The organism is Saccharothrix luteola, assembly GCF_020859565.1.
GTDB lineage: Bacteria > Actinomycetota > Actinomycetes > Mycobacteriales > Pseudonocardiaceae > Actinosynnema > Actinosynnema luteola.
Genome location: NZ_JAJHUO010000018.1, coordinates 1 through 57,671, shown reverse-complemented (window position 1 = coordinate 57,671; position 57,671 = coordinate 1). Strand labels below are relative to the sequence as shown.

Sequence of the window (57,671 nt, the reverse complement as noted above, 5' to 3'; positions counted from 1 at the left end):
CGCGTCCTTCCTGGGCTCGCTCAAGTCCAGCTGAGCTCGACCTGGCCGGCCACGTGCCGGCCGATCTCCAGGGCCGACGTCGCGGCGGGTGAGGGCGCGTTGAGCACGTGCACCTGCCGCGGCGCGGTGTCGATCAGGAAGTCGTCCACCAGCGACCCGTCCGCGCGCATCGCCTGCGCCCGCACCCCGGCCGACGCGCGCACCAGGTCGTCCTCGCGGATCGCGGGCACCAGCCTGGCCAGGCTGCGCGCGAACCGCTTGCGCGACAACGACCGCAGCACCTCCTCGGCACCTGTCCGGGCGAACCTGCGGGCCAGCCGCCACGTGCCGGGGAAGCGGGCCACGTCGGCGAGATCCGCCCCGGACACGTCACGCCAGCGGTAGCCCTCGCGGCGCAGGGCGAGCACCGCGTTCGGGCCCGCGTGCACGCTGCCGTCCAGCATCCGGGTCAGGTGCACGCCCAGGAACGGCAGCGCCGGGTCCGGCACCGGGTAGATCAGGCCGCGCACGAGCCGTCGGCGGTCGGGCCGCAGCTCGTAGTACTCGCCGCGGAACGGCACGATCGCCGCCGACGGCGTCACGCCCGCCAGCCGCGCCACCCGGTCGCTGTGCAGGCCCGCGCAGTTCACCAGCGCATCCGCCCGCACGACCCCGCGCGTCGTGGCCACCTCGACGCCACCGCCGCTGAGGGCGCGCCGGATCGCCAACGCGGGCGTGTGCAGCCGCAGGTCATGCCCGTTCAGCTCGCGCACGAGAGCCGCGCACACGGCCGGGAAGTCGATGATCCCCGTGCTCTCCACCCGCAACGCGGCCACGGCCGCCACCTCGGGCTCGTACTCGCGTGCCTCGTCCACGCCGATCCGCCGGGCGGGCACCCCGTTCGCCTCGGCCCGCTCCGCCAGCGCCGCCAGGCGCGGCACCTCGTCCGGCGAGGTGGCGACGACGAGCTTGCCGCACACGTCCACCGGCACGCCGTGCTCCCGGGCGTAGGCGACGATCGAGGCGTTGCCCGCGACCGACATGCGCGCTTTCAGCGACCCCGGCTTGTAGTACAGGCCCGCGTGGACCACGTTGCTGTTGTGCCCGGTCTGGTGCGCCGCCCAGTGCGGCTCCTTCTCCAGCACCACCACGTCGTGACCGCGCCGGGCCAACTCCCGAGCGGTCGCCAGCCCCACGATCCCGCCACCGATCACCACGACTCGTCGCACAGCGGGAAACGCTAGCCGCCGACGAGTTCGGGCAGCACGTCGGCCGCGACCCGTTCCAGCACGGCCTCGCTGCCCGCGTACACGCCGTCGGCCCGGGGCCAGTGCACGACCAGGTCGGTGAACCCCAGCCCGCGCGCCCGCCCGGCCACCTCGCGGAAGCGCTCCACGCTGGTCAGCGAGTACACCGGGCAGGAATCGGCGTTGAGGTGGAAGTCGATCGACTCCTTGGCCCGCCCGATCCCGGCCAGCACCTCGCGGAACCGGGCGGTCATCGCGGCGACGCCGTCCCACCACTCGTCCTCGTCCTCGGTCTCCGGCCCCGTGGTGACCCAGCCCGTGCCGTACTTCGCGGCGACCGCCATCGCCCTCGGCCCGTTGGCCGCGACCACGAACGGCAGCCTGGGCCGCTGCACGCAGCCCGGCGCGCTCCGGGCGTCGCGGATCTCGTAGTAGTCACCGCTGAACGTGGTCCGGTCCTGCGCCAGCAGCATGTCCAGCGCGGCCACGAACTCCTCGAACCGGCCCTGCCTGCTGCGCGGTGACGTGTCGCCCATCACCTCCGTGTCGTACCCCACACCGCCCGCGCCGACGCCGAGCGTGAAGCGGCCGTCGGAGAGGTCGTCGAGGGCGAGCAGCTCCCGGGAGAACGGCACCGGGTGGCGGAAGTTGGGTGACGCGACCAGCGTGCCGAGCCGGATCGTCCCGGTGGCCGCGGCAGCCGCCGCCAGCGTCGGGACCGCGCCGAACCAGGGTCCGTCGACCAACGAGCGCCAGCCCAGGTGGTCGTAGGTCCAGGCGTGGTGGAAGCCGTACTCCTCGGCGGCCTTCCACTTGTGTTCGGCCATCCACCAGCGGTGTTCGGGCAGGATCACAATCCCTGTGCGCACCCGGCGACGGTAGCCGAGGGGCACGATGGGCAGGTGCAGAGACCTTCCCTTGTGGCATCCGACGTCGACGGCACCCTGCTCACACCCCTCGGCCGGGTCAGCCCGCGCACGGCGGGCATGATCGCCAGGGTGCTGGCGGCCGACGTCCCGTTCGTGCTGGCCACCGGCCGCCCGCCCCGCTGGGTGCCGGAGGTGGCCGACGCCGCGGGCCTGTCCGGCTACGCCGTGTGCTCCAACGGCGCGGTGCTCTACGACATCGGCGCGGACCGCGTCGTCACGGCCGAGCTGCTCACGCCCGAGCAGCTGACCGACCTGGCCGCCGTGCTGGACGAGGCGCTGCCCGGCTGCGCCCTGGCCTCGGAGCGGGTCGGCGAGTCCGCGCGCGGCTCCACCGACCCCGAGTTCATCGCCGACGAGCACTACCTGCACCCGTGGGGCGACGGCGCCCAGCCGCTGCCCGGTCACCAGCGGGCGCAGCTGGTCGGCAAGCCGGCGGTGAAACTGCTGGTCAGGCACTCGAACATGGCCTCGGACGAGATGGCGCGGGCGGTCGGTCCACTGGTCGGCGACTCCGTGGCGATGACCTGGTCGACCAACGAGGGCCTGCTGGAGTTCGCCGCGCCCGGCGTGACGAAGGCGTCCGGCCTGGCCGCCGTCGCCGAACGCCTCGGCGTGCCCGCGAGCGGTGTGCTGACGTTCGGCGACATGCCCAACGACGTCCCCATGCTCACGTGGGCGGGCCACGGTGTGGCCATGGCCAACGCGCACCAGGACGCCCTGGACGCCGCCGACGAGGTCACCGCGGCCAACTCCGAGGACGGGGTCGCACTGGTGCTGGAGCGGTGGTTCTAGGCTGCCCGTGACGACTCGACCCCACACCCCACCCCGATCCACCCACACTGGAGAGACACCCGTGCGCGCACTCGTGACCGGCGGAGCCGGCTTCATCGGTTCAACCCTGGTCGACAGGCTCCTGAGGGACGGGCACGAGGTGCACGTCGTCGACGACCTCAGCCGCGGCAAGCGGACGGAACCGGCCGACCCCGCCCACGCCGACCGCTACTCGTTCTCGCGGGTCGACATCACCTCGCCGGAGCTGGCCGACGTCGTGGCCTCGTTCGGCCCCGAGGTGGTGTTCCACCTGGCCGCGCAGATCGACGTGCGCGTGTCCGTGGCCGACCCGCTGCTCGACGCCAACAAGAACGTGCTCGGCACGGTGAACCTGGCCGAGGCCGCCCGTCGCGCGGGCGTGCGCAAGGTGCTGTTCGCCTCGTCCGGCGGCTCGATCTACGGCACCCCCGAGGTGCTGCCGGTCGCCGAGTCGACCCCGATCAACCCGAAGTCGCCCTACGCGGCGTCCAAGGTGTCCGGCGAGGTGTACCTGAACACCTACCGGCAGCTGTACGGCCTGGAGTGCACGCACCTGGCGCTGGCCAACGTCTACGGGCCGCGGCAGGACCCGCACGGCGAGGCGGGCGTGGTGGCCATCTTCGCGTCCGCGCTGCTCGCGGGCCGTCCGACGAAGGTGTTCGGCGACGGCGGCAACACGCGCGACTACGTGTTCGTGGAGGACGTCGTGTCGGCGTTCATCGCGGCCTCCGGCGAGGCGGGCGGCGGCCGGCGCTACAACATCGGCACCGCGCACCAGGTGTCCGACCGCGAGCTGCACACCCTCGTCGCGCAGGCGGCGGGCGTGGCCGACGACCCCGAGTTCGCGCCGGCCCGGCTCGGCGACCTGCGGGCGTCGGCCATCGACCCGTCGCTGGCGCAGGCGGAACTGGGCTGGAAGCCCGAGGTGGACATCGCCACGGGCGTGCGGCTGACCGTGGACTACTTCCGCGCGCTGGAGAGCTGACCGAGCCGGCGGAGACGACGCGACGACGGACGGGCCGGTCCTCCCCGGCAGGGAGTGACCGGCCCGTCCGCGTTCGTCGGTGCCAGGAGGTGGTCGGTGTCAGGAGGTGTGAGCGGGGTCCTCGACGCGCTCGACGGCCTCGACGACCGCGGGCGAGTCCTTGACCTCGGGAGCCTCCGCGTTGCGCAGCGCGATGGCGCGGGCCAGGCGCGCGTAGCGGAGCTCCAGCTCCTTGAACCGCAGGTAGGTGTTGATGGTCTGGAAGCCGAAGGCCACGACCAGGGCGTAGAGCAGCAGGTCGGTGCCGCGGCCGACGCCGACGAGCTCGGCGACCTTCGACACCTCGACCGGCCTGATGACGGCGACGACCGCCAGCACCAGGAACAGCAGGAAGCCGATCTTGACGCCGGCCGCGGTCTTGGTCGTGCCGTGGTTCTTGAGGAAGAACACCAGCAGCACGATGACCGCGGCGATGAGCAGGAACTGGATCAGCATGTCAGCGCCTGGACCCCGTCTTGAGAGCCGAGTCGAACAGGATGTTCACGCCGTTGATGAGCGACTGGCCCTTGGACATCGAGTACTCCGTGTAGAGGATCTCGACCTGCTCCTCGGTGACCCGCCACCCGCGCTGCGAGATCATGTCGACGATCTGCGACGCGTGGCCCATGCCGTTCAGCGTGATGCGGAGCTCGTCCGCCACCTTCTTGTTGAACACCCGCAGCCCGTTGTGCGCGTCCGACAGCTTCAGCTTGCGCAGCTTGGGGCTGACGGCCACCACGGTCTTGAGCACCACGCGCTTGATCAGCGGGATGTGCGAGTCGTCGCCCTTGAACCGGGTGCCGACGATGATGTCGACCGGCTCGGCGCGCAGCCGGTCCAGCATCCGCACCACGTCCGCGACCTGGTGCTGGCCGTCGGCGTCGAACGTCACGAAGTACTCGGCGCCCGGTTGTTCGCGGGCGTACTCGACGCCCGTCTGGATCGCCGCGCCCTGGCCGAGGTTGACCGGGTGCTGCACCAGGTGAGCGCCCGTGCCGCGGATCGCGTCCGCTGAGCCGTCCCGGCTACCGTCGTCGACGCACACGATGTTCGGGAACGTCTGGAGCGCGTTGCGCACCACGTCCGCGATCACCTGCGCTTCGTTGTAGACGGGCACGACCAGCCATACGTCAGACTGGTCCGCCACGGCGGCCTCCCTGGCGAGTGAGTCGGATGGGGTTTCGCAGACAGGCTAGCGCGCGGACCGGTCCCCGCCGTCGCCGACCAGCATTGCGGCGAACTCGGCGATGGTCCGGTCCCACGAGAAGCGCTCGCGGGTGATCTCGCCGAGCTTGGCCGCCCGCGCCTCGCGCTCCGGGTCGGTGACGGCCGTCTCCAGGGCGACGGCGAGCGCGCCGGGGTCGCGCGCGGGCACGAGCCAGCCGGTCACGCCGTTGTCCACGATCTCGGCCGTGCCGCCGACGTCGGTGGCCACGACCGTGCAGCCCATGGCCGCCGCCTCCAGCACGGTGGTCGGCAGGCCCTCGGTCCAGCTCGGGTTGACGAACAGCGAGGCCGAGGACATCTCGCGCAGCGCCGTGTCGTGGTCGACCTCGCCGAGGAACCGCACGTGCTCCTCCAGGCCGAGCCGCGCCACCTGGGCCCGCAGGTCCGCCGCGGCCGGGCCGTCGCCGCACAGCCGCAGCTTCAGCGGCACGCCCCGGCGGTGCAGGGCGGCGGTGGCGGTGAGCAGGTCGGCCACGCCCTTGCCGTTGATGAGCCTGCCCACGTAGCAGGCCACCGGGCTCTCGTCGTCCGGGCGGCGGGCCACCACGCCCTCCGGCAGCTCGATGCCCCGGTACAGCACCTTCGCCTCGCGCTTGGCCAGGTCGCGGACGAACCGCGCGGCCGACTGCGACACGGCCACCACGGCGTCCGCCCAGCGCAGCACGGGCTGGCTGGTGAGCGTGTCGACGGTGGCGGCGACGAACCGGACGAACCAGCCGCCGCTCTGCACCGGGCTCGACCCGTGCTCGACGTGCAGCCGGCGCAGCCCGGCCCGCTTGGCGAACAGCGACGCCCACAGGTGCGGCCAGTAGAACCGGGTGTGGGTCATCAGCACGGCGTCCGGGCCGCACAGCTCGCGCAGCTTCCGGGTGAAACCCGGGTAGGGCACCGGGTAGTGGGAGATGACCTCGCGACCCGACCAGCGCACGACCGTCCACCGGTCGCTCAGCCGTTCGACCCCCGCCGGCGCGCCGACCGCCGAGGTGAACACCGTGATCCGCAGGTCCGGATCGGCTTCGAGCATGCGCCGGTGGAGCTCGTGCGCGTACGCCTCCACCCCGCCCTTGTGAGGCGGGTAGTAGACCGGCATGTCGACCAAGTGCACGGCCACGAATCTAGGCCCTTTCCCGATGCCCGAGCAGGCCGGCCCAGGCCAGTGCGGCGGCGGTCAGCCACGCCAGCGCCATGCCGAACGCGACGCCCATCACGCCGAACAGGAGGCCGAGGCCCGCCACGAGGGCGATCTCGGTGACGAACTGGACGGTGCGCACCCGCGGTCCGAGCCAGGCCCGGCCGCTCGCCTTGCCCGCGACCAGCGCCGTCTGCGCCGTGGCCAGCAGGAACGCGTACGCCAGGAGCACCAGCACGACCGGCCGCAGGCCTTCCCACGGCGTGCCGAGCGCGGCGGTGAGCAGGTCGGCGGGCGCGACCAGGGCCAGGCCCGCGAACACCAGGCTGACGACCGCCGCCAGCCCGGAGACGAGCATCGGCGCCCGCACGACCTCGCGCGCCGACCGGCCCGCCAGGTGCGCCAGCAGGGCGTTGCTGATGCCGATGAACAGGACGGTGAGCGCGGTCACCGGCACCAGCGCCTTGCGCAGCAGGCCGAGCCCGTCGAGGCCGACCACCCACGCGGTCACGCCGAACGTGGCCCAGGTGCCCGCGGTCAGGTAGACGGCGTCGATGAGGAACCCCGGCAGCAACGACCGCCGGTCGCGCAGCCAGCCGCGCACCGCGCCGACCGCGAACGGACCGCCGGTCAGCCACGCGCAGACCGCCGCCACGGGCACCGCGCTCAACGCCCAGAGCAAGTAGGTGGACGACGTGTCCAGCTCGCCGACGAACATCGCCACGCCGATCGCGCCGAGGAACAGCACGAGCCACGAGCCGTCCAGCGCCAGCGCCCGCAACGGTCGCTGCCGCGCGTAGGAGACGTACCGGCCGTGGTCGAGCACCGCGGTGAACGGCGAGGCCAGCGCCTGGACCAGCAGCAACGTCCGGGCGGGCCCGTCGGACAGCAGCCCGACGACCAGGCACCCGAGTCCGATCGCGAGGCCGAGCAGCAACGACGTCGCCGCCGCGCCGCGCACGCCCCGCGCGTCGCCGGCCGCGACGACCTTCGACACCAGCAGCGGCTCGGCCGCGACCGCGCGGCCCAGGTACCACTGGCCGATCTGCACGATCGCGACCAGCGAGAACACGCCGTACTCGGCGTCGGTCGACAACGGCGCCGCGATCAGCTGAACGGCGAAGGTGATGGCGCTGAAGACCAACTGGTCGAGGGTGACGGCCGACTGGCGCACCGCCGTGCCGGCCACTGCGCGCAGACCGTCGAGCCGTGATCTGTTCGCCGCCGTCACGGGTGTCCTCTTCTTGGGGGTGCCAGAGCGGGCCTTACTGTACGGCGTTGTCCGATCCACCCCCGCAGCAGGAGAACCCCATGCCATCGCCGGTGTCCGTGGTGATCCCGTGCGCGCCCCGGGCGGACTTCCTCGCCGAGACGTTGCGCTCGGTCGCCGAGCAGACCCACCAGGACTGGGAGGTCGTGCTGGTCCTCGACGGCGAGTGCGAGCAGAACCGGGCCGCCGCGCGCACGTTGCCCGACGACCGGGTGCGGGTGCACCTGACGCCCGCGCCGCGCAGCGGGCCCGCCGTCGGCCGCAACATCGGGCTCGACGCGGCCGAGCACGACCTCGTGGCGTTCCTCGACGCCGACGACCTGTGCATGCCGCAACGCCTCGCGCACCAGGTCGCCGTGCTCGAACAGCGGCCGGGCCTGGGGCTGGTCGGCGCGTGGGCCCGGCAGATCGACCCGTCCGGGCAGGTCGTCGGCGAGATGCACTCGGCCATCGGGCCCGAGGTCGCGCGCACCATGCTGCTCTACAACTGCCTCATCACCTCCACGATCGTGGTGCGCAAGGAGCTCGCGGCGCGGGTCGGCGGCTTCGACCCGCGCCTGGTGCGGCTCGAGGACTACGACCTGTGGCTGCGCGTCATGGCGCTGGCGGACGGCGACGTGCTGCCCGAGGAGCTGGTCGGCTACCGCGTGCACCCCGGCCAGTACAGCCGCGGCGCGCTCATGGGCTCCCACACGAAGCTGCTGCGGCGGTCCAAGCAGGCGTTGGCGAAGCGGATCGGGGTCAGCGGGCTCGGCGTCGCCGCCCGGCACGCCGCGTGGCTCGGCGTGCAAGTGGCCCACCGCCGCTGGTGAGGCCCGCGCGGGTAGTCTGCGGTCGCAGCGGGACGGGGCCCCGCTCCTACGCCAAGTGATCGGGTTGCTGACGCGATGAGTGCTGCACTGCTGGTGCTGTTGCTGCTGTGGGTGCCTGGCCTGTTGTTCGGCGCGGCCGTCCGGTTGCGGGGGTGGACGCTCGCCGCCGCGGCCCCGGCGCTGACCTACGGCCTGGTCGCGGTCGGCGGCCTGCTGCTGGGCGAGCTCGGGTTCTCCTGGACGCTGCTCACGTTCGGCGCGTGGACGCTCGCCGCGTCGGCGGTGCTGTTCGCCGTGACCACGCTGGTGCAGCGCCGGTGGCCCGCCCGCGTGGACGACGACGAGCCGCGCGTGTCGCGCCGGGGCCACCTGGTGGTCGGCGCGGGCGTGGCCGTCGGCCTCGCGGTCGGCGCGGTCACGTTCCTGCGCGGCATCGGCAGCCTGAACCGCCTGGCCCAGGACTGGGACGCGCCGCACCACGGCAACCTCGTGCGCTGGCTCGCCGAGCACCAGACGTCGCTGGTGTCCTCCGCGGGCGCGATCGGCAACCAGCCGGAGAACGCGAACTACTTCTACCCGGCCACCTACCACCAGCTGCTGGCGCTGCTGCTCGACCAGTTCGGCGTCACGCTGCCGCAGCTGCTCAACTCCGGCGCGCTGAGCACCGTGCTGGTGTGGCCGGTCGGCATCGCCGCCATGGGCCTGGCCTGGAAGCTGCCCGCCCGGATGGTCGCGCCCGCCGCCGCCGTGTCCACGTGGTTCTCGCCGTTCCCGTACGACTCGCTGTGGCGCGGGCCGCTGTGGCCCTACGTCGCGGGCATCGCCCTGCTGCCCGCCGTGCTCGCCCTCGCGACCTACCTGATCCGGCCGCGCGGCATCACCGGCCCGGTCGCCATCGCGGTGTCGGTGGCGGCGCTGGTCGGCCTGCAGCCGAGCCTCGCGTTCATCCTCGCCGGCCTGCTCGGCGTGATCTTCCTGGCGTGCGTGTTCCGGCTCGTGCCGATCGACTGGAAGCGGGCCTGGCCGACGTTGGTCGCGATGGGCGTGCTCGGCGTGGTGGCCGCCGTGCCGCTGATCCTGCCGTCGCTCGGCTCGGCGGGCGGCGTGGCCGCCATGGTGTGGCCGTCGGAGGCCACGCCCGCGGGCGCGTTCGGGCAGATGCTCACGTTCTCCGGCGTGGTCGACTTCCCGCAGTGGTGGATCGGCCTGCCGGCGCTGTTCGGCATGGTGATCATGGTCAAGCGCCGGCTCATGGTGTGGATGGCCGGCGTGTGGCTGGCGTTCGGCGGGCTGTACGCGGTCACCGTGTCGCTGGAGGGCGCCGTCATCCAGCGGCTGACCGGCTACTTCTACAACGACCACTGGCGGCTCGCGGTCATGCTGCCGCTGCCCGGCTCCATCGGGTTCGGCGTGGCCGTGGTCGCGCTCGGCACGTGGGTGGTCGCCCGCTACCGGGACCGGGTGCCCGCGCTCGGCCGCTCGCCGTGGGCGCCGGTGGCCGTCAGCGTGGTGTTCTTCCTGCTCATCGGCCTGATCAGTGGCGCGTACGTCGGGCGCAACAGCGCCCGGCTGGCCGGCAACTACCAGAACGGGCCCACCGTCAGCGACGGCGAGCTGGAGGCCTACCGCTGGCTGGCCGGGCGCGTCCGGCCGGGCGAGCGGGTGATGAACGACGTGTTCGACGGCAGCGGCTGGCTGTACGCCATGGCGAAGGTCGAGCCCGTCGAGTGGACGTTCTACGGCACCCCCGCGGGCACGCCGAGCAACTTCCTGACCAAGCACCTCAACGAGCTCGACGAGAACCCCGGGGTGCGCGAGGCCCTGACCGAGCTGAGGGTCCGGTACGTGATCGTCGGCCGGGGTTTCGTGCGCAAGGAGAACCGGATCGCGCCCGGTTTCGTCGGCCTCGACCGCACCCCGGGCTTCGTCGAGGTGTTCCGCAACTCCGATTCGGTGATTTACGAAATCGAAGGCCAGGAGGACGTGCTCGAAGGAGCCGCGGCGGCGGCCGGCCGATGAGCGTATCGACCGATCGGTACCCCACTTTCACCCCATGGGGTGTGGACGGTCGCGTCCGGTCACTGCCGTACCCTCGACTGCTGTGAGCTTCGCTGGATTTGACCTGATCGTCGTCGGTTCCGGGTTCTTCGGCCTGACGGTCGCCGAACGCACCGCATCACAGCTCGACAAGCGCGTGCTCGTGTTGGAACGCCGTGCGCACATCGGTGGCAACGCCTATTCCGAGCCAGAGCCGGAGACGGGCATCGAGGTGCACCGGTACGGCGCGCACCTGTTCCACACGTCCAACAAGCGCGTGTGGGACTACGTCAACCAGTTCACCGAGTTCACCGGGTACCAGCACCGGGTGTTCGCGATGCACGCCGGCCAGGCCTACCAGTTCCCCATGGGCCTGGGCCTCATCTCGCAGTTCGTGGGCCGCTACCTGAGCCCCGAGGAAGCCCGCGCCTGGGTGGCGGAGCACGCCGCCGAGATCGACTCCAAGGACGCGAAGAACCTGGAGGAGAAGGCGATCTCGCTCATCGGTCGCCCGCTCTACGAGGCGTTCGTGCGCGACTACACGGCCAAGCAGTGGCAGACCGACCCGAAGGAGCTGCCCGCGGCGGTCATCAGCCGCCTGCCGGTGCGCTACACCTTCGACAACCGCTACTTCAACGACACCTACGAGGGCCTGCCCGTCGACGGGTACACCGCGTGGCTGGAGCGGATGGCGGACCACCCGAACATCGAGGTGCGGCTCGACACCGACTACTTCGACGTCCGCGACGAGATCCCGGCCGGCACGCCCGTCGTCTACACCGGACCGCTCGACCGCTACTTCGACTACAGCGAGGGCTGGCTCGGCTGGCGCACGCTGGACTTCGAGCAGGAAGTCCTGCCGGTCGGCGACTTCCAGGGCACGCCGGTGATGAACTACAACGACGCCGAGGTGCCGTACACCCGGATCCACGAGTTCCGGCACTTCCACCCCGAGCGCGAGTACCCGTCGGACAAGACGGTCATCGTGCGCGAGTTCTCCCGCGCGGCCGAGAAGGAAGACGAGCCGTACTACCCGATCAACACCGCCGAGGACCGCGCCAAGCTGGAGCGCTACCGCGAGCTCGCGCGGACCGAAGCCGCCGAGCGTAACGTCGTCTTCGGTGGTCGACTGGGCACCTACAAGTACCTGGACATGCACATGGCGATCGGTTCCGCGCTGAGCGTGTTCGACAACAAGATCGCCCCGCACCTGGCCTCCGGTCGGGCGCTGGACGGTTCGCTGGAGGACTGATTCGGTTATGTCGGGCAACTCCACCCTCGTCGAGCACGAGGCACCGGAGAAACTGCTGGCGCAGCGCGGCCTCTTCGCCGGGCCGTCGCAGATCGTCTCGGAGGACCTCTACGCCGAGATCTCCCAGGGCATCGCCGACCGCGAGCGGCACCGCATGGTCGTGCACCCGCACGCCACGGTGTCCATGAACACCTACTTCGGCCGGTTCCCGGCCACCTACTGGCAGCGGTGGTGCGTCAGCGCCGAGGTGGAGCTGAGCCTGACGCTGACCGGTTCCGGCACGGTCTCGGTCGTGGCCTCCGACGCGGAGGGCGAGTCCCGGACCATCGTCGCCGAGCAGGTCTCGGAGGCGCGGGGCCAGGTCGTCACGCTGACGGCCAGGATCGACAAGTTCACCGACGGCGGCGCGCTGTGGTTCGACGTCGTCACCGGTGAGCACCAGCTGGTCGTCGAGCACGCCCGGTGGACGGTCGCCCCGCCCAAGCGGGTCCGGCCGACCGCGGTCGTGATCTGCACGTTCAACCGGGTCGAGGACTGCCTCAACACCATGGCGGCCCTCGCGTCCGACCACGAGCCGCTGAGCCTGGTCGACGCGATCTACGTGGTGGACCAGGGCAGCGACCCGGTCGAGTCGCGGCCCCGGTTCGCCGAGGTCGCCGCCGCGCTCGGCGACAAGCTGCGCTACATCCGCCAGCCCAACCTCGGCGGCGCCGGCGGCTTCACCCGCGGCCTGTACCAGGTCATGGAGGTCGACCACGCCGAGCACGCCAACGTGCTCTTCATGGACGACGACGTGCTGTGCGAGCCGGAGATCGTGGTCCGCACGACCGCGTTCGCCAACCGCACCGCGCAGCCGGTCATCGTCGGCGGCCAGATGCTGTACCTGCTGCACCCGAACCACCTGCACGTGGGCGCGGAGTACGCCAACCTCGACACGCTGGCCCCGGGCCAGGTCGTCGACGGCGCCCTGCACGACGCCGACCTCACCGGGTACGACGAGGAGACCGGCAAGCGCAACGTGCAGGACCGCCGGGTCGACGCGGGCTACAACGGCTGGTGGTCGTGCCTGATCCCGTCGGAGATCGTCAAGGCGGTCGGCTACCCGCTGCCGCTGTTCTTCCAGTGGGACGACATCGAGTACGGCTACCGCGCGCGGGCCCACGGGTTCGCCACGGTCACGCTGCCCGGCGCGGGCGTGTGGCACGCCGACTTCCACTGGAAGGACTGGGACGACTGGCACCGGTACTTCAACCTGCGCAACGCCCTGATCACCTCGGCGCTGCACAGCCAGTTCGACCCGAAGCGGATCTGCCGGTCCATGGCGGCCCAGCTCGCCACCTACCTCGTCGGCATGCAGTACGGCCTGGCGGCGACCCAGCTCAAGGCCATCGAGGACTTCCTCAAGGGCCCCGAGATGCTGCGTGACGGTGGCGTCCAGGCGGCGGCGGACATCCGCAAGCTGCGCGCCGAGTACCCCGAGACGGTCAAGCACCCGGCGTCGGAGGTGCCCGGCATCTCCTCCGGCGACCTGCCGCTGATCACGGCTCCGCCCGCGCCGCGGCTGTTCGCGCCGGTGCTGGCCAAGCGCGTGGTCAACCAGCTGCTCGGCCGCAGCGTGCACGACGTCGGCGCGGTGGCCGCGGGCGACTCGGCGTGGTGGCACGTGTCGCTGTTCAACACCGCCGTGGTCACCGACGCGTCCCAGGAGGGCGTGCGGGTCCGGCGGCGCGACCGCGAGCTGGCCATCCGGCTCGGCAAGCAGGGCACCAAGCTGCTCAAGGAGCTCTACCAGCGTGCTCCCGAGATGCAGCGCGCCTACCGCGATGCGATGGGCGAGCTGACCAGCCGCGAGAACTGGCGGCGGTTGTACGACCTGTGACCGGTGAGGCGGGGCGGCCCTGAGCGGTCGCCCCGCTTCGCTTCTCCCACGTCTTTCTCACGCGCTTCTCACCGGGGGACCTTCAGTGGACGCAGTGCACCGGATCATCCTGCCGAGGGACGACGACCCGCTCGACGTCCGGCCGATGTACCTGGACGAGCCGGAGAACGTGCACTGCCAGGTCGACTCCCGGCGCGGGCTGACCGTGCCCGAGCACGCCAAGGTGTCGTTCGCGACGTACTTCAACGCGTTCCCGGCCAGCTACTGGAAGCGGTGGACGGTCGTCGACGAGGTCGTGCTGCGGATGCGCGTGCGCGGCTCCGGCCGGATCGACGTGTACCGGTCCAAGCCGAGCGGCGACGTCGTGCACCTGGAGGGCTCGTTCGTCCGGGACGCGGCGGACTGGACGTCGCTGGAGTTCCCGGTGTCGCTGCGGCCGTTCGAGGACGGCGGGCTGATCTGGTTCGACGCGTTCACGCACGAGGCGTCGCTGGAGATCCAGGACGCCGAGTGGGCCGTGCGGTCGCCGTTGCCGCCGAAGAAGGTCGCGGTCAGCATCACCACCATGCGCCCGCACGACGCGGTGGAGGCGCTGCGGGCGCTGGGCAGCGACCCGGCCGTGCTCGACGTCGTGAGCAACGTCTTCGTGGCCGACCAGGGCGCGGTGAAGGTGCGCTCGGTGGCGGGCTTCGCGGAGGCGGAGGCCGGGCTCGGCGGCCGGCTGGAGGTCATCGAGCAGGACAACCTCGGCGGCGCGGGCGGGTTCACCCGGGGCATGTTCGAGGCGGTCGAGCACACCGACGCCGACCAGATCATGCTGATGGACGACGACATCCGCCTGGAGCCGGAGGCCGTGCTGCGGTCCAACGCGTTCGCGCGGGCGGCGGCCTCGCCGGTCATCGTCGGCAGCCACATGCTGAACCTGCAGGCCAGGACCAGGATCCACAGCACGGCGGAGATCGTCGACCTCGGCACGTGCTTCTGGCGGGCCGCGCCCGGCGCGGTCACCGACCACGACTTCGCCACCTCGTCGCTGCGCGAGACGCCCGAGCTGCACCCCAGGGTCGACGCCACCTACAACGGCTGGTGGATGTGCCTGTTCCCGCGCGAGGTGGTGGAGCGGACCGGCTACCCGCTGCCGCTGTTCATCAAGTGGGACGACGCCGAGTACTCGTTGCGGGCGCTGGAGCACGGCTACCCGACGGTGTCGCTGCCGGGTTCGGCGGTGTGGCACATGCCGTGGACGGACAAGAACGACTCGACCGACTGGCAGGCCTACTTCCACACCCGCAACCGCCTGGTGCTGGCCGCGCTGCACAGCCCGTACGACGTGCGGAACGGGATCGTGAAGCACGGGTTGAAGCTGTCGCTGCGGCACCTGCTGTCCATGGAGTACTCCACCGTGGCGTTGCAGCAGAAGGCGATCGAGGACTTCCTGGCGGGCCCGGCCGGCCTGTTCGACTCGCTGCGCACGGCGTTGCCGATGGTGCGCGCGATGCGCGAGGAGTACAGCGACGCCCGGCGCCTGGAGTCGGCCCGGGAGTTCCCGCCGCCGACGTTCGACATGGTGCGCGCGGAGGCGCTGCTGCGGCCGTCGAAGGGCAAGGCGACCATCGCGGTGCGCGCGGCGAAGTCCGTCCTGCACAACCTGCGCCCCCCGCAGGCGTCCGCCGGCGACCGCCCGCAGCTCAACGTGCCCGCCCTGAACGCCCGCTGGTTCCTGCTCGGCAACCTGGACAGCGCCACGGTGTCCACGGCGGACGGCACCGGCGTCGCGTTCTACAAGCGCGACCCGGAGCAGTTCCGCACCCTGATGGCGCGGGCCGTGCGCAACTACCGGCGGTTGGGCAGGGAGTGGCCGAGGCTGCGCCGCCTGTACCGCGACGCCCTGCCGGAGCTGACCTCGGCCGAGCAGTGGCGGAAGGCTTTCGAGAACCGCTGACCGTGCTCCCGCACGCTGTCGGGTCGGGCTCGCTGTCGTCGATCGCGATGGTCGGGGCGAGCGCGGCGCGCTACGGAGCTTGATCGGTTCCGGCCGTCTTCTTGCGCCGCCGCGGTTCCGCCGAGCGCGGCGGCGTCCGACGCATGTGGTCCCGCGCGCGGGCCAGGACATCGGCGAGCGCCTCGATGTCGGAGCGGGACAGCGGGGCGAACAGCAGGTCGTCGAGGACGGCGACGTGACCGGGGAAGACCCCGGCGAGCACGGACCGTCCTTCCTCGGTGATGGTGACGGTGGTGCTGCGCTCGTCATCCGAGGACGGCGTCCGGGTCACGAGGCCCCGCTTCTCCAGCGTCTGCGCCTGGTAGGTCAGTCCGCTGCGGCTGTACACGACACCGTCGGCCAGATCGGTCATCCGCCGACTGCCCGTCGGGGAGTCGCCGAGCGTGGCCAGGAGCTGGAACTGCACGTAGCTGAGATCGCCGGCATCCCGCAACTGCTGCTCGACGGCGTGCTTCAGCAGGCTGCTCGCCTCGATGAGGGCGAAGTACGCGCCCAGCTGCGTGGCGTCCGGGCGGGGCGGCGGGGTCATGGTCCGAGCCTATCAGTGCTTCCAACTCGAAGCAGTTGCTTCGAAGTCGAAGCAGTGTTACGGTGATCCCAGTTGCTTCGACTTCGAAGCACATCACCGGAGGGTCGACATCATGAAGGCAGTGCGGTTCCACGAAACGGGCGGCCCGGAAGTCCTGCGCTACGAAGACGTCGACCAGCCGGTCCCCGGCGCGGGTCAGGTGCGCATCCGGGTCGCGGGGTCCGCCTACAACCCGGCCGACGGCGGCATCCGCGGCGGCTTCCTGCCGATCCCGATCACGCTGCCGCACGTCCCGGGGTACGACGTCTCCGGCACGATCGACGCGCTCGGGGACGGCGTGGAAGGCCTCGCCGTGGGCGAGGACGTCATCGGGCTCATCCCCATGACCGCCGACGGCTCGGCCGCGCAGTACGTCGTCGCCCCCGCCGAGGTGCTGGTGAAGGCTCCCACCACCATTCCGGCGGCGGATGCCGCAGGGCTGCCGTCGGTCGGGCTCACCGCCTCACAGGCGCTCTTCGAGGCGGGCGGGCTCACGGCCGGCCAGCGCCTGCTGATCAACGGTGCCGGCGGCCCCGTGGGCGGGTACGCCGTGCAGTTGGCCAAGCGCGCAGGCGCCTACGTCATCGCTACCGCGAGCCCGCGCAGCAGCGAGATCGTCAAGGCGGCCGGCGCGGACGAGATCATCGACCACACGGCCACCTCGGTGCTCGACGCGGTGACCGAACCCGTCGACGTGCTGCTCAACCTGGCCCCGATCACCCCTGACGGGTTCAAGGCCCTGGTCGCACGGGTCCGCGACGGCGGCGTGGTCGTCTCCACGACACCGACCGTCCCGACGCCCGGCGACGAGGAGCGGAACGTGCGCGCGGCCACGATCTTCGTCCACCCCGACGCGGACGTGCTCTCGGGCCTGGTCGACCTCGTCGACCGCGGTGAGCTCCACGTCGGGATCGCCCGGCGCGTGCCGCTGAGCGAGCTGCCCGCGATCCACCGGCAGGCCGCCGCGGGGGAGGTCCACGGCAAGGTCGTGGCCGTCCCGCCCGCCGCCTGACGATCCGGAGGTCGCCGTCATGCCCGAGCCCCATCGGCGGGGGCCGGCGGCGACTACTCGAAGTGCGCGGCTACGACGTGGCTGAAGTTGACCACGAACTCCTTGTCGTCGGCGGTCCGGATGGACTGGGTGTGGCCATTGCGCACGACCTGGATCAACCTCGACCCGAGATCCTCGGCGGTCTCCGCGGAAACCTTGATCGAGATCGGGTTCGGGTTCGCGGCCAGGTGCAGGACCAGTGCCGTCTTACGCGCTTCAGATGTCATGGCACCCAGCCCACCACTGGCCACCTGACCAGGCAAGACGGGTTCGCCGTCAGCGATTCCGCGCCGAGCTGAACCTGGCCTTCACTTGCGGAAGAAGCGCTCCCGCTGACCCAGGCGCACGAGCTTCAACCACTCCAGGAACGCCTTCGGGTCGCGCCGCACGCCGATGAAGTACAGCCCGAACCGGAACGCCTCCAGCAGGCCCAGCTTCCGCATGCCGGGCTGCGCCAGCAGGTAACCCCGGTTGCGGTAGGTGTAGTAGCGCTTGATCTCGTTCTCCGGGTCCTGCGCGTGGAACCGGCCGCCGAGCATCGGCTTGAACTCGTCCGACCCGTCGGGGTGCAGGTAGGCGACCTTCAACGAGGTGCCGAACGGCAGGCCGGTGCGCACCAGCCGCCGGTGGATCTCCACCTCGTCGCCCCGGAAGAACAGCCGGTAGTCCGGCACGCCGATGACGTCCACCGTGGACGCCTTGAACAGCGCCCCGTTGAACAGCGACGCGATGCCCGGCAGGAAGTCGGTGCCCAGCTCGGCCGCGTTCCGCTTCCACGTCAACCCGCGCCGCAAGGGGAACGCGAGCTTCTCCGGCCGCTCGATGTTCGTCACCACCGGCGAGATCGCGGCCAGCTTGCGCCGCTGCGCCTCCTCCAGCAGCACGGCGAGCACGGTCTCGTCGGCGGGCCGCCCGTCGTCGTCGGCGAGCCACAGCCAGTCCGCGCCCAGCGACAGCGCGTGCAGCATCCCCAGCGCGAACCCGCCCGCGCCGCCCAGGTTGCGGTGCGAGGCGAGGTAGGTGGTCGGGATCGGGCACTGCGCGACCAGGTCGTCCACCGGCTGGTCGGGCCCGTTGTCGACGACCACCAGGTGGTCGAGCGGCCGGGTCTGCGACGCCAGCACCTTCAACGAGTCGGCCAGCAGCTCGCGCCGGTGCCGGGTCACCACGACACCGACGACGGAGCCCTGCGGCAGTGCGCCCACGACGCTCACCTACTCGCCACCGTTCCCGCTCAGCACCCGCGGCTGACCGATCCGCTCCAGCGTCTCCGGGGCCATGTTCTCGAACGGGTCACGTCCCTTGTAGGAGGTGAGCACGTCCCGGAGCGACCCTTGCATCTTGACACTGCCTTCGTCCATCCAGATCGCCGTGGTGCAGAACTCGGCGAGGAAGTCGTCGGAGTGGTTCGCGAACACCAGGATGCCCGACCGCTTGACCAGGTCGTTCATCCGGTCCCGCGCCTTGGCCATGAACGCGGCGTCGACCGCGCCGATGCCCTCGTCCAGGATCAGGATCTCCGGGTCGATCGACGTCACGATGCCCAGCGCCAGCCGCACGCGCATGCCCGTCGAGTAGGTGCGCAGCGGCATCTGCAGGTAGTCGCCGAGCTCGGTGAACTCGGTGATGTCGTCGACCCGCTTCTCCATCTCCTTGCGGCTCATGCCGAGGAAGAGGCCGCGGATCATGATGTTCTCGTACCCGGAGATCTCCGGGTCCATGCCGACGCCGAGGTCGAACACGGGCGCGACCTTGCCGACGACGCGCGAGCTGCCCCGCGTGGGCTCGTAGATGCCCGCGAGCAGCCGCAGCAGCGTCGACTTGCCGGCGCCGTTGTGGCCGACGAGGCCGACCCGGTCACCGTGCCGCAGCGAGATGTTGATGTCGTGCAGGGCTTCGATGATCGGGACGCGGCCCTCGGAGCCGATCTTGCCGCCGACCTTGCCCAGCGCGAGCTTCTTCAGCGACCTCGACTTGGCGTCGAAGATCGGGAAGTCGACCGAGGCGTTCCAGACGTCGATGCTGACCATGATGTGTTTGCGGCCTCACTCAGACCCAGTAGGAGACGCGGGCACGGTAGTTCCGCATCGCGATCAGCGCCAGTCCCCAGCCCACGACCGTGAACGCGCCGACGACCACCCAGTGGTGCCAGTCCTGCACGTGGCCGAGCATGGGGGCGCGGACGATCTCCACGTAGTGGTAGATCGGGTTCAGCTCGGCGATCAGCATGCGCCAGCCGCCGTCCTCGCCCTCTTGGGCGTTGGTGACCTTGTTGAGCACGCCGACGTGCCACACGATCGGCGTCATGAAGAAGATCAGGTTGATGAAGCTGCTGATCACCGGCGGGATGTCGCGGAACCGGGTGCTGATGATGCCGAACAGCAGCGCGACCCACACCGCGTTGACCACCACGAGGGCGAGGGCGGGGATGGCCAACAGCACGGTCCACGACAGGCCGGGCTGCAGGATCTTGTCGCCTTCCATCCGGTAGGGCTCGGTCAGCGTCGGGAAGAAGATCGCGACGACGACCAGGTAGACGACCAGGTTGTGGAAGAGGAACAGCGTCTGGCGCCACACCATGCGCAGCACGTGCACCGTGATGGGCGCGGGCAGGTGCTTGATCAGGCCCTCGTTGGCGATGAAGACCTCGGTGCCCTCGGTGACCACGCCGAGGACGAAGTGCCAGATGATGAACCCCGCCGTGACGTACGGCAGGAACGTGCCCAGCTCCTGGTTGAACAGCTGGGAGTAGAGCAGGCCGAGCGCGAGCGCCGTCGTGCCCATGGAGATCGTGATCCACAGCGGGCCGATGACCGACCGGCGGTACCGCTGCTTGATGTCCTGCCACCCCAGGTGGCCCCACAGCTCCCGCTGCCGCCAGGCGTCGCGCACGTCGCCGAACGCGCGCGCGAAGGTGCGCGAGTTGGGTGCCAGGGGAGCGGGGGGTCGCTCGACCGTACTGGTGGGTTGCACGAGTAAGGAGACTACCGGCGACGGGGTGGTGACCCTGTCGCCGGGCTGTCACGGTGCGGTCACCCCTGCTGCGGAGCCCCCGGCACCCCGGTCACCTTCATGATCACCTGTTCGTGATCGTACGTGTACCCGCAGTAGTCGAACTCGATCCCGGTGCGCGCGACGTACTCGGTCCACGCCTTGTGCTCGTGGTCCCGCCAGCCCGGGTAGTTGAAGTACTCGTCGAAGACGATCACGCTGCCGGGCACCAGCCGGGGGCCGACGAGGTCCAGCACGGTCCTGGTCGACGAGTACAGGTCGCAGTCGACGTGCAGGAACGACACCGGGCCGGTGTGCTCCTCGAGGAAGCCGGGCAGGGTGTCGTCGAACCAGCCGACGACCAGCTCCGCGCCGTCCACGTCGGGCAGGCCGTCCATGCCGAACAGGCCGGCCGGGAAGCCGTTGCGCCAGTCCTCGGGCAGGCCCTCGAACGAGTCGAAGCCGTACACGTCGCGGCCGTCGAACGCGGTGGCGATCAGCTTCAGCGTGCCGCCGGTGTAGACGCCGAACTCCAGCGCCATGCCCTCGGCCGAGACCAGGCCGAGGGCGTGCTCCAGGGTGGCGTGCGGGTGGCCGAAGTGCGGCGCGGTGGGCAGGTGCTCGCGGATGAACCGCGCGCTCTCCTTGGCCGCTTCCTGCTCGCCGGCGAACACCAGGTCGCGCCGGGCCCGGATCTCGTACTGGATCGTCGCGTCGACCGCGCGGTCCGCCTGCCTGCGCAGCTCCTCCACCTGCTCCTGGAGCTGGGCGATCCGCTCGGCCTGCTCCCGGTGGTAGGGGCGCACCGCGTCGTCGATGACCCGCAGGATCTTGCCGCGCACGCGCTTGCGGACCTCGTCGACGATCGGGCTGTGCCGGACTTTGTCGAGCACCTGTCGGCTCCTCTCGCGGGTGTGGCGGTGAACACGGTCGGGCAGCGCGGTGCCCGTTGTCCAGCCCCGCGACCTCAACGCCGCACCGGAACGTTACAAGTACTGACCAGTCCCCCGGATGTGCGGACCGCCCTCGTGGTCGGCGCCGCCGGAGCCGGCGGGCAGGGCACGGCCGCGCATCTGCTCCAACTGGACGCGGGCTGCCATCTGCTGGGCGAACAGGGCCGTCTGGATGCCGTGGAACAGGCCCTCCAACCAGCCTACGAGCTGCGCCTGGGCGATCCGGAGCTCCGCGTCGGACGGGGTGCCCTCCTCTGTGAACGGCAGGGAGAGCCGCTCCAGCTCGTCGCGCAGCTCCGGCGCCAGCCCGTCCTCCAGCTCGTCGATGGACCGCTTGTGGATCTCCTTGAGGCGGTTGCGGCTGGCCTCGTCGAGCGGCGCCGCGCGCACCTCCTCCAGCAGCTGCTTGATCATCGTGCCGATGCGCATGACCTTCGCCGGCTGCTCGACCAGGTCGGTCACGTCCTGACCGCCCGCGTCCTCGCCGGACGGCACCCGCGCGGTCCCCACCGGCGTGCCGTCCGGACCGACCACGACCACGTGCCGCTCGTTCTCCAGCTGATCATCTCGGGGTGCCTCGCTCATGCGTCCCATCCTGGCCCGATCGGGTGGCGGACGCCGAACCGGGTCACAGATCGGGTGGCAAACCCCCGGCCCCTGCTGTCGCTCGTGCCGACGTCCTCCGTACGGTGTGCGGCATGGCGTTCGACGTCGCCCGGGTCCGTGGGCTGTTCCCCGCGCTCGGCGACGGCTGGGTTCACCTGGACGCTCCTGCGGGGATGCAAGTACCCGAACAGGTGGCCACGGCCGTCTCCACCGCGCTGCGCGCACCCGTCTCCGGGCCGGGTGGCATCTTCCCCGCCTCGCAACGCGCCGAGGCCATCGTCGACGCGGCCAGGCGCGCGGTGGCCGACCTCGTGGGCGCCGACCCGGCGGGCGTCGTGCTCGGCCCGAGCTCCGCGGTGCTGCTGCAACGGCTCGCCGACGCGCTGTCCGAGGGCTGGTTCCTCGGCGACGAGGTCGTGGTGTCGCGGCTGGACCACCCGGGCAACATCGCGCCGTGGCAGCGGGCCGCGCAGCGCACCGGCAGCGTGGTGCGGTGGGCCGAGGTCGACATCGAGACGTGCGAGCTGCCCGCCTGGCAGTACGACGACCTGGTCACGCCCAAGTGCAAGCTGGTCGCGGTGACGGCCGCGTCCGGTTCCGTCGGGACCCGCCCGGACCTGCGCAAGATCGCCGAGGCCGCCCGCCGCACGGACGCGCTGGTCGTCGTGGACGCCTCCTCGGCCGCGCCCTTCGTGCCGCTCGACATCACGTCGATGGACGCCGACGTGGTGGCGGTGTCGGCGCACAACTGGGGCGGGCCGCCGGTCGGCGCGCTGGTGTTCCGCGACCCGTCGATGCTCGACCTGCTGCCGTCGGTCGCCGTCGAGCCTGGCGCGCGGGGTCCCGAACGCCTGGAACTGGGCCCGCACGCCTACCCGCTGCTGGCCGGCCTGGTCGCGTCCGTCGAGTACCTGGCCGGTCTGGACGACGCCTCGGTGGGCCCGCGACGCGAGCGCGTGCTCACGTCGTTGAGCTCCGTGAAGGCGTACCAGGCCGGACTTCTGGCTAATCTCATCAACGAACTGCGATCGCTCCGTCACGTCATGGTGATCGGCGACGCCATGCGGCGGGTGCCCGCGCTGGCGTTCACGGTGGCCGGCGTGAAGGCGACCGACGGCGTCGAGCACCTGTCCGAGCGCGGCGTGTGCGCGTTCGCCGACTCGGGGCAGCACGGCGTGTTCTCGGTGCTGGGCGTCGGCGAGGTCGGCGGTGCGATCCGCGTCGGCCTGGCGCACTACACGAACGCGGTGGAAGTGGACGAGCTCGTGCGGGCGGTCGCCGAGCTCGGCTGAGGTCGGGTGGCGCTGAGACCGGGGGGCTGGGTGGACGACCTGCTGTCACGGGAGCTCGCCGACCTCGCCGCACTGCACCGGCTGGCGCCCCTGATGTCGGAGTACCTGCCCAACACGGCTCACGAGCTGCGCCCCGCCGCGCTCGCGGCCGTGGTGGACGAGGTGCTGCTCGGTTCGCGGACCGTGCTGGTGGAGTGTGGGTGCGGCGCGTCGTCGGTGGTGCTGGCCAGGTTGCTCGCGCGGCGCGGGTTCGGGCACTTGCTGTCGGTCGAGCACGACGAGCGCACGGCCGCTTTCGTGGCCAGCCAGTTGCGGCGGGAGGGGTTGGGGCACGTCGCTCGGGTCGTGCACGCGCCTTTGACGCCTCACCCGGCGGCGCTCGGGAACGCGCAGTGGTACCACCCCCAGCTCGTGCACGACGAGGTGTCGGCGTACGTGGAGCGGTACGGGCTGGTGGACTTGCTGCTGGTGGACGGCCCGTTGTTGGGGGATGCGCGGTACCCGGCGCTGCCCGTGCTGCGGGGGGTGCTCGCTCCCGGCGCGGCGGTGCTGGTGGATGACGCCGAACGGCCCGGTGAGCAGACCGTGCTGGTGCGGTGGGCCGAGGAGTTCGCGCTGCGGTTCCGGACGACGCCTCGGACTTTCTTGGCTACGGCGACGGCGTTGGACTGAGTCGCGGCGGCGAGAAGTGTTGAGCGCGGTGGTGAGAGTTGAAAGATTAAAAGCTTAAAAGCATGTCCTCGCCGGACGGGCAGATCAGCAGGATGACCCCAACTACCGCTGGATGTTGCGGGTCCGTTGTTGGTCCGGGTTTCGTGTCATCCCACCGACCTCCCTCCGGGCTACCACACGCGTCAAGGGGGCGGTTCCAGCCCAGTGTTCCTGTTGGGGTGGAAGGTGCCCCCTTGACCCGTGCGGTAGGGCTCTGCCAGGTCGGCGGGATGACACGAAGCCCTCCTTTTCGGGAAGAACCTGCCAGTGGACGGGAGCAGCGGGCCCGGCGCGGGTCGTGTGGATCGGTGTGGCTATGGGCTGGGTGCCGGCTTTCGCTTTCCCAAACGAGGGGTTCGTGTCATCCCGCCGACCTGGCTTTGCCCTACCGCGCGTGTCAAGGGGGCTGTGCGTCCCTTGCCTGCCCGTTCACTGATGTCGGCCCCCTTGATACGTGTGGTAGCCCGGAGGGAGGTCGGTGGGATGACACGGGCCCCGGACCAACAACGGACCCGGAGCCTGACCACCCGACCCCGTCATCCTGCTGATCTGCCCGTCCGGCGAGGACGCTTTTAATCTTTTGAAGCATCCGCGCTCCGACGAACCAAACGAACCAAACGAACCAAACGAACGAAACGAACCAAACGGATCAAACGGTCAGCACCAGCTTGCCGAATACCGCGCCGCCCTCCAAAGCCCGGTGGGCATCGGCGGCGCGTTCGATCGGCAGCACGTCGTGCACGATGGGCTTGACGCGACCCGAAGCGACGAGCGGCCACAAGTGCTCACGCACCTCGGCCACGACGCGGCCCTTGCCGCTCGGCCCGTCAACAGGTCGGAACCGCAAACCCGTCGCGGTCACGCTCGCGCGCTTCGACAGCAGCTTGCCGATGTTGAGCTCGCCCTTCACCCCGCCCTGCATCCCGATGATCACCAGTCGGCCGTCCGGGGCGAGGACGTCCACGTTGCGGCCCAGGTAGGCCGCGCCCATGTTGTCCAGCACCACGTCCGCCCGCCCGACCTCGGCCACGAAGTCCTGCTCGCGGTAGTTCACCAGGACGTCCGCGCCCAGCTCGGCGCACCGCCGCAACCGCTCCGCCGACCCGGCCGTGACGGCCACGCGCGCGCCCAGCGCCTTGGCGACCTGGATGGCGTGCGTGCCGATGCCGCCCGCACCACCGTGCACGAGGAACGTCTCACCGCTCCGGAGGCCGGCGACGATCACCACGTTCGACCACACCGTGCACGCCACCTCGGGCAGCGAAGCCGCCGTCACCAGGTCGACGCCCGCCGGCAGCGGCAGGAGTTGGGCGGCGGGGACGACGACCCGCTCCGCGTAGCCACCACCGGCCAGCAGCGCGCACACCTCGTCGCCGACCTGCCAGTCGGTGACGCCGTCGCCGAGCGCCGCGACCGTGCCCGAGCACTCCAGCCCCAGGACGTCCGACGTGCCCTTCGGCGGCGGGTAGTGGCCCTGGCGTTGCAGCAGGTCGGCCCGGTTCACGGCGGTCGCGGCCACGTCCAGCAGCACCTCGCCGGGCCCCGGTTCGGGGTCCCGAACCTCCGTCCACGCCAGCACGTCCGGACCGCCTGGTTCACGAATGGTGATCGCGCGCATGGCCCGAAGGTAATCCGGTCGCACGCCGCACGCGCGATCGCCACCATCGACGGGCATGGACCACTGGCCGTTCCGCAACCTGGTGCTGCGCACGCCGCGCCTCGAACTGCGCCCCGACGACGACGAGAGCCTGACCGAGCTCGCGGACCTGGCGCTCGACGGCGTCCACCCGCCCGATCGGATGCCGTTCGGCGTGGAGTGGACCGACGCGCCGCGCGAGCGGCTCGGCATCAACACCCTCCAGCACTACTGGCGCGTGCGCTCGACGCTCTCGACGCAGCGGTGGACGCTGAACTTCGTGGTGCGCCTGGACGGCCGCGTGGTGGGCGAGCAGTCGCTCGGCGCCGACGACTTCCCGGTCCTGCGCGAGGTCACCAGCGGCTCGTGGATCGGGCTGCGGCACCAGGGGCACGGCATCGGCACCGAGATGCGGGCTGCCGTGCTGGCGTTCGCGTTCGACCACCTCGGCGCGGTGGCGGCGCGGTCGAGCGCCTTCGACGACAACCTCGCCTCGCACGGCGTGAGCCGCAAGCTCGGCTACCGGCCGGACGGCACGTTCACGCAGGTCAGGCGGGGCGAGCCGGCTCAGCAGACCCGCCTGCTGGTCACCCCGGCCACGTTCCGGCGGCCGGACTGGACCCTGGCGGTGACCGGCGTCACGCCGTGCTTGCCCCTGCTCACAGGGCGCTAACCCACCGAGTGACGGATTGCGCTCGCCCCGGCGACTTGTGAGGGTTCGGCATCCGAGTGAAGGGGAACTCGATCATGTCAGCTAGAACCGGGATTCGACGCGCGGCGATCCTCGCGGCGTCCGCGTCCCTCGCACTGGTCGCCGTTCCGGCCGTCAACGCCGCGTCGGCTTCGACGCTCGACGGGCCGAGGTTGGCCAAGAACCTGACCAAGAACGTCACCGCGGACGGGATCAACCGCCACCTGATCGCCTTCCAGCGCATCGCCGACCGCAACGGCGGCAACCGCGCGGCGGGCACGTCCGGCTACGACGCCAGCGTCGAGTACGTGGCGGGCAAGCTGCGCGGTGCGGGCTTCGACGTGACCACCCCGGAGTTCACCTACCCGGTGCAGATCACCGACGCCGCGATCGCGAAGGTCGGCTCGACGACCTACGAGAACATCCCGCTCGAGTTCTCACCGCAGACGCCCGTCGGCGGCGTCACCGGCCCGCTGCGGGTCGTGCCGGAGGACGCGACCCCGGGCTGCGAGGCGACCGACTTCGCCGGGCAGGACTTCACCGGCGGCATCGCCCTGATCCGCCGCGGCTCGTGCACGTTCGACGTCAAGCACCGCAACGCCGCCGCCGCGGGCGCCATCGCGGTGATCATCTCCAACAACCGCGAGGGCACGCTGGCGGGCGTCACGCTCGGCGCGCCGGGTCTCGTGCCCACCGGTGGCGTCACCCAGGCCGACGGCAACGCGCTCGCCCAGCTCGGCGGCCAGGCCGTGACCGTCGACCTGCGCTACCACGAGGAGGACCGCGTCTCGCGCAACGTGATCGCGCAGACGAAGACCGGCCGCGCGGACAACGTCGTGATGGCGGGCGCCCACCTCGACAGCGTCGAGAACGGCGCGGGCATCAACGACAACGGCACCGGTTCCGCGGGCCTGCTGGAGACCGCGCTGAAGCTCGGCGGCTCGCCGAAGGTGAACAACGCGGTCCGCTTCGGCTGGTGGGGCGCGGAGGAGCTCGGCCTGGTCGGCTCGACGAAGTACGTGCAGGGGCTGACGTTCGAGCAGCAGCTCGACATCGCGCTGTACCTGAACTTCGACATGATCGGCTCGCCCAACGCGGCGTACTTCGTCTACGACGGCGACAACTCCGACGGTGTCGGCGCGGGCGCGGGCCCGTACGGCTCGGCCCAGATCGAGCAGGCGTTCGTGGAGTACCTGACGGTCGAGAAGGGCGTGCAGACCGAGGGCACCGACTTCACCGGCCGCTCGGACTACGGCGAGTTCATCCTGCAGGGCATCCCGGCCGGTGGTCTGTTCACGGGCGCCGAGGGGATCAAGACCGAGGCGCAGGCGGCGAAGTGGGGTGGCACGGCCGGTGTCGCCTACGACCCGAACTACCACGGCTCCGGTGACAACCTGGGCAACGTGGACCGCGTCGCCCTCGACCGCAACGCCGACGCGTTGGCGTGGGTGACGGCGTCGTACGCGATCAGCACGGAGAGCGTGAACGGCGTGCCGGCGCGGTCGGAGCGCGCTGCGGCGCGTGCGGCGTCGATGCGTTCGCTGCACGTGGAGGAGCACCACCACTCGCACGCAGACGTGGCGTAGGTCACGGCGGAACGAGTAACGGAGACCGGTCTCCCCCACGGGAGGCCGGTCTCTTTTCGTCCACCCAGGAGTGTCCACAAAGGATAGACGGGTGCGGTGGTGATCGACGTCGGTTAGGTTGCCGCCACCCGAATCCATCACTCAGGGGGGCTGGTCTTGACTCTCTCGAAGCGCGTGGTCGCGCGAAGATCCCTTGCCTTCGTCGCGGCGCTCGCGGTCACCGCGACCCTGTCCGCCGCCGCCCGGGCCCAGGGCCCGGGGACGTCGCCGGTCGCGGCCGAGCCCGTTCTCACGACCTCCAGCCCCGACACGCCGTCGGTCCAGGCCCGGCCCGCCGCCACCGAGCCGACCGGATCGCAGCAAGCAGCCGCGCCCGCAGCCTCCTCGCCGACGGCCGCCGCCGCGAAGCTCGCGATCTCGGCCACCGTCGGCGCGGGCCCGTACCTGGTCGGCGAGCAGATCCCGGTCGAGGTGACCCTCTCCAACACCGGCGACGCCGACGCCACCGGCGTGAAGGCCGACGGGTACTCGAGCGCCGGGTCCACCTTCCTCATCCAGTCCTCCGAGTGGGGCGACTTGGCCCTTTCCGGCCCCGGCGTCACCCTCCCCGCCGGGGGTCAGCGCGTCGTCACCGTCCGCGGCGAGGTCCAGGGCTGGAGCGGGGCCCCGGTGGCGAAGTTCTCCATCTGGCAGGGCAACGCCTCGGTCACCGACGTCAAGCTGCCGCTCCCGGTCCGCGACCCGAACTCCGCCGCGGACACCCTGGCCGGCCTCGTCTACGGCGACCGCAACGGCAACGGCGCGCCGGACGCCGGCGAGGCCCTCCAGGGCGTCCGGGTGACCGTGACCACGAACGGCCCGCCGTGGACGAGGCCGGAAGCGACCACCGGCGCCGACGGCCGGTTCCGGTTCGCGGACCTCCCGGTGCAGGTCTACGGGCTGTACACGGACAACGCGCCGGACGGCTGGGTCATCGAGCCGAAGAACTCGTACGTCGCGGTGGACGGGAGCGGCTCGGCCGCGAACCTGCTGCTGCGCGGTCAGCGCCCGCTGACCGACCACCTGTCCGCGGCCATGCGGTTCACGCAGGACGTCTACCGGGTCGGAGACCGGGCCGAGGTCGCGGTGACGCTGACCAACACCGGCACCGCGGACCTGACCGGGATCAAGGCCGACTGCCAGCGCGCCAACGACGGAGGGCCCGAGCTGCGCGACCTCGCCCTCGGCGACCTGGGTTGGGGCACGTCGGGCGTGACGGTGCCCGCGGGCCAGTCCCGGGCCTTCACCATCAGCGGCACCGTCTCAGAGGTGGCGGCCGAGTACGGCGCGGTGGACCACCTGTGCGAGTTCGGTCCCGGTGAGAGCCGCCGCGAGGGTGTCCCACGGGCCTACGCCCTGGCCAAGGTGCCCGGCCCGGCCGTGACGTCCCGCATGGCCTTCTACCACGACCGCGACGGCGACCTGATCGGCGAGCCGGACGAGATGCTCGGCGGCCTGGCGGTCATCCTGAGGGACGCGGTCACCGGCGAGGTCGCGGCCGAGGGCCGGACCGACGCGGGCGGCCACGTGCACTTCGAGAACCTGCCTTCCGGGCCGTACACGGTGCGCGTCTACGGCGCGTGGAAAAGCGGGGACGCCGGTGTCGTGTTCGCGGGCACCTGCCACAACTGCCAGGCCGAGCGCTGGGTCGACCTCGTGCCCGCCCCGGACGTGACGAACACGCGTCGTACCGGCGGGTGACCCGACGGGCCGCCTGACCTGGTGATCCGGTCCCTGTCCCGCCCGGCGGGACAGGGACCGGGGGCCACGCGCGGTGACCGGGTGGACCGCGGCGAACCCCACGGTGGTGGTGTAAGGGGTCTCAGCGTCGGCTACCGTACGACCGTGGACAAGACTGACGGTCAGGACTACACCGACCGGCTCGCGCGCCTGCAGAACCTGCCCTGGAAGCGTGTGCTGAACGTCCAGGCCCCGTACCGGTGGAACGTGCGCCGCATCTTCGGCGAGCGGGAGGTGCTCGACGTCGGCTGCGGCATCGGGCGCAACCTCAAGCACCTGGAGCCCAACGGCGTCGGCGTCGACCACAACCCCCACTCCGTGCAGACCTGCCGGGACATGGGGCTGACGGCGTTCACCACGGACGAGTTCTTCGACACCGAGTACGCCAAGCCCGGCCGCTTCGGCGGCATCCTGGCCGCGCACCTGGTCGAGCACATGCCGCGCCCGGAAGCCGTGGAGATCCTGCGCGGCTACGTCGACTTCCTCGCGCCCGGCGGCCTGCTGGTGCTCATCTGCCCGCAGGAGCGCGGCTACGCGTCGGACCCCACCCACGTGGCGTTCACCGACCTCGACGGCCTCGCGGACGTGACCTCCCAGCTCGGGCTGGTCGAGCGCGACCGCATGTCCTTCCCGTTCCCCAGGGCGGCCGGGAAAGTGTTCACGTACAACGAATTCGTGCACGTCGCGGTGAAGCCCGAGAACTGAGAACCTGACCGCATTTCACTTTCGGCTGTCGTACCCCTGAGGTAGTGTCCGCCCCGTTCGGTCGAGTCGGGGGCTCGTCCCACAGGGGGGTCGCGCTGTGCGCTGCCGACGTCCGCGTGTCTCTGTCACGGACTGGCTGGTAGACCGACGCCTTCCATTCACCTTGCAGTCAGGAAAGAGGATCATGCGTCGTTCCGCAGCGCTGCTGGTCGCCACCGCGGCGACCGCTGCAGTGGTCGCGGTCGCGGCTCCGGCCACCGCCGAGCCCGCGTCCGTCCACAATGGAGACCAGGTGGGTCGCGCCGAGCTGTCGCTCGACCGCGCCGGCCGTTCCGCCCGCCCGTACGGCACGAAGGCGACCGAGGCCGGCGGTCAGGACGCCTCCGCCGAGGAGTACCTGGGCACGCGGTTCATCCCGACCCCGCCGAGACGGATCCTGGACACCCGCACCGGCCTCGGCCGGGGCGGCAGCACCGCGCCCGTCGGCCAGGCCGGCCGGATCGAGGTGCCCGTCACCGACCTGCCCGCGTACACCCTCGCGGTCGTGCTGAACGTGACCGGCACGTCGCCCACCGCGAACACCTACGTGACCGTGTGGGACGGCGGCGCCGACTCCCCGCGGCCGGGCGTGTCGACGCTGAACCTGGTGCCCGGCCAGACCCGCGCCAACTCGGTCACCACCTGGGTGTCGATCGACAACACGATCAACCTCTACAACAACGCGGGCAGCACCCACCTGATCGCGGACGTCGCGGGCTACTACGTCTACGACAACCCGGGCGCGGCGGTCACCCCCGGCCGGTACTTCGCCGCCGGCCCGACCCGCGTGTACGACTCCCGCAACACCGGCGGCGCGTTCTACGCCGGCGAGTCCCGTGCGGTCAACTTCAGCTCCTACGGCGTGCCCTCGGGCGCGACGGCCGTGTCGCTGAACGTCACCGGTGTCGACGCGACCGCGAGCACCTACGTGACCGCGTGGCCGTCGGGCACGTCCCGGCCGACCGCGTCGAGCCTCAACGTCGACCCGAACACCGCCACGCCCAACGGCGTGACCGTCGCGCTGGGCTCCGACCGCAAGATCAACCTGTACAACAACGCGGGCTTCCTGCACCTGATCGTGGACATCACCGGGTACTACCTGCCCACCGAGAACGGTGGCGCGGACTTCTACCCGGTCACCCCCGGTCGCGCGTTCGACACCCGCGAGGACTCGGGCCCGATCTGGCCGGCCGAGTCGCTGACGCTGCTCTACCTGGACGACGAGCTGGCCGCGGGCAACAGCCTGCTGCTCAACCTCACCGGCACCGAGCCGACCGAGAACACCTACGTCACGCCGTTCCCGGCGGGCGAGAGCCGGCCCGGCACCTCGGCGCTGAACCTGGCGCCCGGCCAGACCGCGCCGAACATGGCCACGGTCCGCCTCGGCAGCGCGTGGGACGACATCAGCGGCGTGTACCGCCCGGCGCACTCGTTCTACAACAACGCCGGCTACACGCACCTGGTCATCGACGTGTTCGGCATCTTCGCCTGATCACGGCGCCCGCCGGGTGAGCACCCGGCACGGCGGTAGGACGTGCGAGGTCCCGGCCACCGGGGCCTCGCACGTCCGTCTTCCGGGGTGACCCGGTCGGCGAGCGACTGCCCGCCGCCGACGCCCGTCGGCTAGGCTCCTGCACCGGGGTAGCGTGCCCGAGCGGCCTAAGGGACACGTCTTGAAAACGTGCGAGGGTTGATCCCCTCCGTGGGTTCAAATCCCACCGCTACCGCGCTCCACGCGCCCTCACGCCCCTCACCGGGCGTGGGGGCGCTGCCGCGTGACGCCGGCGTCAGCCGTCCACGTCCCGCAGGTGGGTGATGATCCGGTCGAAGACCTTCGCCACCACCTCCTGCTCGTCGCGCGACAGCAGGTCGATCATGTGCTCGCGCACGCCCTCGACGTGGGTCGGCGCGGACGTCTCCAGCAGCGCCATGCCCTCGTCGGTCAGCTCGGCGAACACGCCGCGACCGTCCTCGGGGCACTCCCGCCTGCGCAGCAGCCCTTCCCGCTCCATCCGCGCCACCTGGTGCGACACCCGGCTCTTGGACGACGCCACCTCGTCCGCGAGCTGCGACATCCGCATCCGCAGCCCCGGCCGCTCCGACAGGCGCACGAGCACCTCGTAGTCGGCCAACGACACGCCGTGCCCGTCCTGCAGCTCGCGGTGCAGGCGGTCGGCGAGCATCGCGGCCCCGACCACGTAGTTGCGCCAGGCGCGCATCTCCCCATCGTCGAGCCAACGCGGCTCCTGCTCAGTCACCCCACAAGGTTAGGCCGCACATATCCGTTAACGGACGATCCACCGCCATGTCTGGTGCCGGTCAGCTCCGCCAGGCAAACTCCTGCGCCGTACCGCGCCCTCCTACCGGGGCGCCGCAGGGAGGAACCCACCCCATGACCTCGTTCAGACGCACCGCGCAGCGCTCCGCCGCGCTCGCGGTCACCGCGGCGGCCGCGCTGGCGGTCACGCTGGTGCAGAACCCCGCGACGGCCGACAAGGACGACCGGCCGGCGCGCACCGTCGACGTCCGCCTGATCGGCATCAACGACCTGCACGGCAACATCGAGCCGCCCTCGGGCTCCTCGGGCCGCGTCACGCTGTCGGACGGCACGCAGGTCGAAGCGGGTGGCGCCGCCTTCAACGCGACCCACATCCGCAACCTCCAGGCCGAGGTGCGCAACTCGGTGATCGTCGGCCAGGGCGACCTGATCGGCGCGTCCCCGATCGTGTCGGCGCTGTTCCACGACGAGCCGACGATCGAGGTCCTCAACCGGTTCGGCATGGACACGACCGCGGCGGGCAACCACGAGTTCGACGAGGGCTACCAGGAGCTGCTGCGCATGCAGCGCGGCGGGTGCCACCCGGTCGACGGCTGCCAGTTCCGCGAGACCTACGAGGGCGCGGACTTCCCGATCCTCGGCGCGAACGTGACGCTGGCCAAGAACGACCGGCCCGCGCTGCCGCCGTTCTGGGTGGAGTTCCGCGACGGCGTCCCGATCGGGTTCATCGGCATGCCGCTGAAGGACGTGCCGATCCTGGTCGACCCGAACGGGATCAAGGAGCTGGCGTTCGGCGACGAGGTCGCCGCCGCGAACCGGTACGCCGACCTCCTGAACTGGCTCGGCGTGAAGTCGATCGTGCTGCTGATCCACCAGGGCGACAGCACCTCGGGCGGCGGCCCGAACGACTGCCGCACGGTCCCGAGCGGCCCCGGCCGCAGCATCGCCGAGCGGGTCAGCCCGAAGATCGACGCGATCTTCTCCGGTCACAGCCACCAGCACTACAACTGCACGGTCACCGACCCGGCGGGCAACCCGCGCCCGTTCATCGAGGGCCTGGCGTTCGGCCGCGAGCTGTCCGTGGTCGACCTCAAGATCGACAAGCGGACCCGCGAGGTCGTCCGCTCGGCGACGGTCGCCCGCAACCACGTGGTGACCAAGGACGTCACCCCGGACGCCGAGGTGCAGGCGATCATCGACCTGGCCAAGTCGAAGTCCGGCCCGATCGCGAACCGCCCGATCGGCACCATCGCCCAGGACATCCTGCGCGCGCAGAACCCGGCGGGCGAGTCCGCGCTCGGCAACCTGATCGCCGACTCCCAGCTGGCCGCCACCGCGGGCAACGGCGCGGTGCTCGCGCTGATGAACCCGGGCGGCGTGCGCGCCGACCTCACGCACGCCTCCTCGCCCGCGGGCGAGGGCAACGGCGTGGTGACCTACGGCGAGGCGTTCACCGTGCAGCCGTTCGGCAACATCCTGCAGACGGTCACGCTGACCGGCGCGCAGCTCAAGGCGGCGCTGGAGCAGCAGTGGCAGATCGTCAACGGCGCCCAGCGGCAGATCGTGCTGCAGCCGTCGAAGGGCCTGACCTACACGTGGTCGGCGTCCGCGCCGATCGGGTCGAAGGTGTCGGACATCGTCCTCAACGGGACGCCGCTGGACCCGGCCGCGAGCTACCGGGTCACGATCAACAGCTTCCTGCAGGGCGGCGGTGACGGCTTCAGCGCGTTCACCGCGGGCACGGAGATCACCGGTGGCGGCATCGACCTGGACGGCTTCACGGCCTACCTGACCGCCAACCCGAACACCGCCCCGCCCGCGCTCGGCCGCATCACCACGACCCCGTGACGCACGCGCTGTGAGCGGGCGCCCGCTGCCCGCTCACAGCGCGCGACCACCGTCCTACCGAGCCGGATGAATCTCATTTCACCAGTTCAGGGGCTTCTCCTCGAGTTGTGCATCGGGCCGGGAAGGCGCATGCTCGAAGCAGGACCTGCCACCGGCGGAACCCGAGCTGACCCGCCGGCGGCACGCCCGGAAGGGGTAGGTGGTGCGGTGCAGGTAAGTCCTCGCGGTGACGAGCCGCGTTCGAACCGCAACCCCGCGGGCGGAGCGGTCATGAGACCGGCCCGATCGCGAACGTGAGCGGTTCCGACGGGGTTTCGAGCGCACGGCGCCACCGGCGCCATCGCCGCGCTTGACGATGTTGACCCGGTAGGTCATCAGGGCGCCGTCTCCACCGTCGGCGCCGACCGCGGTCCACGCCGACCCCGTCACGCAGGTTTCGTCACTTCCACATGGGAAAACCCGGGTGCGGTGCCCCGACGTCGGGCTCCGCACCCGGGCCTCGTCTTGTCCGGGTCTGCTGCGGTTTGTCTGGGAGGACGCGCGGTGCAGTTCAACGAGAACGCCGAGCTGGACACGTCACAGGTCTCCGACCAACGCGGTGTCGGCGGCCGGGTCGCCCTCGGTGGCGGCGGGCTGGGGATCGTCGGCCTGATCCTGTACTTCGTGCTCTCCCAGATCGGCGGCGGCGCGCAGCTGCCGTCCGGCTCCGGGTTCTCCGACGTCGGCCAGGGGCAGCAGGTCGGTTCCGAGGCCATCAAGGAGAAGTGCCGGACCGGCGCGGACGCCAACCGCGAGTCCGACTGCCGCGCGGTGGCGTTCATCAACTCGATCCAGGCCTACTGGCGCGACCAGTTCGCCCGGTCGGGTCGCACGTACCAGGCCGCGCAGACGAACTTCTTCTCCGGCGGCGTGTCGACCCGGTGCGGCAGCGCGACGTCCGCGGTGGGGCCGTTCTACTGCCCGGCGGACGCGCAGGTGTACATCGACCTGGGGTTCTTCCAGGAGATGCAGCAGAAGTTCGGCGCCACGGGCGGTCCGTTCGTCGAGGCGTACATCCTGGCCCACGAGTACGGCCACCACGTGCAGAACCTGCTCGGCACGTCCGACCGGGTCGGGTCGGGGTCCGGGCCGACGTCGGGCTCGGTGCGGCTGGAGCTGCAGGCCGACTGCTACGCGGGCGCCTGGGCCAACCACGCCGAGACCGTGCCGACGGCCTCCGGCCAACCGCTGATCACCGGCGTCACGCAGGACGACGTGAACGCGGCGCTGGACGCGGCGGCCCGCATCGGCGACGACTTCATCCAGGGCGAGCTGGGCGGCGGCCACGTCGACACGACCAAGTTCACCCACGGCACGTCGGCGCAGCGCCAGAAGTGGTACACGACGGGCTACGAGACGGGCGACCCGGCGCGCTGCAACACCTTCGACACCGACAACCTGGGCTGAGCGTGTTCGATTGCCCCTGCTCCGCAGATGGCGGCGGGGGCGTCAGGGTTGACCGGCCAGGGCTTTCGAGCACCGGGCCAGCAGGGCGCGGAGGGTTTCCCGCTCCGCCGCGCTGAACTCGTCGGCCAGCCGGCGCTCGACGGCGGACGCCCGCTCGTCGGCCACCTCGAACGCCGCGCGCCCCGCCTCGGTCAGCCGCGTCTCCAGCACGTTGCGGTGCACCTCGTGCGGCACGCGGGCGATCAGCTCGGCCGCCTCCAGGTTGCGCAGGATCGTGGTCATCGTCTGCGGCGTCACGCGGCAGCGGCGGGCCAGTTCGGCGGCCGACACGCCGGGGTGGTCGTTGAGCACCAGCAACGCCGCGTACTGGGCGACGGTCAGCCCGGCCGGCCGCACGGCCTGCTGCTTCACCAGCATCAGCTCGTGCTCGACGCGCTTGATGTCGCCGCCAAGGCGCTCCTCGACCGGCATACCCATGCCCCGATCGTAAAGCGCGTTGACGGGTATCAGAGCTCTGATCTAACTTCGTCCACGTACTCACACAAGTGGACGGAGCATCATGCGTTTCCTGATGGTTCTCGTGCTGGTGATCCTCACCGCCACCCCGGCCGCCGCCACGGCCGCGCCGGGCGTGATCACCGGCCGGTCCGCCGCACTGCACCCCGAGGGCATCGCCTGGGATCCGCTGCGGCACGCGTTCCTGCTCGGCTCGATCCGGCGCGGCACCGTCGAGGTCGTCCGCGACGGCACCACGAAGACCCTGATCAGCGACCCCCGGATGGTGTCGACGTTCGGCGTGCACGTGGTCCGCGACCGCGTCTACGTCGCGTACGGCGACATGGGCCTCGGCGCCCGGTCCACGCCGGAGACCACCTACCGGTCTTCCGGGCTCGGCGTGTTCGACCTCGCCACGGGACGGCCGGTGCACGTGGTCGACCTGGCCATCGGCCCCGGCCGGCACAGCGCCAACGACGTCGCCGTCGACCACGCGGGCAACGCCTACGTCACCGACCCCGCCTCCGACGCGCTCTACCGGGTCGACCGCGGGGGTCGCGCCACCGTGCTGGCCCGCGACCCGCGGTTCGGCAGCGACACCATCGGCCTCAACGGCATCGTCTGGCACCCCAGGGGTTTCGCGCTCGCCGTCCGCTACGACACGGGCGCGTTGTTCAAGATCACCCGATCGGGCCGGGTCTCGGAGGTCGCCCTCGACCGGCCGCTGGTCGGCGGCGACGGCATGGACCTGCGCCCGGACGGCACGCTCGCCGTGGTCACCAACTCCCTCGGCGCACCGGGCGAAGCGGCCGTCAGCGTGCTGCGGTCGGGCGACGACTGGGGCTCCGCCCGCACCGCCCACCGCGTCGCGCCGTGGGGCGACGACGAGCCGACCACGATCGCCCGTTCGCCGCACGGCAGCTACGTGGTCGACGGCGATCTGGGCGTGCTGGTCGGCGGCACGGGCCTGTCGGACGCGCACACCTTGCGGGAGTTCCGCGAAAGCCGGGGACGGCACGGCGGTGAACCGGTAGCTTCCGGCGTGATCGTGTAAGGGCCCTGCCCGGCGGCGGCTCGGGGGACGTCGGCAACCCGCGGTGGGCAAGGACCTACTTACGGGGGACACCCGATGTCCGGCAGCACCCACGCGGGGCGAATCGCGCGGGCGGTCACGGCGGGCGCGCTGGCGCTCGCCGTGGCGCTCGGCGGTCCGGTCGCGTCAGCGCAGGAAACGACGACCACCACACCCACCACCACGGCGCCGTCCGAGCCACCGACGGAAACGCCCGTCGAGACGACGACACCCACGACCACGACCGTGCCGTCGGTGGAGACCACGTCGCCGCCCGCCCCGACCACCGCGCCGGCCGAACCCGAGCCGGCGCCACCGGCCGTGCCGCGGGCCGAAGCGGCACCCGTGCCGCGGGCCGACCTGAAGGTGTCCCTGGCCTTCGACCGCGACGAGTACCCGCCGGACTCCGACATCGGCTTCACCGTCACGGTCCGCAACGCCGGCGCCGCGCCCGCGGTCGACGTCCGGTTCACCCACTGGGGCGACCTGCGGCTCACGACCGGCGCGGGAGAGCTGCGCCGCTTCCCCGGCCCGACCATCGCGCCCGGCGAGGCCAAGACCTACCGGCTCGCCGGGCGGCAGGAGGTCCCGCTCTACGACCGCGTCGAGTACGGCGTGACCGCGTACACGGGCCCGCAGACCCTCCCGGACATGGACCCGACGCCGGAGGACAACACCGGCAGGGACACCACCCGCGTGCCGCTGACCTGGGGCGCCGCCCGCGGCGTGCTGTACCGCGACGCCGACGGCGACGGCGCGTTCGACGAGGGCGAGGGCGTGCCGGACTCGCCGGTCTACGCCGACGGCGGCCTGCCCGCGACCTGGCTGCACGGCCGCACGGACGCCACCGGCCGGTTCACCTTCGGAACCGACGTGCCCACCGGCCGCTACCGCGCCTCCCTGATCGAGCACGGCAACCCGTTCGTCATCGCGCCGGGCCACGCCGAGTTCACCGTCGAGCAGGGCGTCACCACCGAACTCGTGCTGCCGATCACCTCACCGGTCCTCGAAGTGCTCCGACCCGAGTTGGAGTTCGACCGCGAGTCCTACCGGCCCACCGACCCGGTCGGCGTCGACGTGACCCTCACCAACACCGGCGCGACCGCGTTGACCGGTGTCGTCGCGGTGTGCGACGAGGAGCCGGACGAGGGTCGGCTGACCGGCAACGGCCCTGCCTGGGCCGCGCTGAGCCCGGACGGCCCCGGCGTCACGCTCGCCGCCGGCGAGACGAAGGTGCTGAGGATCACCGACACCGTGCCCGAGGACGCGGCGGCGGTCGGCCGGATCAGCGTCGCCTGCCACTTCGGCAACAGCGGCCGCAGCACCGCGGGCTACATCGGCTCGTCGGACTTCGCCGAGGTCGGCTCGTTCGGCGCGGTCGAGGGCACGGTGCGGCACGTCGACGGGGCGCCACTGGACGACGCGCGGCTCGTCGCGCTCGACGGGCGCAGCGGCCTGCCGGTCGCCGAGGCCCGGTCGCACGACGGCGGCGCGTTCTCCTTCGCCAAGCTGCCGGCGGGCCGCACGAAGGTCCTGGTGCTCGGCGAGTACCGGGACGCGGTCACCGGCGACGGCTGGTTCACCGTCGACGTCGTCGCCGACGCGACCACGCGGGTGGAGTTCGCGGTCGCGCCGGGCCCGGAGGTGGCCGAGCCGGTCGAGGTCGACGAGCTGGAGGTCACCGCGTCGTTCGACCAGGCGGCCTACGACATCGCCGGCACCGTGATCGCCCGGATCAAGGTCACCAACGCGGGCGTCGGGCCGCGCAGCCCGGTCCGGTTCGTGCCGGAGTGGGTGCCGTCCACGATGAGCTACGACTACAACCAGTGGGGCCCGCTGTACCCGTTCCTGAACCCGACCGAGGGCCTGTACCTGTGGCCGGGCGAGTCGTACGAGGTCACCATCGTCGGCGAGCCGCGGCCGTGGGTCGGCGACCTGGTCTCGCTCAAGGGCCGGATCACGGTCGGCACGCGTGGCGCGTCGGTGCCGCTCGACCTGTCCGCCGCGGTGAGCCACGGCGTGGGCGACGCCACGATCCTGGTCTACGGCGACGCCAACGCCAACGGCGCGTTCGACGCCGGTGAAGTGCTGCCGCACCTGGACGTGACCGTCGAGGGCGGCATCCCCACGGAGTTGCACCGGGGCATCACGGACGCCGCCGGCCGCTACCGGCTCCAGGACGTCCCGGCGGGCAACTACCGGGTCCGCGCCTGGCACTCCTCCAGCTGGGCGTTGCCGATCGACTTCTACGACCGGTTCACCCTCGCCGCGGACGGCGACCTGACGTTCGAGATCGGCCTGGTCCGGCCCGCGAACACGCTGACCGCCGTGATCGCCTGGGACAAGCCCGAGTACCGGGCGGACGAGCGGCCCGGGCTGACCGTCACGATCACCAACAACAGCCTGGCGGACCTCACCGTGCACGCGGTGTGCGGGGGCGTCGGCACGCCGTACCAGATCGAGAACGGCGACGAGTGGGGTCCGCTGGCCGAGCTCGGTGACGGCGTCCCGGTCGCCTCGCGCAGGTCGTGGACGACCACCGTGGAGGAGACCATGCCCGCCGGGTCGCCCGACCACGGGCTGATCACGGCCACGTGCGGCTTCGGCACGCGTGACGCCGACGGCCGGTTCCGCGAGCTGGCGCCGATCGCCAGGGCCAAGGCCAAGGTGCCGGGCGCGGTGTGGACCACGACCGGCCGGGTGGTCGAGTGCTGCGGGACGCAGTGGGTCGGCGTGCCGAACGTGACCGTGGTCCTGGTCGACCCCGACACGAACGAGACCGCGGCCCGCGCCACGGCGGACGCCCACGGCGTGTTCACGTTCCCCGACCTGGCCGTCGGCCACTACACGCCGCTGGTCCTCGGCCCGTGGGAGGTGGTCCCGACCCACGAGGGCCCGCTGTTCGAGGCGGTCCGCGGCTCCACGACGCCCCAGCTGATCGCGGTCAAGCCGGGGCCGGTGGTCGTCGACCCGGACGCCACCGCGCCGGGTGACGCACCGGCCGGTGGCGGCGGTCCGCCCCGGGACGCCCTGGCGACCACCGGCGCGAGCGTGCTCGGGCTCGGCCTGATCGGCTTGGTGCTGCTGGCGTTCGGCGTGGGCGCACGGGCGTTGGGACGACGCACGACGTAGCCCTGGCGTCGCCGACGCGAAGTTCCGGCAACTGCCGGTGAGCTGATCGTCCGACACGGTAGCTTGACGAAATCACACAGGCCCTGCCCGGCGGCGGCATCGGGGGACGTCGGCATCCCGCGGTGGGTGAGGACCTAGCTTTGGGGGAAATCCTTGTCCGGTAGTGCTGTCGCGCGCCCGAACGGCGTGAGACGAATCCTGCGCGCGGCGACGGCGGGCGTGCTCGTGCTCGCCGTCGCGATGAGCGGTCCGGTGGCGTGGGCCCAGGAGACCGAGCCCACGACCACCACGACCGAGGCGGCTCCGCCGCCGGGGACGACTGCGCCCACCGAACCGACCACGCCGACCGGGGCCCCGGTGGAAACCCCGGCCGAGCCGACCACCGAGCCGCCGGCCGAACCGACGACCACCCCGGCCGAGCAGCCCGCCGAGACCGACGCCGAGACCGAGGCGCCGGCCGAGCCGGAGGTCGGGCCCCTGGCCCTGCCGCCGGCCACGCGGCCGGACCTCCAGGTGTCGATCGCCTTCGACCGGGCCGAGTACGCGCCGGACTCCGACATCGGCTTCACGGTGAGCGTCCGCAACGTCGGCGACGCGCCCGCCGGCGACATCCGCTGGTGGGAGTCCGGCTCGCTCACCCTCAAGTCGGGCGCCGCGGACCTGCGCCGCATCCCCGGCCCGACGCTCGCACCGGGCGAGAGCAAGACCTACCGGCTCGTGGGCAGGCAGAACGACGCGCGCGCCACCACGGTGACCTACAGCGTCGGCGCCCGCACCGGCCTGCAGGACGGCGGCCCGTCGCCGGACCCGACGCCCGACGACAACCGGGCCGAGGCCACCGCCACCGTGCCGCAGGGCCGCGGTTCCGCCGCCGGCCTGGTCTACCGCGACACCGACGGCAACGGCCGGTTCGACCAGGGCGAGGGCCTGCCCGACCTGCCGGTCTACGCCGTCGGCGGTGCGCCGAACACGTGGCTGAGCGGCCGCACGGACGCCACCGGCCGGTTCACCTTCGGCGGCGACATCCCCACCGGCACGTACCGCGCCTACCTCCAGAGCCGGCCGGACCCGGGCGGCGTCATCGCCGCGGACCGCGTCTGGTTCACCGTCCAGGAGGGCGTCGCCGCGAACCTGGAGTTCCCGCTGGCGCCACCGGTGCTCACGGTGCTGCGCCCGCGGCTGGAGTTCGACCGCGACACGTACCGGCCCGCCGACCCGGTCGGCATCCGGATCACGCTCGCCAACACCGGCGCGAAGCCGTTGACCGGTGTCGTCGCGGTGTGCGACGAGTCCAGGTCGGACGGCAGCCTCGACGGCCGGTCGCCCGCCTGGGCCGAGCTGAGCCCCGAAGGTCCCGGCATCACCCTCGCCGCCGGTGAGACCAAGGTCGTCACCATCACCGAGACCGTGCCGGAGGCGGCCGTCGCCTCCGGCACGGTCTCCGTCGCCTGCAACTTCGGCAACAGCGGCCGTGCCACCTCCGGCTACATCGGCTCGTCGGACTCCGCCGAGGTCGGCGCGTTCGGTGCGGTCGAGGGCGCGCTGCGACTCGACTCCGGCGACGGCGACCAGCCGCTCGACGGCGCACAGCTGATCGCGCTGAGCCGGCGCACCGGCCTGAAGGTCGCCGAGGCCGTGTCGCACGACGGCGGTTCGTTCACCTTCGGCAGGCTCCCGGAGGGAGCCACGAAGGTGCTCGTGCTCGGCGACTACCGGGACAAGGCCACCGGCAACGGCTGGTTCACCGCGGACGTCGTCGCCGACGGCACCGCGCACGTCACGTTCGTCGCCACGCCCGGTCCGACCGTGAGCGAACCGGTGCAGCACGAGGAGTTGGAGGTCACCGCCTCCTTCGACAAGGCGCACTACTCCGTCGACGAGCCGGTGACCGCCAAGGTCAAGGTCACCAACGCGGGCGCGGGCCACCGGACCGAGGTGCGGTTCGAGGCCGACCACACGACCAGCCTCCGCTACGACGCGGGCCAGTGGGGCCCGCTCGACCAGGGCTACCGCCCGGGCGGCACCCCGCCGGGGCTGTGGCTGTGGCCCGGTGAGTCGTACGAGGTCACCCTGGTCGGTCACGCGGCGCCGTGGCGGCTCGAGAACACCGTCACCCTCAAGGGCAAGATCGCCACCTGGAACGGCACGTCCGTGCCGATCGACCTCAGCGCCTCGGTGACGCACCCGACCGGTGACGCCACCGTCCTCGTCTTCGTCGACACCGATGGCGACGGCGTGCGCGACGCCGGCGAGAACGCGTTGCCGGACGTGGACGTCACCCTCAACGGTGGCCTCGCGGGCAACGGGTGGTACCCCGGCCGCACCGACGCCGACGGCCGGTTCCGGGTCGAGGACATCGGCATCGGCCGCTACTCGGTCACCACCCGGCACGCCGACGGCTGGATCGAGCGCGAGGACTCCTACCAGCTCCTCACCGTCACGGCGGACGGCGACACGACGTACGAGACCGGGCTGGTCCGGCCGATCTCGGACGGCCTGCGGGCCACGCTGGAGTTCGACCGGGACTCCTACTCGCCGACCGACCGGCCGAAGCTGGAGGTCGAGCTCACCAACACGACGGGCCGCGACATCACGGTCCACGCGCACTGCGGCGGTGGCGGCTCGCCGCACGAGATCGCGAACGGCGAGGAGTGGGGCCCGCTGGCCCACGGCGGCACGGGCCTGACGATCGCGCACGGCCGGACGTGGACCACCCAGGTGGTCGAGACGGTGCCGTCGGGCTCGCCCGACCACGGCCTGATCACCGCTACCTGCGGTTTCGGTCCGCTCGGCGCCGACGGGAACATCGTCGGCGGCGCGCCGTTCGCCATCGCCCGGGCGAGGGTGCCGGGCGCGACCTGGACCGCGACCGGTCAGGTGCTGACCGGCGAGTGGCCCTTCACGCCGGTGCCGGACGTGAAGGTCGTGCTGTTCGACCGCTACATCGACGAGTTCGCGGTCGCGACGACTGCCGACGCGTCGGGGACGTTCACGTTCACCGACCTGCCGGTGGGGCACTACACGCCGCTGGTGGTCGGCCCGTGGAAGATCCGCACGAACATGCAGTTCCCGTTCCTCATGGTCGTCCGCGGCGAGCACGACCCGCACAACATCCACGTGGAGCCGGGCCCGGACGTCGCGGATCCGACTCCGGTGGCGCCGGGTGGGGCGAACCCCGCGACGCCGGGCGGCGACCACGGCGGCCGCGGTTCGACCGAGGACGCCCTGGCCAGGACCGGCGCGAGCGTGCTCGGTCTGGGCCTGGTCGGCGTGCTCTTGCTGGCGTTCGGCATCGGCGCGCGCTCGATCGGGCGTCGCACGGCCTGATGATCGGCGTGCACACCCCCTGACGGCGGGGTGCGGTGTCGCGGTTGCCACACCGCACTCCGCCGGACGCGGTGTTAGCGTCGCTGGCGAACCGCGAGAACCAGGGGAGAGTGGCCGTGACGACGGTGGAGGCGATCGTCGTCGTCCTGGCCGGTGTGTTCGCCGGCGGGATCAACACGGTGGTGGGTTCCGGCACCCTGGTGACGTTCCCGGTGCTGATGGCCGTCGGCTACCCGCCGGTGGTGGCCAACGTGTCCAACAGCCTCGGCCTGGTGCCCGGCTCGCTCAGCGGCGCGTGGGGCTACCGGCGCGAGCTGACCGGGCAGGCGGGCCGGGTGAAGCGGCTGCTGCCCGCCTCGGTGCTGGGCGCCGTGGTCGGCGCGATCCTGCTCGTGGTGCTGCCGGAGGACGCGTTCTCCGCGATCGTCCCGGTGCTGATCGCCGTCGCGCTGGTGCTGGTGGTCGCCCAGCCGTGGCTCAACCGCAAGCTCGCCGAACGGGAGCGGCACGAGCACGGCGGCGTGGCGCTGTGGATCGGCGTGTTCTTCGCGGGCGTCTACGGCGGCTACTTCGGCGCGGCGCAGGGCGTGCTGGTGATGGGCCTGATGGGTGTGCTGATGAGCGAGCACATCCAGCGGATGAACGCCCTGAAGAACGTGCTGACCGCGTTCGTGAACCTGGTCGCGGGCGTGCTGTTCATCTTCATCGCCGACGTGGCGTGGCTCGCCGTGCTGCTGCTGGCGGTCGGCTCGGTCGTCGGCGGCCAGCTCGGCGCGAAGGTCGGCCGCCGACTCCCACCGGCCGCGTTGCGCGCGGTGATCGTGGTGGTGGGAGTCGTGGCCATCGCTCAGATCCTCACCCGCTGAAGGGCTCAGCCGGCGAAGGACCGGGCAGCCTTCAGGAACGCGTCGTTCTCCTCGGGCTCGCCGATCGTGACGCGCGCCCCGTCGCCGGCGAACGCCCGCACGACCACCTTGTGCGCCAGGCAGTGCTCGTTGAACGCCGCGGTCCGCTCGCCCAGCGGCAGCCACACGAAGTTCGCCTGCGACCCGGGCACCTCGAACCCGGCGGCCAGCAGCTCGCCGCGCACCCTGGCCCGCTCGGCCACGATCGCCCGGCACCGCGCCATCAGCTCGGCCTCGGCGTCCAGCGACGCCAGCGCCGCGACCTGCGCCAGGGCGTTCACGCTGAACGGCACGTAGACCTTGCGCAGCGTCTCGGCCACCGCGGGCGAGGCCACCGCGTACCCGACGCGCAGCCCGGCCAGCCCGTACGCCTTGGAGAACGTGCGCAGCACGGCCACGTTGTCCCGGCCCGCGGCCCACTGCGCCTTGGCCAGCTCCACGCCGTCGGGCACGTCCGGGTCGTCGACGAACTCCTTGTACGCCTCGTCGATCACCACGAGCACGTCCGACGGCACCCGCTCGACGAACCGCTCGATCTCCGCCCTGCGCAACGCCGTCCCGGTCGGGTTGTTGGGGTTGCACACGAACACCAGGCGGGTGGCCGGCGTGATCGCGTCGGCCATCGCGTCGAGGTCCAGCCCGTGGCCCGGCGTCAGCGGCACCCGGTTCTGCCGCGCGCCGACGACCGCGGTGATGATCGGGTACGCCTCGAACGAGCGCCACGGGAACAGCGCCTCGTCGGCCTCGGTGCACGTCGCCTGCACCAGCTGCTGGCACAACGTCACCGAGCCGCAGCCGACGGCCACCTGCTCCGCCGGCACGCCGAGCTTGTCCGCCAGGCGCGCCACGAGCTCGGTGGCGGCGGTGTCGGGGTAGCGGTTCACGGCGGTGGCGGCGTCCGCGATCGCCCGCACCACGCTGGGCAGCGGTCCGGCCGAGACCTCGTTGCTGGCCAGCTTGATCGCGCCGGGGATCGTCTTGCCGGGCACGTATCCGGGCAGCGCAACGAGGTCGGCACGGGTTCGCACGGTCATCCAGGGACTCCCTTCGGGGTTCTGAGCTGGACGTTATCCGGTGAAAGACCCGGATGGGGCATACCTGCCGTACGGATGCTCACGTTGACTCCCGTTCACCCCCTCGTGGAAGGGTTGGGACATGACTTCTACCCGCACCGAGACGCTCTCCCTCACCGACGGCCGCGAGCTGCGGCTGACCGTCGCCGAGCCGGAGAACGCCGTCCGCGGCGGCCTGGTCGTGCTGCACGAGGCGCGCGGCGTGACCGACACCGTCCGCGGGTTGGTGAGCGGACTCGCCGCCGAGGGGTGGTTGGCGGTCGCGCCGCACCTCTACGACGAGGTGTCCGGCGACGAGGCGCCGGCGATGGTGAGCGGGTTGTCCGGCGACGCCGTGCTGGCCGACACCGACGTCGCGTTCGTCTGGTTGGCCCAGCGGGGCGTCAGCCAGGACCGCATGGGCGTCATGGGTTTCGACCTGGGCGGATCGGTCGCGATGGTGGTTGCGGGAAGCCGAACCGTCGGCGCGGCGGTGACCGTCGGCGGTGGTGGGATCCTGGAACCGCTGGCCGAAGGGCTGCCGTCGCTGGTGGAGATCGCGGAAGAGCTGACCTGCCCCTGGCTCGGCCTGTACGGTGACGACGACGAGATCCCGTTCAGCGACGTGGAGAAGCTGCGCGACGCGGCGGCGGCGGCGCCGGTGGCGACCGACGTGGTCCGGTTCTCCCGCACCAGCCACCGGTTCGACACCACGCCGGAGGCCGGCTTCGAGGCGTGGCAGCGCGCGTTGAACTGGTTCGACTCACATCTTCGCTAAGCCTCTGGTCGGCGGCTTGGAACCGAACGGGCTTCCCGGTACATCTAAGGAAGGCGTCCGGAACGCCTGATTTCGGTCGTCGTCGGCTAACGCGTGGTGGGCCTGCGGCGAATCGCAGTGCAGGGGGTAGTGATGAGCGACGGGAACACGGTCCCACTGGCGGGTGCACAGACGGTGCAGATCCCGCCTGGCTTCACGCCGTCCGCGGCGGTCCAACCCGGTCCGGTGGCGGACGCGCCGGTGGCCGTCGAGCCACCGGTTCCCGCGCCGACCGCCCCACCGGTGTCCGCTCCACCGACCGCGGCGCCCGCCACCGACGCCACCGTGACCCTGCCCGCCGCGGCCACGGCCGAGTCCGACGCCGCCAAGCCGGTGGCGGAGAGCTTCGCGAAGGCCGCGCAGACCGACCTGGACAAGGCCACCACCGCGCTGGACGCGGTGGACAAGGGTTCCGTCCAGCTCGACCTGGACAAGCAGGGCGTCGACGACCTGCTCAAGCTGGTCGTGCAGGCGCGCAACCTGGTCGACACCGTGCACGGCCGCGCGGTCGACAACCTCGACGTCGAGCTGAAGTTCGGCAACAACTGGGTGAGCGACGCGATCAGCAGGCGGCTGCGCGAGGTGGCCGTGGGCAACGAGGAGTCGGCGGTCAACGTGATCGGGGACTTCATGCAGGTGCTCTTCGAGGTCGAGGAGACCATCCGCGAAGCGGCGCGGAACCTGGAGCGGGCCGACGACGAAGCGGCGGACGCCTTCGGGTCCGCCGGGGAGGCCAAGGGCTGATGGGCGACAACAAGCACGGCGGCGGTCAGGGCCAGGGGCACGGCGGCGGCCAGGGGCAGGGCCACGGTGGTGGCAACCACGGCGGGAACCACGGTGGCGGTCAAGGGCACGGCGGTGGCCACGGCCACGGCCACGGCCACGACAAGCCCACCGACCTCGGCCAGAAGGTCGACTGGATGACCTACAGCCACCAGGAGCTGTGGGAGATGATCAACACCGGCGTCGACCTGAAGGCCGCGAGCAGCGCCCAGGCCGACTGGGCCGCGGTGAGCAAGGCCCTCGGCGAGGTGCAGGAGTACCTGGCCAAGGCGATCGGCCAGTCCAGCCAGGCGTGGACCGGCGAGTCGGCCGAACGCGCCCGCGAGGCGCTGGAGTCGGTCGAGAAGTGGGCGCTGAACACCAGCGAGCACGCCGACAACGTGGCCAAGTGCATCGCCACCGAGATCGACCACGTGCAGACGGCGCGCGAGATGATGCCGCCGCCCGCGCCGGCGCCGCCGGTCGTCACGCCGGTCGCCGACGGGTCCTCGACCCCCGTCGCCACCCCGACTCCCGTCGTCACGCCTCGTTCGCCGTTGGTCGACAACCGGCTGGCGGAGGACGCCGGCTACCGGTCGCCCACCCTCTCGTCGCACGACGGCCTGACCGCGGGCTCGACCCCCATCACCCGCTCGCCCGGCGCGTTCACCGGCATCGACACCATCGCCGGTCCCGCGATCGACTCGGTCGTCACCGCGGACGCGACGCACCGCCAGGCCGCCGAGGTCATGGCGATGTTCCAGCAGAACTCCTACGAGGTCGACCGCACCGTGCCGTCGTTCAGCCCGCCGACCAACCCGGTCGCGCCGCCCCCGCCGCCGCCCGTGGTCGTCACGCCGAACCCGCCCGTCACCGACGGTGGCGGCAGCGGTGGCGGTGGCGGTGGCGGCGGCAGCCAGCCCGTGGTGAGCACCCCCGGCGGCGCGCCGAACCAGCGTCCCGGCGGCACGTCCGCCCAGTTCGGCCGCGGTGGCTTCGCCGGTGGCCGCGGTGGTTACGGCGGTCGCGGCGTCATGCCCACGCCCGTCGGCATGGGCGGTGGCGGTGGTGGCGGCGGTCCGGTGGCCGGTCCCGGCGGCGCGACGGGCGCGATCGCCGCCGACCGCGGCTCCGCCAACCCCGGCAGCGTGACCAGCCAGTTCCAGGCGCCCAAGTCGGTGACACCGCAGTCCGGCATGATCGGCGCCGCGCCGATGGCCGCGCCGCCGCCCGTCGCCGGCGGCGGTGAGAAGGACCGCAACCGGCCCGGGTACCTGGAGGACGACGACAACGTCTTCGGCGTCGACCGCAAGGCCGCACCACCGGTGATCGGCCTGTGACCGAACGCGTCTTCCGGCTCAGCGAAGTGGAGTTCTTCCTGCTCTGGCAGGCGGTCCACCGCGACGCCCACCCGGTCCCGCTCGGCGTCCGGCACTTCGGGCACACCCAGCGGGAGCGGGACGCGCTGATCGAGAGCGCGTCCCGCGACCTGGCGGCCCGCGGCCTCGGCACCGTGCGGCGGCCGGACGAGGAGCTGTACGGGCTGCTGCGCGGCCTGGCCGAGTTCGAGATCGGCCTGGAGGTGTTCTTCACCGTGCGCGGCGCCCAGGCGCGCGGCCTGGCCACCGCCGCGTGGCACGGCGCGTTCGCGGGCCGGCTCGGCAACCAGGTGCAGGTGGCCGGGTTCCGGCCGACCGCGCTGGCCGCCACCACGGTCAACACCCTGCCGGCCGCGCCACCCGGCAGCGGCCGGTCGGTGAACGTTCGCTGGGACGACTACCTGGCCGCGGGCCGGGCGGGCGAGCACGACGGCAGCGAGGGTTTCCTCGACGCGCTGCGCGCCGTCGGCCTGCGCGAGCCGGAGGCCAACACCCTGATGCGCGCCGTGACCACGCGCAGCGGCGGCGGCCAGGTCGGCGTGATCGCCCGCAACCGGGCCGGCTACCTGCACCCGACCGGCGCGGCCGTGTCGTGGCTGGACACCGCCGAGGGCCGCTACCTCGTGCGGCGGGACGACGGGTGGCTGGTCGTCGCGCCGGCGGACGCGCCGAGGCTGATCTCCGCGGTCGAGGGACTGGTGGCGAGCGCCGGCCGGAACTGATCCGGTGTGTGGGTGCCTGCTGTGGTTCCGGGCCGTTCGATCGGCTAGGAACTTCAGGTATGACCGAGATGCGTGCCGGCGCCGCCGCCGGCGAGGCGGAAGTCCTGTGGCGCCCCGACCCCGACCGGGTCGGCGACACCAGGATGGCCGCGTTCCGCTCCTGGCTCGCCTCGACCAAGGGCCTGGACCTCCCCGACTACGAGTCGCTGTGGGAGTGGTCCACCTCCGACCTGGAGGGGTTCTGGGGCGCGATCGCCGAGTTCTTCGAGGTGGTGTTCCACAGCCCGCCCACGCGCGTGCTGGAGGCGCCCGTGATGCCCGGGGCGGTCTGGTTCCCCGGTGCCACGCTCAACTACGCGGAGCACGCCCTGAGGGGCCCGGACGGCGACCTGGCGGTCGTGTTCCACCGCGAGGACGGGCTGTCGTCGCAACTCACGTACGGCGAGCTGCGCCGCCGGGTGGCCGCCGTGCGCGCCGGGTTCGTGGAGCTGGGCGTGCGGCGCGGTGACCGCGTGGTGGCGCTCGTGCCGAACTCGCCGGAGGCGCTGATCGCGTTCCTGGCGGCGGCGTCGCTCGGCGCGACCTGGTCGTCGTGCTCGCCGGACTTCGGCGCGCGGGCGATCTCCGACCGGTTCGCCCAGATCGCGCCTACCGTGCTCGTTGCCGTCGACGGGTACCGGTACAACGGGCGGGCGTTCGACGTGCGGCCGACCGTGGAGCGGCTCAGGACGGAGATCCCGTCGCTGCGCGCCACCGTGGTGATCGACTACGTGGGCGGCGGCCCGTTGCCCGGCGCGGTGGCCTGGGGCTCCCTGCTGTCCGCCCACGCCGACGCCGAGTTGACCTTCGAGCCCGTCCCGTTCGACCACCCGCTGTGGGTGCTGTACTCGTCCGGCACCACGGGGCTGCCGAAGGGCATCGTCCAGGGCCACGGCGGGATCGTGGTCGAGCACCTGAAGATGCTGGCGCTGCACAGCGACCTCGGCCCGGGCGACCGGTTCTTCTGGTTCACCACCACCGGCTGGATGATGTGGAACTTCCTCGTCTCCGGCCTGCTGGTCGGGTCGACGATCGTGCTGTTCGACGGCAGTCCCGCGCACCCCGACCTGAACGTGCTCTGGCACCTGGCCGAGCAGCACCGCGTCACGTACTTCGGCACGTCCGCGCCGTACATCCAGTCGTGCCTGAAGGAGGGCGTCCACCCGGCGGAGCGCTACGACCTGACGGGTTTGCGCGTCGTCGGCTCCACCGGCGCGCCCCTCACCCCCGAGGGCTTCCGCTGGATCGCGTCGGCCGTCGGCCCGGACGTCCAGATCGCCTCGGTCTCCGGCGGCACCGACCTGTGCACCGCCTTCGTCGCCGCCGCACCCGACCTGCCCGTCTGGCTGGGCGAGCTCTCCTGCCGCGCCCTGGGCGCCGCCGTGGAGTCGTTCTCGGAGTCCGGCGTGCCCGTCGTCGACGAGGTCGGCGAGCTGGTGATCACCAAGCCGATGCCGTCGATGCCGGTGTGGTTCTGGGGTGACGAGGACGGCACGAAGCTGCGTGAGGCGTACTTCGACACCTTCGAGGGCGTCTGGCGGCACGGTGACTGGATCAGGATCACCAGGCGCGGCTCGGCGGTCATCTACGGCCGGAGCGACTCCACCCTGAACCGCGGCGGCGTCCGCATGGGCACCAGCGAGTTCTACCGGGTCGTCGAAGGCGTGCCGGGCGTCGCGGACTCGCTCGTGATCGACACGTCGGGCGCCGGCCAGACCGACGGCGAACTGCTGTGCTTCCTGGTCCTGGACCCGGGCGCCACCCTCGCCGACCTCGAACCCCGACTCCGCTCGGAGCTGCGGACCAACCTCTCCCCGCGCCACGTCCCGAACCGCTTCGTCGCCGTGGCCGAGATCCCGAGGACCCTCAACGGCAAGAAGTGCGAGGTCCCCGTGAAGAAGATCCTGGCGGGCACCCCACCCGAGCGCGCCGTGAGCCTGGACGCCCTGCGCAACCCGGCCGCCCTGGACCCATTCCTCGCCCTGTCCCGAGACCTACCTCACCCCAGCACCGCCTGAGGCCGCTCCAGCGCCCCCCTCTACCCCCTCTGACCAGGGCGGATGAGGTAAAGAGGGGGGCGTTTTGCTAGAGCGGCGGGGGCATGTGTAATCTATGCGTCGTAGCCGAGGGCTCCGGGAGGCTTCGCCTAGTCTGGTCTATGGCGCCGCACTGCTAATGCGGTTTGGGTTTATCGCCCATCCCGGGTTCAAATCCCGGAGCCTCCGCAACACCCGGCTTCGGCCGGGTGACAACTGAAGAACGATGCGCTCGTAGCTCAACGGATAGAGCATCTGACTACGGATCAGAAGGTTGCAGGTTCGAATCCTGCCGAGCGCGCAGGTCAGAGGGCCGGTACCGGTTGGTACCGGCCCTCTGGGTTCCAAATCGGGTCTCACTTGCCCCGTTTCAGGCGGACGCCGGCACCCCCGCCGTACCGCCCGCGTCGTCCGGGAAGACCTCGGCCAGGCGCTCGCGCCAGCGCGGCGGCAACGTCTCGGAGAGCGCCGGATCGCGGCCCGGTGTTCCTCGGTCAGGTTCGACGTGTCGTCGTCGGCGCCCCCGGTCCACAGCAGCCCGCCCACCTGGCGCGCGATGCCCTCCCGGATCGCGTCCGGCACGTGCATGTACCGGCCCGCCATCTGTGCCGCCGAGCCCGGCGACCACCCCATCACGTCGGCAATCGCCCGGAGCGGCACGTTAAGGACGAGAAGCATCGTCGCGGCCGTGTGGCGCGCGTCGTGCAGTCGAGCGTCACGGACGCCTGCGGCTTCCAACAGTGATTTCCACTCGTTGTGGTCCGCGCGCGGGTCCAGCGGCTTTCCGGTCGGCTGGGTGAACATCCAACCGTCCTCGCGCCAGGGGTCACCGACGGTAAGTCGTTCGTCGTCCTGCACCTCATCGTGTGTGCGCAGCCATTCCATTAGCGATTCGGGCACGTTCACCACCCGACGTCCCGCCCGCGATTTCACCTCGGAGATCACCAGGCCGCCCGCCCGACGATCCGGGCAGCTGCGGGCGTGACCGACGCAGTCCACGGTGCATGGTGGCGGACAGGTGCGCGCGTGCCGATTGCAGTTCTCCGGGCACGGCTTCACCTTGTGGTGCGGCCGTGCGCACTGCGCCGGATCGGCACAGCCGTGCCGCCAGGTGTGTCGCTGCAACGCCCGCCGAATCGACAGTGTGCCCGTCCGCGTGTCCAGGTCAGACCACTTCAGCCCCAACGCCTCACCACGGCGCAGACCGAGGGCAAGCGCGAGAGCGAACCGCACGCCGTTACGCCGCTGTTTGGCCGTCTCCAGAATCCGCTGAGCCTGTTCGACCGAGAACGGCTCTACCTCGGTCTCCGTCGCCTTGGTCGACTTCACCAACAGAACCGGATTCCGTCCGAGGTGCCCACGCCGAACAGCTTCGTTCAGCGCGACACGCAACGTGCGGTGAACCTGCTGTAGCACCGATCCGCTACGACCCTCGCCGTGAAGCTTGGCGTACAGCTTCTCCACGTGTTCTGGTTCGAGCTTCGGCAGTCGGTGGCCGCCCAAGCCCGGAATCAGGTACAGCCGAACCGCACCTTCGTAGTAGACGTAAGTCGAGCGTCGCACCGACGGTTCACCGATGTTGGTGAGCCAATGCGTCAACCAGTTCTCAAGCGTCCAGGCCCTACCAGGCTTGCGTACCTGGCCGCTGTCTCGTTGCTTCTCCAGTTCGCGGACTGCTTTGATGACCTCCGCTTCGGTGGCGCGTTTGACGTGGCGTCGGTCGGGGGTGCCGTCGTCTTTGACGCCCATGGTGACGCGTCCGTGCCATTTGCCGTCTTTGCCGAGGTAGATGCTGCCTGCGCCGTTGGGTGCGCGGGTTCCTTCGGGACGCCTTTTGCGTGGCATGTGGTGGTGCCTTCCGGGTTGGGCCGCTTGTCACGTCCCCTGTGTGGCCTGCGGTTTTAGGACGTGACAAGCGGCTGTAGCAGACAAAAGAAGAGGTCAGGCGGCGGGCTGTTGTGCGGTGAGTCGGGTGGTGTAGTCGGTGAGGGCTGTAGTCGGGATGCGCCGGAGTCGTCCGATTTGGACGGACGCGATTTCGCCGGTTTTGATGAGGTTGAACATGGTGGTGCGGCCGATGGACAGTGCACGCGCGGCGTCTTCCACGCTGAGCAGGTGCCGGGCCGGGGTGGTCGGTTGGGTGGTGGCCATGCCGGGTGGTCCTTCCGTGCGGTCGTGGTCGAGCTGGCGTGGGGCGTGCGGGGGTGCGCCGGGTGCCGTAGTGGCTCCGTGCGAGGTGTGTGGCTGGGGTGCTGCTAGGCGCTAGTCCGCTGGTCGCAGGCGGTGGAGGCGCTAGCGGGGACGCTAGGTCTAGCGGGTCAGGCCGCTAGGTCGAGCGGCATTCGTCTCGCAGCTGCGCGGTCCTGTTTTGTGACTAGTTTTGACACTTGCTCGGAAATCTGTGAAGCGACAGAAAGTCCTGCGGTCCCCGCAATAGTGCTGGTCAACGCCCGCGTGGCTCTTGCGTTTGCTGGCGAGTGGGGTGCGAGACCGCCCGTCCGAAGTAGACAGATGGGCTAGTTACAGGGAGGAAAGCCGCTGTTTGACGGATAGATCACTACTGCAAGCGGCGTAACACTTGCCTTCTTGGTGACACCGGAGGTGAGAGTGGACGAGAAAGAAGCCGCGAGCTTGCTGCGGTTGGTGCTGGTCGTGGCAGTGATCGTGGCCCTGTTGGGGGCTGTGCTGCCGGGCAGGTTCTAGGCGGGTCCGTGAGGGGGATCGGGCCGGGGCGGTCCCCCCACCGCCTGTACCGGCCGGTGCGGACTTGAGATCGACAGCGTGGTCCTACACGGGTGACGCGGTTACGCGCTTTGGGGTTGACCTGGGGTTTTGCTGGGACCTAACCGCGTACTACGCGGTTAGGTGTTCGGCGTTTGTGCTGGTCAGGGCCTAAGCGCGTAACCGCGTAGACCGCGTTCAGGTGGCGGTGTAGACCTCCTTGCCCCGGCCGGGTCGTCCGTCGTCGCGGGGCCTGGCGGTGCGGGTGATCCGCCCTTCGCCGGTAAGCCTGTCGAGCAGGTCGGTGATCTCGTCGGCTTTGGCGTTGCGCTTGAAGTGCTCGGAGCGGATCTCTTCGCGGCTGCGGCCGATGGGTCCGGCGTCGGCGATGAACCTGGTCCAGGGCGGTGGCTTTGTCGTTGGTGGCGTTGTCGACGATGGCGCGGGCGGAGTCGATGGAGTAGCGGACGAGTGCGGCGGCGGCTGTCATGTGGTCGGGGGTGATGTGGTCGGTGCGGTCGAGTGCGGCGTAGAGGGCGGCGATGCGGACGCAGTTGGCTGCGGCGCGGCTGATGAACTCCTCTACCGGGCCGTCCGCGCCGAGGTGGCCGTTGAACTCGACCTGGAGTCGCTGCCACGCCACGTGCGCGGCCGGGGTGAACCCCAGGGCGTCGAAGCCACCCGCGCGGGTCAGCCGGGCGGAGAGCGACGCTGCCAGCTCTTCCATGAGTGCCGGGTCTGGGTCGGTGGGGAAGTGCTTGGATTGGGCCACCGCGACGGGCAGGAACCGGTTGTAGGTGCCGCCCGCCAGGTCGGCGGCGCTGACCTTGGCGCTGAACTCCTTGGGGGTGATGTGGGCGACGATGCCGAGGTGGGAGCGTGCGGCCATGCGGGCGGTGACGTTGAGAGTGGACAGGTTGCCGCCTTCCCACGCCTGCCGAAGCAGCGCGCCCAACGTGTTGCCCTCACGCTTCATCCGCGCCATGACCGATGCCCACTCGGTCTCCAGCGCGAGTAGTCGGCAGTCGCCCTCGGGCAGTAGCCGCGGGGACTTGCCGGACTTCCCCGCGGCTTCACCGGCGCCGGTCGCGTCGTCGGTGGCGAACGCAGCTGCGAGACCTTCGCCGCTGGACAGGCCGGAGTGGACGTTCTCCGCCCGGAAGTACGGATCGGCTGCGCCGAACAGTGCGAGTGCGGCGTTGGTGGCGGTGCCCATGCGGCCGATGCCGGTAGCGCCCGATCAGGATCGGCCAGATGAGCAGCGGGTGCCGTTCGCCGAACCCGAGTTGGACGTGGGGGTTGGGGCCGAGGTGGACGCCGGCCGCGCCGACGAGGGTTGCCAGCACGCCGACCGGGTCGCTGGACCGACCTTCACTATTCGAGAATCGCGCCAGCTATCGACTTCTAGACGTTGACTTAGGTCCGAAACTCCAAGCTTGAGATTCGGCCTAGGGACTTACTTTGACAAGCTAGACGCTTCAGAGGCTGTCGCACGCGAGTTCGCTGAAGCCGTGCGCGAAGACCTGCTGATGAGACTCCCGACTTGGCCTCGCTTCCGTTGCGCACCCTGATCGGTAACCCGTTTGACCTGTATCGCCGCGCCGTAATGTCTGCCATTGAAACCCTTACTCTTCGTCGTGATCCGAGCACGGGGAAGGCGTCTTTCCTGCTCCATTGGCGCGATCCGGCTAAGGTTGCCACTGCAGCGGGAATTTATGGCCTTATCCCTGCTGGAGAGTTTCAGCCCTCTAGCGTAACCGCATGGGATACTCGCAATGATTTCGACCTATAGCGAAACATGGTTCGAGAGTACTCCGAAGAAGTGCTTGGTGAGCCTGAACTCGACGGAAGTCAAGGGGAGCCGATCGACTATGAAGGCTGGTCACTCTATCGGGATATGCAAAGAGGGCGCGAGGACGGCAAGGTAACGCCGTATTGTCTTGGCGTAGGTCTAGACGCATTGACATTGACGGCGACTTTCCTAACTGTCGTAGTGATCGACGGTGACTTCTTCAATGACGTGTTCGGTAATGCCGTCCAGATAAATGCTGAGGGATCATTGGTTTCCGCACTGGAGTCAACAGCGGTCTCCGATGGCGTTCCGTTCACCGAAGAGACAGTTCGACGGATGCTGACCAGCGAACCGATGGCCTCACCGGGGGCGTGCATCCTCGGCCGCGCCTGGGAGCTGCGGGATGTGTTGCTCCGGAGTTAGGCGAAGCAAAGCCGAGTTACGAACCTAACTCGTCTGCCAGGTGAGCGCCGTGGGCAGCTGACCTGTGGGAAGTTAGGTAGTTAGCCGAGTTAGGCCGGGCCGTCAGGGCGTGTGGCAGGCCTGGTGTGACGGTGCGGGCGGGGGTGAACTCGGAGGTGGTGGGCGATCCGCGGCTTCACCACCGGTTCATTCGGCACCGGCCGCACTGCTCGGCCCAGCACGGTGTCACGTCCCCTTGGTGACCAGCGCTGATCGTGGTGACGGCGGGCGGGGCCAAGCGCACGATGATCTCGGGCGTCTCGGGTGCCGGTGCGAGGTGCCCACGGGAGGGCGACTCTGCCCGCCGTTTCACGCGGGAATGCCCTTGCGTCCGCAGGCCGTGAAACAGCCTCTCGCGGCCGTGACGCGCGTGCGGCTCCCCCCTCCCCAAACAGGCCGTAAACGGCTGTCCGGCCAGCTCACGGCCCGGGGAGTCCTCTGGGGAGCCGGGTGGGGAGTGCCCCCCATCCGGCGCGAGGCTCCCCGCCTGCCTCCCCACGGGCTCCCCGCCCGATTCGCGGGCCAGTGGTCCACCTGGTGTGCCCCGTCGCAGCTGCGTGACGGTTGCGCCCTGGGCGCTTATGTTCACCGACACCCCGCACCACTACAGCCCTTCCCCTTCTCGGGAGTGAAGAACAAACCCGCACAGGCCAAGGGGAACGGTGGTTGACCAGGGCAAACACGGCGCGGGTTTGGGTGCGGGTTTGGCCGGAGCGGCGGGTTTGAAACCCGCACCAACCCGCCGGGGTCGCACGCACAAACGCAGGCCCTACTACCCCGCGCGGGCTAGCAGGGCCTGCTGTTGCTTCCCGCGACCTCGGGCGACCGGTACCGACACGGCACCACCACGGGTTTGCGGGTTTACCACCGGGTTTGCTGCGGGTTTGCCCGGACACCAATCCCGCAGCACATCACCGCAGGTCACAGCCCCACTGCCGCCCGATCGGCGGGTTTTGCGGGTTTACCGCGCCATACCCGCACCACCACACCACCTGCCCCCCAGCGGCCCAGTGGACAGACCACACCGCCGACGCCCCCGGTGTGGTCACGTCCCCCCCGTTACCTTCTTCGTGGTTCCTGATCAAGGAGCTGTGGTCGCCGGGTCCGGCATGACTTACGCCCCCAGTCGAACGCATGATCCGGGGGGTGGTGTCACCGGACCCGGTGGTATCGCCGGACCG

General features: G+C 71.2%; 48 protein-coding genes, 3 tRNA genes and 2 pseudogenes (1 of these 53 running past the window's edge). 32 read left to right on the top strand and 21 right to left on the bottom strand.

The window, feature by feature from the left end; genetic code table 11:
- Positions 1-34, top strand: the 3' portion of a protein-coding gene (locus LNK82_RS24615; protein ID WP_230569361.1) for a DUF397 domain-containing protein. It extends 161 nt beyond the left edge of the window; the window shows 34 of its 195 coding nt (coding positions 162-195); its start codon lies beyond the left edge, outside the window; the stop codon is at positions 32-34.
- On the opposite strand, the gene lhgD is transcribed toward LNK82_RS24615, so the two are convergent.
- Both lhgD and LNK82_RS24605 read right to left on the bottom strand, forming a co-directional pair.
- Entirely contained in the window at positions 21-1,208 is a 1,188-nt protein-coding gene (gene lhgD / locus LNK82_RS24610; protein ID WP_230569360.1) for an L-2-hydroxyglutarate dehydrogenase, read from the bottom strand. The genes LNK82_RS24615 and lhgD overlap by 14 nt on opposite strands.
- Before the next feature lie 11 nt (positions 1,209-1,219).
- On the bottom strand, positions 1,220-2,095 hold the full coding sequence (locus tag LNK82_RS24605; protein ID WP_230569359.1) for an LLM class flavin-dependent oxidoreductase: 876 nt from the start codon (positions 2,093-2,095) through the stop codon (positions 1,220-1,222).
- Positions 2,096-2,128: 33 nt separating this feature from the next.
- Between LNK82_RS24605 and LNK82_RS24600 the strand changes: the two genes are divergently transcribed.
- Together LNK82_RS24600 and LNK82_RS24595 are read left to right on the top strand one after the other, a co-directional pair.
- Positions 2,129-2,947 carry an HAD family hydrolase gene (locus tag LNK82_RS24600; protein ID WP_230569358.1) on the top strand — a complete coding sequence of 273 codons (819 nt, stop codon included), beginning with the start codon at positions 2,129-2,131 and terminating at the stop codon, positions 2,945-2,947.
- A gap of 61 nt (positions 2,948-3,008) precedes the next feature.
- Entirely contained in the window at positions 3,009-3,950 is a 942-nt protein-coding gene (locus tag LNK82_RS24595) for an NAD-dependent epimerase/dehydratase family protein (protein WP_230569357.1), read from the top strand.
- 99 nt (positions 3,951-4,049) lie between these two features.
- Here LNK82_RS24595 and LNK82_RS24590 read toward each other — a convergent pair whose 3' ends face one another.
- Genes LNK82_RS24590 through LNK82_RS24575 form a run of 4 tightly spaced genes read right to left on the bottom strand, consistent with a single transcriptional unit; the run spans position 4,050 to position 7,576 of the window.
- Positions 4,050-4,445: a DUF2304 domain-containing protein gene (locus LNK82_RS24590; protein ID WP_230569356.1), complete on the bottom strand. Its 396-nt coding sequence runs from the start codon at positions 4,443-4,445 to the stop codon at positions 4,050-4,052.
- 1 nt (position 4,446) lies between these two features.
- Positions 4,447-5,136 (bottom strand): polyprenyl-phospho-N-acetylgalactosaminyl synthase PpgS, encoded by a 690-nt coding sequence (ppgS, locus tag LNK82_RS24585; protein WP_230569355.1) that lies wholly within the window; start codon positions 5,134-5,136, stop codon positions 4,447-4,449.
- Between the two features lie 45 nt (positions 5,137-5,181).
- Positions 5,182-6,321 (bottom strand): glycosyltransferase family 4 protein, encoded by a 1,140-nt coding sequence (locus LNK82_RS24580; RefSeq protein ID WP_230569354.1) that lies wholly within the window; start codon positions 6,319-6,321, stop codon positions 5,182-5,184.
- 10 nt (positions 6,322-6,331) lie between these two features.
- The gene (locus LNK82_RS24575; protein ID WP_230569353.1) at positions 6,332-7,576 is read right to left on the bottom strand and encodes an MATE family efflux transporter; all 1,245 of its coding nucleotides are present in this window, start codon (positions 7,574-7,576) and stop codon (positions 6,332-6,334) included.
- Between LNK82_RS24575 and LNK82_RS24570 the strand changes: the two genes are divergently transcribed.
- From LNK82_RS24570 to LNK82_RS24550, 5 genes are all read left to right on the top strand, one after another.
- Positions 7,555-8,427, top strand: coding sequence for a glycosyltransferase family 2 protein (locus tag LNK82_RS24570; RefSeq protein ID WP_504947828.1), 873 nt, complete (start codon positions 7,555-7,557; stop codon positions 8,425-8,427). The two genes, LNK82_RS24575 and LNK82_RS24570, sit on opposite strands and share 22 nt — an antisense overlap.
- Before the next feature lie 75 nt (positions 8,428-8,502).
- Complete coding sequence (locus LNK82_RS24565; RefSeq protein WP_230569351.1) at positions 8,503-10,446, top strand: DUF6541 family protein; 1,944 nt, start codon at positions 8,503-8,505, stop codon at positions 10,444-10,446.
- A gap of 34 nt (positions 10,447-10,480) precedes the next feature.
- Entirely contained in the window at positions 10,481-11,716 is a 1,236-nt protein-coding gene (gene glf, locus LNK82_RS24560) for a UDP-galactopyranose mutase (RefSeq protein ID WP_230569350.1), read from the top strand.
- A 7-nt stretch (positions 11,717-11,723) separates the two neighbouring features.
- Positions 11,724-13,595, top strand: coding sequence for a glycosyltransferase (locus tag LNK82_RS24555; RefSeq protein ID WP_230569349.1), 1,872 nt, complete (start codon positions 11,724-11,726; stop codon positions 13,593-13,595).
- 85 nt (positions 13,596-13,680) lie between these two features.
- Positions 13,681-15,537 (top strand): glycosyltransferase, encoded by a 1,857-nt coding sequence (locus LNK82_RS24550; RefSeq protein ID WP_230569348.1) that lies wholly within the window; start codon positions 13,681-13,683, stop codon positions 15,535-15,537.
- Positions 15,538-15,607: 70 nt separating this feature from the next.
- On the opposite strand, the gene LNK82_RS24545 is transcribed toward LNK82_RS24550, so the two are convergent.
- Positions 15,608-16,126, bottom strand: coding sequence for a MarR family winged helix-turn-helix transcriptional regulator (locus LNK82_RS24545; protein WP_230569347.1), 519 nt, complete (start codon positions 16,124-16,126; stop codon positions 15,608-15,610).
- Positions 16,127-16,238: 112 nt separating this feature from the next.
- Here LNK82_RS24545 and LNK82_RS24540 point away from each other — a divergent pair, with 112 nt between their 5' ends.
- Complete coding sequence (locus tag LNK82_RS24540) at positions 16,239-17,177, top strand: NADP-dependent oxidoreductase (protein ID WP_230569346.1); 939 nt, start codon at positions 16,239-16,241, stop codon at positions 17,175-17,177.
- A gap of 53 nt (positions 17,178-17,230) precedes the next feature.
- Here the strand turns inward: LNK82_RS24540 and LNK82_RS24535 are convergent, their stop codons facing one another.
- The 6 genes from LNK82_RS24535 to LNK82_RS24510 form a co-directional block, all read right to left on the bottom strand.
- Entirely contained in the window at positions 17,231-17,443 is a 213-nt protein-coding gene (locus LNK82_RS24535; RefSeq protein WP_230569345.1) for a hypothetical protein, read from the bottom strand.
- A gap of 81 nt (positions 17,444-17,524) precedes the next feature.
- Entirely contained in the window at positions 17,525-18,421 is an 897-nt protein-coding gene (gene glfT1, locus LNK82_RS24530) for a galactofuranosyltransferase GlfT1 (RefSeq protein ID WP_230569344.1), read from the bottom strand.
- A gap of 9 nt (positions 18,422-18,430) precedes the next feature.
- Positions 18,431-19,246, bottom strand: coding sequence for a galactan export ABC transporter ATP-binding subunit Wzt/RfbE (gene wzt / locus LNK82_RS24525; protein ID WP_230569343.1), 816 nt, complete (start codon positions 19,244-19,246; stop codon positions 18,431-18,433).
- Between the two features lie 19 nt (positions 19,247-19,265).
- The gene (wzm, locus tag LNK82_RS24520; protein WP_230569342.1) at positions 19,266-20,189 is read right to left on the bottom strand and encodes a galactan export ABC transporter permease subunit Wzm/RfbD; all 924 of its coding nucleotides are present in this window, start codon (positions 20,187-20,189) and stop codon (positions 19,266-19,268) included.
- Positions 20,190-20,248: 59 nt separating this feature from the next.
- Positions 20,249-21,100, bottom strand: a complete 852-nt coding sequence (locus LNK82_RS24515; RefSeq protein WP_230569341.1) for a class I SAM-dependent methyltransferase — start codon at positions 21,098-21,100, stop codon at positions 20,249-20,251.
- 93 nt (positions 21,101-21,193) lie between these two features.
- Positions 21,194-21,754: a bacterial proteasome activator family protein gene (locus tag LNK82_RS24510; RefSeq protein ID WP_372470626.1), complete on the bottom strand. Its 561-nt coding sequence runs from the start codon at positions 21,752-21,754 to the stop codon at positions 21,194-21,196.
- Positions 21,755-21,858: 104 nt separating this feature from the next.
- Here LNK82_RS24510 and LNK82_RS24505 point away from each other — a divergent pair, with 104 nt between their 5' ends.
- Both LNK82_RS24505 and LNK82_RS24500 read left to right on the top strand, forming a co-directional pair.
- Entirely contained in the window at positions 21,859-23,058 is a 1,200-nt protein-coding gene (locus LNK82_RS24505; RefSeq protein WP_230569339.1) for a cysteine desulfurase-like protein, read from the top strand.
- 6 nt (positions 23,059-23,064) lie between these two features.
- Complete coding sequence (locus LNK82_RS24500) at positions 23,065-23,730, top strand: class I SAM-dependent methyltransferase (protein ID WP_230569338.1); 666 nt, start codon at positions 23,065-23,067, stop codon at positions 23,728-23,730.
- Between the two features lie 688 nt (positions 23,731-24,418).
- Here the strand turns inward: LNK82_RS24500 and LNK82_RS24495 are convergent.
- Complete coding sequence (locus tag LNK82_RS24495; protein ID WP_230569337.1) at positions 24,419-25,387, bottom strand: NAD(P)H-quinone oxidoreductase; 969 nt, start codon at positions 25,385-25,387, stop codon at positions 24,419-24,421.
- Between the two features lie 55 nt (positions 25,388-25,442).
- Here LNK82_RS24495 and LNK82_RS24490 point away from each other — a divergent pair, with 55 nt between their 5' ends.
- From LNK82_RS24490 to LNK82_RS24465, 6 genes are all read left to right on the top strand, one after another.
- The gene (locus LNK82_RS24490; RefSeq protein WP_230569336.1) at positions 25,443-26,078 is read left to right on the top strand and encodes a GNAT family N-acetyltransferase; all 636 of its coding nucleotides are present in this window, start codon (positions 25,443-25,445) and stop codon (positions 26,076-26,078) included.
- 74 nt (positions 26,079-26,152) lie between these two features.
- The gene (locus LNK82_RS24485; protein WP_230569335.1) at positions 26,153-27,682 is read left to right on the top strand and encodes a M28 family metallopeptidase; all 1,530 of its coding nucleotides are present in this window, start codon (positions 26,153-26,155) and stop codon (positions 27,680-27,682) included.
- A gap of 156 nt (positions 27,683-27,838) precedes the next feature.
- A complete protein-coding gene (locus LNK82_RS24480) occupies positions 27,839-29,422 on the top strand; it encodes a hypothetical protein (RefSeq protein WP_230569334.1) in 1,584 nt (527 codons plus the stop codon).
- Positions 29,423-29,566: 144 nt separating this feature from the next.
- On the top strand, positions 29,567-30,166 hold the full coding sequence (locus tag LNK82_RS24475; RefSeq protein ID WP_230569333.1) for a class I SAM-dependent methyltransferase: 600 nt from the start codon (positions 29,567-29,569) through the stop codon (positions 30,164-30,166).
- A gap of 184 nt (positions 30,167-30,350) precedes the next feature.
- Positions 30,351-31,697 (top strand): hypothetical protein, encoded by a 1,347-nt coding sequence (locus LNK82_RS24470; RefSeq protein WP_230569332.1) that lies wholly within the window; start codon positions 30,351-30,353, stop codon positions 31,695-31,697.
- A gap of 148 nt (positions 31,698-31,845) precedes the next feature.
- Positions 31,846-31,932: transfer RNA gene (locus tag LNK82_RS24465), tRNA-Ser, on the top strand.
- Positions 31,933-31,992: 60 nt separating this feature from the next.
- Here the strand turns inward: LNK82_RS24465 and LNK82_RS24460 are convergent.
- Positions 31,993-32,463, bottom strand: coding sequence for a MarR family winged helix-turn-helix transcriptional regulator (locus LNK82_RS24460; RefSeq protein WP_230569331.1), 471 nt, complete (start codon positions 32,461-32,463; stop codon positions 31,993-31,995).
- Between the two features lie 134 nt (positions 32,464-32,597).
- On the opposite strand from LNK82_RS24460, the gene LNK82_RS24455 reads away from it, so the two are divergent.
- Both LNK82_RS24455 and ypfJ read left to right on the top strand, forming a co-directional pair.
- A complete protein-coding gene (locus LNK82_RS24455) occupies positions 32,598-34,331 on the top strand; it encodes a bifunctional metallophosphatase/5'-nucleotidase (protein ID WP_230569330.1) in 1,734 nt (577 codons plus the stop codon).
- Between the two features lie 543 nt (positions 34,332-34,874).
- Positions 34,875-35,777, top strand: coding sequence for a KPN_02809 family neutral zinc metallopeptidase (ypfJ, locus tag LNK82_RS24450; RefSeq protein WP_230569329.1), 903 nt, complete (start codon positions 34,875-34,877; stop codon positions 35,775-35,777).
- Between the two features lie 42 nt (positions 35,778-35,819).
- On the opposite strand, the gene LNK82_RS24445 is transcribed toward ypfJ, so the two are convergent.
- Positions 35,820-36,254, bottom strand: coding sequence for a MarR family winged helix-turn-helix transcriptional regulator (locus LNK82_RS24445; RefSeq protein WP_230569328.1), 435 nt, complete (start codon positions 36,252-36,254; stop codon positions 35,820-35,822).
- 82 nt (positions 36,255-36,336) lie between these two features.
- Here LNK82_RS24445 and LNK82_RS24440 point away from each other — a divergent pair, with 82 nt between their 5' ends.
- The 4 genes from LNK82_RS24440 (at position 36,337) to LNK82_RS24425 (ending at position 44,669) form a co-directional block, all read left to right on the top strand.
- Positions 36,337-37,326 (top strand): hypothetical protein, encoded by a 990-nt coding sequence (locus LNK82_RS24440; protein ID WP_230569327.1) that lies wholly within the window; start codon positions 36,337-36,339, stop codon positions 37,324-37,326.
- Between the two features lie 75 nt (positions 37,327-37,401).
- On the top strand, positions 37,402-40,476 hold the full coding sequence (locus LNK82_RS24435; protein ID WP_230569326.1) for a carboxypeptidase-like regulatory domain-containing protein: 3,075 nt from the start codon (positions 37,402-37,404) through the stop codon (positions 40,474-40,476).
- Between the two features lie 186 nt (positions 40,477-40,662).
- Positions 40,663-43,803 (top strand): hypothetical protein, encoded by a 3,141-nt coding sequence (locus LNK82_RS24430; protein ID WP_230569325.1) that lies wholly within the window; start codon positions 40,663-40,665, stop codon positions 43,801-43,803.
- Between the two features lie 116 nt (positions 43,804-43,919).
- Positions 43,920-44,669: a sulfite exporter TauE/SafE family protein gene (locus tag LNK82_RS24425; RefSeq protein WP_230569324.1), complete on the top strand. Its 750-nt coding sequence runs from the start codon at positions 43,920-43,922 to the stop codon at positions 44,667-44,669.
- A 5-nt stretch (positions 44,670-44,674) separates the two neighbouring features.
- On the opposite strand, the gene hisC is transcribed toward LNK82_RS24425, so the two are convergent.
- Positions 44,675-45,742, bottom strand: a complete 1,068-nt coding sequence (hisC, locus tag LNK82_RS24420) for a histidinol-phosphate transaminase (protein WP_230569323.1) — start codon at positions 45,740-45,742, stop codon at positions 44,675-44,677.
- A gap of 121 nt (positions 45,743-45,863) precedes the next feature.
- On the opposite strand from hisC, the gene LNK82_RS24415 reads away from it, so the two are divergent.
- The 7 genes from LNK82_RS24415 to LNK82_RS24380 all read left to right on the top strand — a co-directional run bounded on the left by LNK82_RS24415 (position 45,864) and on the right by LNK82_RS24380 (position 51,816).
- Entirely contained in the window at positions 45,864-46,538 is a 675-nt protein-coding gene (locus LNK82_RS24415) for a dienelactone hydrolase family protein (RefSeq protein WP_230569322.1), read from the top strand.
- A 174-nt stretch (positions 46,539-46,712) separates the two neighbouring features.
- Positions 46,713-47,321: a hypothetical protein gene (locus tag LNK82_RS24410; RefSeq protein WP_230569321.1), complete on the top strand. Its 609-nt coding sequence runs from the start codon at positions 46,713-46,715 to the stop codon at positions 47,319-47,321.
- Positions 47,321-48,679 (top strand): PPE domain-containing protein, encoded by a 1,359-nt coding sequence (locus LNK82_RS47000; RefSeq protein WP_268996980.1) that lies wholly within the window; start codon positions 47,321-47,323, stop codon positions 48,677-48,679. Before LNK82_RS24410 ends, LNK82_RS47000 begins: the two co-directional genes overlap by 1 nt.
- A complete protein-coding gene (locus tag LNK82_RS24395) occupies positions 48,676-49,440 on the top strand; it encodes an ESX secretion-associated protein EspG (RefSeq protein ID WP_230569320.1) in 765 nt (254 codons plus the stop codon). Before LNK82_RS47000 ends, LNK82_RS24395 begins: the two co-directional genes overlap by 4 nt.
- A 59-nt stretch (positions 49,441-49,499) precedes the next feature.
- Complete coding sequence (locus LNK82_RS24390) at positions 49,500-51,497, top strand: acetoacetate--CoA ligase (protein WP_230569319.1); 1,998 nt, start codon at positions 49,500-49,502, stop codon at positions 51,495-51,497.
- Between the two features lie 117 nt (positions 51,498-51,614).
- Positions 51,615-51,704, top strand: a tRNA-Ser gene (locus LNK82_RS24385).
- Positions 51,705-51,743: 39 nt separating this feature from the next.
- A tRNA-Arg gene (locus LNK82_RS24380) sits at positions 51,744-51,816 on the top strand.
- Positions 51,817-52,106: 290 nt separating this feature from the next.
- Here the strand turns inward: LNK82_RS24380 and LNK82_RS48375 are convergent.
- Positions 52,107-52,448, bottom strand: a pseudogene (locus tag LNK82_RS48375) (tyrosine-type recombinase/integrase); the annotation flags it as partial.
- A gap of 48 nt (positions 52,449-52,496) precedes the next feature.
- Between LNK82_RS48375 and LNK82_RS24375 the strand changes: the two are divergent.
- A complete protein-coding gene (locus LNK82_RS24375) occupies positions 52,497-52,928 on the top strand; it encodes a hypothetical protein (RefSeq protein ID WP_230569318.1) in 432 nt (143 codons plus the stop codon).
- Between the two features lie 39 nt (positions 52,929-52,967).
- Here LNK82_RS24375 and LNK82_RS48370 read toward each other — a convergent pair.
- The 3 genes and pseudogenes from LNK82_RS48370 to LNK82_RS24365 form a co-directional block, all read right to left on the bottom strand.
- Positions 52,968-53,264, bottom strand: a pseudogene (locus tag LNK82_RS48370) (tyrosine-type recombinase/integrase); the annotation flags it as partial.
- A 192-nt stretch (positions 53,265-53,456) separates the two neighbouring features.
- Entirely contained in the window at positions 53,457-53,666 is a 210-nt protein-coding gene (locus LNK82_RS24370; RefSeq protein WP_230569317.1) for a helix-turn-helix domain-containing protein, read from the bottom strand.
- A 691-nt stretch (positions 53,667-54,357) separates the two neighbouring features.
- Entirely contained in the window at positions 54,358-55,452 is a 1,095-nt protein-coding gene (locus tag LNK82_RS24365) for a DUF3987 domain-containing protein (RefSeq protein ID WP_230569316.1), read from the bottom strand.
- A gap of 582 nt (positions 55,453-56,034) precedes the next feature.
- On the opposite strand from LNK82_RS24365, the gene LNK82_RS24360 reads away from it, so the two are divergent.
- A complete protein-coding gene (locus tag LNK82_RS24360; RefSeq protein ID WP_230569315.1) occupies positions 56,035-56,451 on the top strand; it encodes a hypothetical protein in 417 nt (138 codons plus the stop codon).
- Positions 56,452-57,671: the final 1,220 nt, after the last annotated feature.

Excerpts from the sequence above, each read along its gene's own strand:
- LNK82_RS24540 (WP_230569346.1), top strand. The coding sequence starts at position 16,239 with ATGAAGGCAGTGCGGTTCCACGAAACGGGCGGCCCGGAAGTCCTGCGC.
- LNK82_RS24370 (WP_230569317.1), bottom strand. The coding sequence starts at position 53,666 with ATGGCCACCACCCAACCGACCACCCCGGCCCGGCACCTGCTCAGCGTG.
- LNK82_RS24590 (WP_230569356.1), bottom strand. The coding sequence starts at position 4,445 with ATGCTGATCCAGTTCCTGCTCATCGCCGCGGTCATCGTGCTGCTGGTG.
- LNK82_RS24435 (WP_230569326.1), top strand. The coding sequence starts at position 37,402 with ATGTCCGGCAGCACCCACGCGGGGCGAATCGCGCGGGCGGTCACGGCG.
- LNK82_RS24505 (WP_230569339.1), top strand. The coding sequence starts at position 21,859 with ATGGCGTTCGACGTCGCCCGGGTCCGTGGGCTGTTCCCCGCGCTCGGC.
- LNK82_RS24445 (WP_230569328.1), bottom strand. The coding sequence starts at position 36,254 with ATGGGTATGCCGGTCGAGGAGCGCCTTGGCGGCGACATCAAGCGCGTC.
- LNK82_RS24470 (WP_230569332.1), top strand. The coding sequence starts at position 30,351 with ATGCGTCGTTCCGCAGCGCTGCTGGTCGCCACCGCGGCGACCGCTGCA.
- LNK82_RS24490 (WP_230569336.1), top strand. The coding sequence starts at position 25,443 with ATGGACCACTGGCCGTTCCGCAACCTGGTGCTGCGCACGCCGCGCCTC.
- LNK82_RS24555 (WP_230569349.1), top strand. The coding sequence starts at position 11,724 with ATGTCGGGCAACTCCACCCTCGTCGAGCACGAGGCACCGGAGAAACTG.
- LNK82_RS24415 (WP_230569322.1), top strand. The coding sequence starts at position 45,864 with ATGACTTCTACCCGCACCGAGACGCTCTCCCTCACCGACGGCCGCGAG.
- LNK82_RS24535 (WP_230569345.1), bottom strand. The coding sequence starts at position 17,443 with ATGACATCTGAAGCGCGTAAGACGGCACTGGTCCTGCACCTGGCCGCG.
- LNK82_RS24455 (WP_230569330.1), top strand. The coding sequence starts at position 32,598 with ATGACCTCGTTCAGACGCACCGCGCAGCGCTCCGCCGCGCTCGCGGTC.
- LNK82_RS24545 (WP_230569347.1), bottom strand. The coding sequence starts at position 16,126 with ATGACCCCGCCGCCCCGCCCGGACGCCACGCAGCTGGGCGCGTACTTC.
- LNK82_RS24360 (WP_230569315.1), top strand. The coding sequence starts at position 56,035 with ATGGTTCGAGAGTACTCCGAAGAAGTGCTTGGTGAGCCTGAACTCGAC.
- LNK82_RS24485 (WP_230569335.1), top strand. The coding sequence starts at position 26,153 with ATGTCAGCTAGAACCGGGATTCGACGCGCGGCGATCCTCGCGGCGTCC.
- wzt (WP_230569343.1), bottom strand. The coding sequence starts at position 19,246 with ATGGTCAGCATCGACGTCTGGAACGCCTCGGTCGACTTCCCGATCTTC.
- LNK82_RS24495 (WP_230569337.1), bottom strand. The coding sequence starts at position 25,387 with ATGCGCGCGATCACCATTCGTGAACCAGGCGGTCCGGACGTGCTGGCG.
- LNK82_RS24440 (WP_230569327.1), top strand. The coding sequence starts at position 36,337 with ATGCGTTTCCTGATGGTTCTCGTGCTGGTGATCCTCACCGCCACCCCG.
- LNK82_RS24565 (WP_230569351.1), top strand. The coding sequence starts at position 8,503 with ATGAGTGCTGCACTGCTGGTGCTGTTGCTGCTGTGGGTGCCTGGCCTG.
- LNK82_RS24390 (WP_230569319.1), top strand. The coding sequence starts at position 49,500 with ATGACCGAGATGCGTGCCGGCGCCGCCGCCGGCGAGGCGGAAGTCCTG.
- glf (WP_230569350.1), top strand. The coding sequence starts at position 10,481 with ATGGGGTGTGGACGGTCGCGTCCGGTCACTGCCGTACCCTCGACTGCT.
- LNK82_RS24365 (WP_230569316.1), bottom strand. The coding sequence starts at position 55,452 with ATGGGCACCGCCACCAACGCCGCACTCGCACTGTTCGGCGCAGCCGAT.
- LNK82_RS24510 (WP_372470626.1), bottom strand. The coding sequence starts at position 21,754 with ATGGGACGCATGAGCGAGGCACCCCGAGATGATCAGCTGGAGAACGAG.
- hisC (WP_230569323.1), bottom strand. The coding sequence starts at position 45,742 with ATGACCGTGCGAACCCGTGCCGACCTCGTTGCGCTGCCCGGATACGTG.
- LNK82_RS47000 (WP_268996980.1), top strand. The coding sequence starts at position 47,321 with ATGGGCGACAACAAGCACGGCGGCGGTCAGGGCCAGGGGCACGGCGGC.